This is a genomic window from Pseudomonas sp. MF6747, assembly GCF_963890955.1.
GTDB lineage: Bacteria > Pseudomonadota > Gammaproteobacteria > Pseudomonadales > Pseudomonadaceae > Aquipseudomonas.
Genome location: NZ_CAWPSZ010000052.1, coordinates 172,683 through 229,820, shown reverse-complemented (window position 1 = coordinate 229,820; position 57,138 = coordinate 172,683). Strand labels below are relative to the sequence as shown.

Sequence of the window (57,138 nt, the reverse complement as noted above, 5' to 3'; positions counted from 1 at the left end):
GGCCCTTGAGGCGGATGCGCTCGCCGTCGGCCACGCCGGCGGGGATTTTCACGTTCAGGCTTTTGATGGTGTTGCTGACGTGACGACCCGAGGCGTCGTATTGCGGCACCTGGAAGCTGATCTGCTTGGACTCGGTGGACAGCGTCTCTTCAAGGAATACCGACAGCTGCATTTCCACGTCCTGGCCCTTGCGCCCGGTTTGACGGCGCTGACCGCCGCCAAACGCGTCGCCGCGCGAGCCGAAGATCGAACTGAAGAAGTCCGAAAAGTCGCCCGCGTCCTGGCCGCCGCCAAAGTCGCCACGGCTCTGCCAGCCCGGAGGCCCCTGGAACGGCTGGCCATGTTGGCCATATTTGCGCAGTTCGTCGTATTCCGCGCGCTTATCAGCGCTTTTAAGCGCTTCATAGGCTTCGGACGCGTCCTTGAATTTCTCTTCGGCGTCTTTTTCCTTGCTCACGTCCGGGTGATATTTGCGTGCGAGCTTGCGATAGGCGGCCTTGATTTCCTTGTCATCGGCGCTCGGCTCGACACCCAGAATCTTGTAGTAGTCTTTGAAATCCATCGGCGGTTCACCATCCTTAATCGAGATCGCACAGCCCGGGGCACAACGTGCGCTGCATGCACCTGTTGAGTGATGTGGCCTGGGGGTGCGTCAAAGTGTTATCGGCGCTAGCCGTATGCAATAGATGTGGGGGCAAATCCCGCACTTTCAAGCACGATTTAACGGATGGTCGGCCTACGCATCCGTGCCCGACTGGCATACACTGCGCGGCCGTTTTTCAACCGGAACCCGATAGACATGAAAAACCCATCCCCAGCCCGTGCCTGCGGTATCGACTTCGGCACGTCCAACTCCACCGTCGGCTGGATCCGCCCCGGCATGGAAACGCTTATTGCGCTGGAGGACGACAAGATCACGTTGCCGTCGGTGGTGTTCTTCAACTTCGAGGAGCGCCGACCGGTGTACGGTCGCCTGGCCCTGCACGAGTACCTGGAAAACTACGAAGGCCGGCTGATGCGCTCGCTCAAGAGCCTGCTGGGCTCCAAGCTGATCAAGCACGACACCAGCGTACTCGGCACGGCAATGCCGTTCACCGACCTGCTGGCGCTGTTTATCGGCCAGCTCAAGAGCCGCGCCGAAGCCAACGCCGGCCGTGAATTCGAAGAAGTGGTACTGGGTCGCCCGGTGTTTTTCGTCGATGACGACCCGATGGCCGACCAGGAAGCGGAAAACACCCTGGTCGATGTCGCCCGCAAAATCGGTTTCAAGGACATTTCCTTCCAGTACGAACCGATTGCAGCAGCGTTCGACTACGAGTCCACCATTGAGAAGGAAGAGTTGGTACTGATCGTCGACATCGGCGGTGGTACGTCCGACTTCTCGCTGGTGCGCCTGTCACCGGATCGCCGTCACAATGACAACCGTCACGACGACATCCTTGCCACCGGCGGCGTGCACATCGGCGGTACCGACTTCGACAAACAGCTCAGCCTGCAAGGCATGATGCCGCTGTTCGGCTACGGCAGCCGCATGAAAAGCGGCGCCTACATGCCCACCAGCCACCACATGAACCTGGCCACCTGGCACACCATCAACTCGGTGTACTCGCAAAAATCCCAGCTGGCCCTGGGCAGCATGCGCTACGACATCGAAGACACCGGCGGCATCGACCGCCTGTTCAAGCTGATCGAACAGCGCGCCGGGCACTGGCTGGCCATGGAAGTGGAAGAAACCAAGATCCAGCTGACCCACGAGGACAGCCGCCACGTGTTGCTCGACCGGGTTGAGCCGGGGTTGAGCGTGGAGCTGAGCCGCGCGCTGTTCGAGTCGGCCATCGATGGCTTGCTCGAGCGCGTGCGCAATAGTGTCACGCAGCTGCTGACCGATGCGTCGGTCAGTGTGGCGCAAGTGGACACGGTGTTCTTTACCGGGGGCTCCAGCGGCATTCCGGCACTGCGCCACAGCATTTCGGCGATGTTGCCGAATGCGCGGCACGTGGAAGGCAATATCTTCGGCAGTATCGGCAGTGGTTTGGCGATTGAGGCCAGCAAGCGTTACGGCAGCTGACCGGCCCCGATTTCACTCACACAGCAAATCCAAAATGTGGGAGCGGGTTTGCTCGCGAAGGCGGTGCTTCAGTACCAGATGTGCTGACTGACACACCGCTTTCGCGAGCAAGCCCGCTCCCACATTTTTTTGAACGGTGAAGACCGCCTAGTGGTGATAAACCGTCCACACCCCAATCAGTATCAGGCCCCACACCACCGCGCCCGGCACGATCACCAGGTAGTTCCACAGGTTAAAGCGAGCGTTGCTCTGCCCTTCCGGGTCACCTGCCGCGAAATTGACCAGGCCCTGGGCGTGTTGAAGGATGTAGGCACACAGCGGAACCGCCAGGAGCATCAGCGGCTTATAGGCAAACCAGGGCTGGAAACGGTCAGCGGCTATTTCGAAAAGCCGGGCGCCGACCGTCACCACCACGAACACCGTCGCCCATTGCTCAAAGTCAAAATCGAACTTTCGGCCGCTGCGGGCCACGCGATCAGCGGCCCGACGATAGAGCTGGTGGATAAAGAAAATAAAAAAAATGGCGCGCGCCAACGGCGAGATGTCCACCTGATTGGCCTTTTTGTACAAACTCCAGTTTTTATACGACCAGATGTAGGTGTACAGCCCAAAGCTCAGAACGCTCAACACCAGCAGCTTGGTTTTGGAAATGACGTAAAACTCTGAAGTCGTCTTTACCGTCTCGGTCAGCTCCGCCGCTGGCGGAGCGTAGATATTGTCGCTCACTGCTTGCTTCCCCTTAATTCCCTTTAAAGTTCAAGTGAGTGCGTTAAACCATTCCGGCGAGCTTCAGCTCACTCTTCAAGTACGCATAGTAAATCGGCCCCGCCACCACGCCCGGCAGGCCGAATGCGGCTTCGAACACCAGCATCGCCAGCAACAATTCCCACGACTTGGCGCTGATCTGCCCGCCAACGATGCGCGCGTTGAGGAAGTACTCGACCTTGTGGATCACGATCAAATACCCCAGCGCCGCCACTGCGACCCAAATCGACAGCGACAACGCGACGATGGTGATCAGCGTATTGGAGATCAGGTTGCCGATCACCGGCAGCAGGCCGACCAGGAAGGTCAGCACGATCAGGGTCTTGGTCAGCGGCAGGTGAATCCCGCACAGCGGCAGCACGATCCCGAGGAAGATCGCAGTGAACAGGGTGTTGAGCGCGGCGATCTTGATCTGGGCGAAGACGATGTTGCGAAACGCCTGGACCAGCAGGTGCAGGCGGTCGAACAAGGCGGCGGCCAGCGGTTTGCGCTTGGTCAGGTCGGGCACGCGCTGCAGGGCAATGATCGCGCCCAGCACCATGCCGATGAGCAGGGTGACGAACATGTGGGCAGCGTCTTTGCCGACCAGTTGCAGTTCGCTCAGGTGCTTGCTCAGCCAGTCGCCGATGGCCACGCGAAACTCGGCGGCGCTGGCGGGCAGGTAGGCGTCGAAAAACGGCGGCAGCTGGCCGCGCGCGCGATCGACCACACCCATGAATTTGTCGAGGGAAGCCCCGGGATTTTCCGCTTCGTGGAGCAGGAAACTGATGGCGCCGGCAAAGATCAGGGCCAGCACGCTGACGATCAAGGTGCCGAGCAACGCCACAGCGAGCCAGCGCGCGCGCCGACCTTCGATCAGCCGCTGCAATTGCGGGGTGAGCATGTTGACCAGTTCATAAACCAACAGGCCGGCCAGCAGGCTGGGCAGCAGCTTGAGCGGCAGGACCAGCAATAACCCACCGAAAATGATGATGCAACTGACCAGCAACAACACGTGACGCTGAGAAAACGTTGGCATACAGCCTCAAAACGAACGGCGTTAAAGGATGGGCAGTCTGCCAGCCTTGAGGGAATCAAGCGAGAGGCCAGGGTGTGAATGCGATCAACTGTGGGAGCTGGCTTGCCCGCAATAGCATCACCTCGGTTTGCCTGATACACCGAGGTGTCTGCATCGCGGGCAAGCCCGGCTCCCACACCTGAACGCCAGCGTACGCGAAAGCGTGATCAGCTACCCTTGAGGCAAGTGCTCATAAAGGTCTTGCGTGCATCGCCGGTCAACGCCTTGGTTTTCGCCGTGGCATTGCAGTCTTTCATCTTCTGCTGCTGGGGCGTCAGGGTCTTGGCGTCGTTGGCTGCCGGAGCGGCCTTGAGGCACGTGCTCATGAATGTTTTGCGCTCGTCGCCCGTCTTGCCTTTGGCTTCGGCGTTGCAGGTGGTCATTTTTTGTTGCTGGGCGGTCTGTGCGGCGGTGGCGGCAAACCCTTGGGAACACAGCAGCAGGCCCATCATCAACAGCGGAATACGCAGCATCTTCATGGAGTTTTCTCCCTGTTACCGTGCCGGGGGGGCACGGCCTACGCAGGAGTGTAGTCAAAGCCCGTTACATCTTCACCGACCGCGAATATTAGTTCGACGATACTGCTCCGGTGTGCAGCCGGCGTGGCGCTGGAACATCGCGATGAACGCCGAGGCGGTGCTGTAACCCAGGTCAAATGCCACGTGTTGCACGCTGCGCTCGCTGTCGAGAGCCTCGATGGCCGCAAGGTAGCGCAGGCGCTGGCGCCATTCGCCAAAGCTCATGCCCAACTCCCGCACAAATTGCCGCGCCAGGGTGCGTTCGCTCACATGCACCTGCTCGGCCCAGTGCGCCAACGGGCGGTTGTCCCCGGGCGCGGCCTGCATGCCTTCAAGCACACCGAGCAGGCCGGGGTGACGCGCGTAGGGCAGGAAGCAATCGTGAATCGGCGCTTGTTTGAGTTGGTCCACCAGCACCTGGGCCAAACGGATATCGGCTTCGGTCTGCGGGATATTGACGTCACGCTGGGCAAAGTCGCTGAGGATGGCTTTGAGAATCTCGCTGATCGCCAGGGTGCACGGCGCCTGCGGCAATTGCTCGCAGAGTTCCGGGGCCAGGCCTACCGAACGATAGACAATCGCCTGGGCGTTGTAGGAGCTGTGCTCGGTGTTCGGCGGGATCCACACCGCGTACTGCGGCGGCGACATAAAGCGGCTGCCGGCCACTTCCATGCGCATCACGCCGTTGGCCGAATAGTCCAGCGAACCCCAGAAATGCCGGTGCGGGGTGCACTCGGTGTCGGGGGCGAAATCGGAGTAACGAAAGTAGACCGGGCTCGGCAGGCTGTGGAAATCCGCGAGGCGTACGGTGTGTCTGGCCATATTGTCTGGATACAAAGGTCGGTTGTCTGGATCGCAGTATAGGCTTCGATCCAGACAAGGGATAATCCCGCCTCATCAACACACCTGGTTCCTTTCAATGCAATACGCGTATCCCCTGCTGGCCATCTTCATTTGGGCCGGTAATACCGTGGTCAACAAACTGGCCGTGGGCACCCTCTTCCCGGCAGAAATCGGCTTTTACCGCTGGTTGCTGGCGGCGCTGCTGTTTACCCCGTTCATGCTCAAGCCGGTGATCGCCAACTGGACGCTGATTCGCCCGAACCTGGGCAAGATCTTCATCCTCGGCGTATTGGGCATGGCGGTGTATCAAAGCCTGGCCTACTACGCCGCGGCCCTGACCTCGGCGACCAACATGGGCATCATCCTCTCGCTGATGCCGTTGATGGCATTGACCGCCGCCATTATCAGCCTCGGCCAGCGTCTGACCTTCGGCGCGCTGACCGGTGCGGTACTGTCGTTTGCCGGCGTGGTGGTGGTGGTGTCGGCCGGTAGTCTGGGCGCGTTGCTGCAACATGGGCTCAACCTGGGCGACGCCATGATGCTGATCGCCACCCTGGCCTATGCGGTTTACAGCACGCTGCTGAAAAAATGGCAGTTGCGCCTGCCGCCCCTGGTGTTGCTGTATTTGCAGGTGCTGGTGGCGGTGGTGGTGCTGTTTCCATTGTTCCTGTTCTCGAACAAGGCTGGCCTGGGCTGGGCGAATATTCCGCTGGTGCTGTATGCCTGCCTGCTCGCCTCGATGCTCGCGCCGTTGGCGTGGATGCATTCGGTGAAGACCTTGGGGCCAAGCCGCACCACGCTGTTTTTCAACCTGCTGCCGTTGATTACCGCGCTGATTGCGGCGGTGGTGCTCAAGGAAGAGCTGGCGATGTACCACTTGGTGGGTGGATTGCTGACATTGGGCGGGGTGATTTTGTCGGAGCGCTGGACCACGCCGGTGCGCCAAGAGGTCAGCGTCGCCTGATAGACCGCTATCGCGGGCAAGCCCGGCTCCCACAGCTGACCGTGTTCCAAGCTTGGAATGGGGGCGAATGTGGGAGCTGGCTTGCCTGCGATGAACGATGACGCGGCCCACCAGCTAAACCCCGGCAGCCTTCAACCGCTGCGCATGTTCAACAAACAACCGAATCGGCTCCGCCCCCTTGCCCACCAGCCCCATCGACTGGTTGACGATATCAAAGTGGTCCAGCGGGTAGTCATCGCCAATCACCAGCCCCAGGTGTGAGCTGTAGCGCCCGACCATGCCGTCGCACTGGCCTTTTTCGCGCACAAAGCTGCGCGCAAACAACCGACAACTGCGGTGTGTGCCGTCCAGCAGGTTACGCCCGCGATCGGTCTTGCCCGGCTGCAAGGTGCCGGACCACGAGTAATAACGCACGCCGTTGACCACCTCGGCGCCCTGCCCGCCCCATGTTGACGGCAAACCCTGGGGGAACTGACGGTTGAACAGCGCCACGCCTTCGCAGGTCAGGGACTGGTGCGAGGCCTGCACATCCACCTTGAAGCGCGGCCCGCGATAGCCGGTCTCAAGCACGCTCATCACCCAGGCAGCCAAATGCAGCACCGCGCTTACGAGCCGGCCCTTCCAATGGTCTGCGGGGTAATGAACCTGGAAGTGGTCTGCCAATTCCGAGCCATGGTTAGGCCCGGCCACCGATGTCACCGACGCCACCCATTCTGGACGCCTGGCCGCCGCGTAACGTGCCGTCAGCGAGCCCTGGCTGTGCCCGATCAGGTTGACCTTTTCGGTACCTGTTTGCCGGCGAATGCGCTCGATCTGGGCCAGCAACTGCTCGCCGCGCACCTCACTGGCGTTCAGCGGCGCCACCTGCACCGGGAACACCTGCGCGCCGCCCGCCCGCAACGCCGGGACAATGCCGTACCAGTAGGGGAACAGCCCCAGGCGCACAAAACCCAGCATGCCGGGCACCAACACAAGCGGGTAACGCGTGGCGAGGGATTCGTCCATGCAGCGGATATCCTGATCGGGAAGACGATACGGTCATCCTAGACCACGCGAGATGACCGCCCCGTGACCGCCAGCGCTTTAGAAATGCCCCGCCAGGTCGTGCAGCTGGCGCTCGGCTTCCACACAGGCACGCAGGAACACGCTTTTGTCCGACTCTTCACCTTCGGCAGCGATCACCCGAATGTCATCGATGCCGATGTAACCCAGCGCTGTGCGCAGGTGCGGGTCGGCGTGGTTCATCGCCTCGTTTTCGCCACCGGGGCCAAACCCGTTGCCGCCACGGCTGGTGATGATCAGTGCGCGCTTGCCCTTGAGCAACGGCTGGTAGTGCGCGATGCCCTGGCTGTCGTGACTGATGTCGAAGGTCAGCCCCATGCGCACGATTTGATCGATCCAGGCCTTGAGGCCGCTGGGTACACCGAAGTTGTACAGCGGCATGGAAATCACCAGCCGCTCATGTTCAATCAGCTCGCCGACCAGCTCGTCACTCAGTTGCAGGTCGGCCTTCATCACCTTCGGCAGGGACTGCGGCTCGGGGTAAAAATTTGCCGCGACGAACGCCTCGCTGACATGCGGAATAAAAGCCCGACCGACTTCGCGCCGGGTGATCTGCGCATCAGGGTTGGCCGCCTGCCAGGCATCGAGAAACGATTCGGCCAAACGCCGGGAGTGAGAACGTTCGCCACGCGGGCTGGCGTGGACCACTAGCATTTTTTTCATCTGTTAAAACCTTCACAGGGTAGACTCGGGCAATCGGTATAACTGCCGCGCTTGCTCGCAAATCTAGAGCCGGGCGCGCTGACCGACAAATGAGCAATAGTTATTCCAGATGAATTCATCTCATTCATGGAGCCCCTGATGTTTGCCTCGCTGCCCCTTACTGCCCTGCGCACCTTTGAATCAGCCTCGCGCCTGTTGAGCTTCAAGGCTGCTGCCCAGGAACTGTCAGTCACACCCACGGCGGTGTCCCACCAGATCCGCGCGCTGGAAACCTGGCTGGGCGTGCGATTGTTCGAACGCCTGCCGCGGCAGGTGCGCCTGACCGAAGGCGGCGAGCGCTTGTTTCACAGCGTGCACGGCGCCCTGCTGGACGTGGCGCAAAGCGTCGACAGCCTGCGCCCGCAGCGCAGCGCCGGCCATCTCACGGTGTCCACTACGCCGGCGTTTGCAGCCCTGTGGCTGGTGCCTCGACTGGGGCGCTTCTACACCGCCCACCCGGATATCAACTTGCGCCTGGACACCCAGTGCGAGGTGGTCGACCTGCAGCAGGACGCCAGCATCGATCTGGTGATTCGCTACAGCATCGGCGATTACCCGAATCTCTACGGCCAGTGCCTGTTCGATGAGTGCTTTGCGGTGTATGGCGCGCCTGACGTGGTCGCGCGGGCCAGCGCGCAAGTGCCGACGCTGATCAGCGTGCGCTGGCACAATTCCCGGCTCTATGCCCTCGGCTGGCAAGCCTGGTGCGAAAAGGCCGGCGAGACTTGGCTGAACCACGCACTGCCGTTGCGCGAATACGACGAAGAGCATTACGCGCTGCAAGCGGCGATCGCCGGCCAGGGCCTGGTGCTGGCAAGCAATATTCTGGTGTCGGAAAGCGTTGCCACCGGCTTACTGGTGCCCTACCGGCCGCAGATCAGCGTGCAAGGGGCCGGTTACAGTGCGCTTTGCGTGCCGGGCCGTGAACGGCATCCGCCGGTGCGCGCGTTTTTCCAGTGGGTACAGGCGCAAGCGAAGCTGTCCGGCCAGACACTTTAAAATCCGATAAAACTTTTTGCGTCGCGCAGCACTCACAACTTGGAGCGATCACGCCGGCAGAGCGTGGCGTAAAACCGGATTAGCACCAGGAGATTGAGATGACTGAAGCACATTTGACTGACGTTGCGACCCTGCGCTCACGCGCCCGCCAGAACGTCGAAAACGGCGCCGTCACCGAAGGCTACGACGCTGACCGCGAAGAAATCATTCGCCTGCTCAACGCGTCACTGGCTACCGAGCTGGTGTGCGTGCTGCGCTACAAACGCCACTACTTCATGGCCACCGGCCTGAAAGCCAGCGTCGCGGCCGATGAGTTCCTGGAGCACGCCACCCAGGAAGCCGAGCACGCCGACAAACTGGCCGAGCGCATCGTGCAACTGGGCGGCGAGCCGGAATTCAACCCCGACTTGCTGTCGAAAAACTCCCACGCTCAATACGTGGCGGGCAACAACCTGAAGGAAATGGTCTACGAAGACCTGGTAGCCGAGCGCATTGCCGTGGACAGCTACCGCGAAATCATCCAGTACATCGGCGACAAAGACCCGACCACGCGTCGCATCTTTGAAGAAATCCTGGCCCAGGAAGAAGAACACGCCGACGACATGGCGGATATTCTGCAGGACCTGTAACCCGCCATACCGCTGAACCCATGTGGGAGCGGGCTTGCTTGCGAAAGCGCAGTGTCAGTTGATGAAAGTGTCGACTGAACCACCGCTATCGCAGGCAAGCCAGCTCCCACATTTGGTTTTGGGTTGCGTCAGTTACTCTTTCACTGTTTTCGGCGCCTGACAGGGCGGATACTTTGAGAGCCCTGTATCCCGCCACACCGCTGAACCCCTGTGGGAGCGGGCTTGCCCGCGAAAGCGGTGGGCCAGCCAATGAAGATATCGACTCAACCACCGCTATCGCAGGCAAGCCAGCTCCCACATTTGGTTTTGGGTTGCGTCAGTTACTCCTTCGCCGTGTCCGGCGGCTGATCAGGGTGGATATTTTGTTAGCCCAGTAACCCGCCACAGTGCTGAACCCTGTGGGAGCGGGCTTGCCCGCGAAAGCGGTGGCCCAGCCAATGAAGATATCGACTCAGCCATCGCCTTCGCAGGCAAGCCAGCTCCCACATTTGGTTTTGGCTTGCGTCAGTTACTTTTTCACCGTGTCCGGCGGCTGATCAGGGCGGATACTTTGCCAGCCCTGCCACCCGCCACACCGCTGAACCCCTGTGGGAGCGGGCTTGCCCGCGAAAGCGGTGGGCCAGCCAATGAAGATATCGACTCAACCACCGCTATCGCAGGCAAGCCAGCTCCCACATTTGGTTTTGGGTTGCGTCAGTTACTCCTTCGCCGTGTCCGGCGGCTGATCAGGGTGGATATTTTGTTAGCCCAGTAACCCGCCACAGTGCTGAACCCTGTGGGAGCGGGCTTGCCCGCGAAAGCGGTGGCCCAGCCAATGAAGATATCGACTCAGCCATCGCCTTCGCAGGCAAGCCAGCTCCCACATTTGGTTTTGGGTTTCGTCAGTTACTTTTTCACCGTGTCCGGCGGCTGAAAGGGCAGATATTTTGTCAACCCTGCCACCCGCCACACCGCTGAATCCCTGTGGGAGCGGGCTTGCTCGCGAAAGCGGTGGGTCAGTCAATGAAGATATTGACTCAGCCACCGCTGTCGCAGGCAAGCCAGCTCCCACATTTGGTTTTGGGTTTCGTCAGTTACTCATTCACCGTTTTCGCGCCTGACAGGGCAGATATTTTGTCAGTCCTGCCATCCGCCACACCGCTGCCCCCTGTGGGAGCGGGCTTGCTCGCGAAAGCGCAGTGTCAGTTGATGAAAGTATCGACTGATCCACCGCTATCGCAGGCAAGCCAGCTCCCACTTTTGGTTTTCGATTTGTCAGTTACCTCACGGTTTTCGGCGCTTTGCCTTCCTTCATCTGCTGCAACAACGGTGCGCACTGGTTCGGCTCATCGCCGCTCGGTGCTACCAATGCCAGCAACCCGGCGGCTGGGCCGGCGATGACGCCCAGCGCGACCATGCCGGCGCCGCGCAGGGCCAGAGGAATGGCTTTCACGCCCGCATTAGGCTTGATAAACGGACCGTTGACGTACAGCGGCGAACGCAGGGAGAACAGCCGAAAGCCCTTGGACTCCGGCGTGATGGTGAGGTCCAGTTGTTCGGTCGCCATGTTCGCCGTGCCGTCGATGTAGATGATCGCGTTCTCGGTATCGAACACAAACAAACGCGTCGTCGCCAGGCCGGTCTTGATACCGAAGTCTGCCGCCGCGCAGTTGATCTTCACTTCCTTGTCGCCAAACAAGCGGCCCACCACGTAGTTGCCTACGTTGAGCCCGGCAATTTCCATCAGCCCACGGCTGATCGCGCCATCGTTGATGAGCATTTTCAGGTCGCCGTTGGACGTGCCCAGCAGCGCCGCCACGGAATTGCCGCGCCCCGAAATGTCCGCGTCGCCGTTGAGTTCACCGAAGCTGGTTTTCATTGGCTCGAAGGTTGGAAACAGCTGTTTGAGCTTGAAGTTACGCGCGGTGAGTTTGGCGCGACCTTCCATCGGCACGGTGCGACCGTTCAAGCGAATCTGCGCATCCAGCTTGCCGCCGGCGACGCCGAAACGCAGGGGTTCCAGGCTGAGTTCGCCGTCATTGAGCACCAAGTGGGTGTAGAGGTCGGTGAACGGCAATTCAGCGCTGTGCACGATGCGCTTGCCGGTGAACTCTACGTCGGCGTCCATCTCGCGCCAGCGCTCGGTGCGGAACTCTTCCACCGGCAGCACTTTGGTCGCCGGTTGCTTGCTTTCACCACCGCGGGCTTTTTGCTTGGCGTTGGAGTCGGCGCCGATCAAGGGCGCGAGGTCCGCCATCAGCAGTTGGTTGGAAACCAACGCGCCACTGAGTTTGGGCCGTGGCTGGCTGGCGACGTAAGCCAGGTTGCCATGGATGTCGCTGTCGCCGATCTTGCCGTTGAAGTTCTCGTAGCGGAATGACGCGCCGCTGGTTTCATGCAGTTTGGCGATCAGGTGGCCGTCAGTGGAATAGGCCGGCGAATCTGGCAGCGTCACGCCGGTCAGTGGGTACAGATTGCCCAGGCTGCTGCCGGCGAGTTTCAGGCGCAGGTCCAGGGCGCCAAGGTTCAGCGGGTCGGTCAGGGTGCCGGCCAGCGCGATGCTGGTGTCGGCGATTTTCACCTGGGCTTGCAGCGGGAACGGCTTGGCCGCGTCCTGCAAGGCGAGCAGGCCGCCGATCTTGCCCGTGCCCTCGAGTTTCTGGCCGTGGTACTGGCCTTTGACCTTGAGGCCAAACGCGTAATCCTGAGGCGCCGAACCTTTTTCCAGGGCCTTCTTGGCATCGGCGTCGCCGACGATCTCGCCGAAGGGAATCGGTTTACCCAGCGGGTCAATGATGACGTCCAACTGACTCTTGAGCGTCTGGTCGTCCAGGGTCACGTGGCCCTTGTCGAAGCCGATGGCACCGATGTCCACCACCCAGCTGGACGGCTCGGCGTTGGGGTCTTTGGGATCGAACTTGAAGGTCCAGTTGGCGCGACCGTCGGCCAGGCGCTGCAGGTCGGCACTCGGCTCGGTGAGGTCGATACGTGGAATCACCACACGCTGCGCCAGCAGCGCCAGCGGTGAAATGCGCAGTTCCACGCGTTTGAGCGTGACCATCTGCGGTTTTTTCGACCAGTCCGGGTTACCCAGCGTCAGGTCTTCGGCAATCACGTGCGGCCACGGCACCCAGGCACGCCAGCCGCCTTCGTCAGGCTCACGCGCCCACACCACCGCCAGGTTGCCATTGATGGCAAAGGGGCGATGCAGCTCTTCGGAGACCTTGGCATTGATCGGCGGTTTTATGCGGTTCCAGTCAAAGAACACCAGCACCAAGACCACCACGGCGATTAACAGAACGAAGCTGGCGCAGCTCCAAGCGACGATTTTACGAGTGCGCGTCATTGCACAGGACTCCTGGTTACGACTGAGGGTGCGCGTTGCCACGCACCTTTTGACTACAGCTTATAAGGCTACGACTGACAAATGGCGTGGGGGTTTAGCCCAAGTACGAATTCCGAGCAAAAAAAGCGATTCCTCCTACAGCTCGAATCGACCAAACCATCAACAATGCACCGGTGTTACCCATGAACGGGTCGAAAATACCCACCATGGTGCAAAACCGCGGGCTTGAGAGGCGCGTTCTAGAGCCTCTGATGGGAACAATCAATTCTGTTGATTATTACCATTGTGTTTATGAACTTTTATATCGACTTATCGAGAGTAGCATTAGCCCTGTACCCACTTTATCGCCCTCCTAAGGAGCAACCCTCATGAAACGCCAAATACTCGCTACTGTTCTGCTGTCTGTCCTGGCTTCCAGCGCCTTTGCCCTGCCAGCCACTGAACAAGCCACCCCACAGAACAAAGCTCAAGCCGTTCAATCCAGCCAAACCCTGGCTCGCAGCGGTTCGCAAGAAGACGAAAACCGTGACTACGCCAAAGGCGCCGTTGCAGAAAATGGTTCGGAACACGCCAACAAACGTGCTTACACCGAAGGTGTTGCTGAAGGTGGCCGTGATCGCCTGGAACAGAAAGGTCTGGTAGAAGGCGGTGCTGAACAAGCCAACAAACGCGCCTACACCGATGGCGTTGCCGAAGGCGGTGCTGATCGTCTGCAAGAACTGCATCAAGCACAGAGCTAAGCCCGTGGTGGCCGAGAAAAAAGCCCGATCAGCCGATCGGGCTTTTGCTTTTTGACAGACCGCCTCCCGCCTCACTCCCGCCAAGTTCGACGCCGACGAAGCTGTTTTGCTAGAGTGCGTCGCTGTACTTGCCGACAAAGTCCGCCCGCCGATGCTGCCCCGCGCTGAACAGAAGCAACAGACCCGCCTCGCTTTGATGGACGCAGCCCGCCATCTGATGGAGTGTGGCCGCGGGTTCGGCAGCCTGAGCCTGCGCGAAGTGGCCAAGACCGCTGGCATTGTGCCGACCGGCTTCTATCGCCATTTTGACGACATGGATCAGCTGGGCCTGGTGCTGGTAAGTGAAGTCGGCCAAACCTTCCGCGCCACAATTCGCCTGGTACGCCACAACGAGTTCGTGATGGGCGGCATCATTGATGCGTCCGTGCGGATTTTTCTGGATGTGGTGTCGGCCAACCGATCGCAATTTCTGTTCCTGGCCCGCGAGCAATACGGCGGCTGCCTGGCCGTGCGCCAAGCCATCGGCGCCTTGCGCGAAGACATCACCAGTGACCTGGCGGCTGACCTCACGCTGATGCCCAAGCTCCAGCACCTGGATGCCGAAGGCCTGCACGTGATGGCCGACCTGATCGTCAAAAGTGTATTCGCCACCCTGCCCGACATTATCGACCCGCCGGCCCAGGCCCTGCCTGCCCACCTCACGCCCCAGGCGAAAATCACCCAGCAATTGCGCTTTATCTTCATCGGCCTCAAGCATTGGCAAGGCCTGGGCAGCACCGAGTAAGCCGATCAGCCCGCCGCGTGAAAGCGTTTGGCAGTGGTGTAGTGCTTTTTCCAATAACGGCTGCTCAACGAATCGATGCGCACGCGCTTGCCGGTGCTGGGCGAGTGGATAAATTTGCCTTTGCCCACATACAGGCCGACATGGCTGATCTGCCCACTGCCATTGCCCTTGAAAAACACCGCATCGCCCGGCTTGAGCGCGGCTCTCTGAACCGTCGCGGCGCTTGATCGATGCATTTGCGATGTAGTGCGCGGCAGGCGGATATTGGCTTCGGTCTTGAACAGATAGACCAGCAGGCCGCTGCAATCGAACCCTTGGCCGACGCTGTTGCCGCTGCCGTTATAAGGTGTGCCGAGCAACGCATGGGCGCGGTCGACAACACGCGTGATCGGCGCGCCAGGCAGCGCATTGGCCGCAACCGACCCCGCGGCACACCACAGACTGAAAATGACCAGACACGTAAAACCTTTGAACATGATCGACGCCGCGGTGAATTAAGGACGGCGAATATCCTAATGAAACAGCCCGTAAGTTCTTGAACGCCCTATCCGGCGTTCGTGTAGGTCAATTCCTGGAAAATTCCAGCACGAATCAGATGAAAGAAATTTCATGCAGCGCGCTACGGATCTCAACGCAAAACGCCCACATCCGGTGCTATAAATCCTGTCACGCACCAATTAGAAGCACTGTCAGAATCGACTGACGCCCTATTCGGTGGCACGCCGGTGCTTGCCTACAAGGATTTCCCACGCGCGTGCGTGATTGGCAAGCCCCTTGCTCTAGCACTCTTATCGCTCATAGCTGGAAGCCTCCTGATGCTGGTGATCCACCGCCGAATCGCGCCTCAAACCCTCTGGGCCGCTGAGCTGCTGCTGAATTTCGAAGCACGCAGCAAAAGCCGGCTGCGCTGTTTCAGTGCCGACGGCGAAGACGTCGGCCTGTTTCTGGAGCGCGGTCAGCCGCCGTTGCATGATGGCGAGTTCCTACAGGCTGAAGACGGACGCGTCGTACGCGTCGTCGCGCGCCCTGAACAACTGCTGCACGTCACCTGCAGCAGTGCGTTTGAACTGACCCGCGCCGCCTACCACCTCGGCAACCGCCACGTCGCCCTGCAAGTGGGCGATGGCTGGCTACGCCTGCTGGATGACTACGTGCTCAAGGCCATGCTCGAACAGCTCGGGGCGCAGACCGAAACCCTCGAAGCGCCGTTCCAACCGGAACACGGCGCCTACGGCGGCGGCCATCATCATTCGCGCCATGGCGACGAAGACTTCAACTACCCGCCCAAGCTGCACCAGTTCGGCGTACGTCCATGAACCCAGCCTGGGCGCTGTTGCGTCTGGCCAGTCCGCAATTGCCGATTGGTGGCTACAGCTATTCCCAAGGCCTGGAAATGGCCGTGGAAAATGGCCGCGTCAATGATGCCGCCAGCGCCCGTCGCTGGATCAGCGACCAGTTGCTGCTCAACCTGGCGCGCTTCGAAGCGCCCTTGCTACTCGCCCATTGCCGCGCGGCGGCGGACCAGGACTGGCCGCGCCTGACACAGTTATGCGAAGAACACCGCGCCAGCCGCGAAACCCGCGAGCTGTACCAGGAGAGCCGGCAAATGGGCTACTCCCTGCAGCAACTGCTCAGTGGTTTGCCGGAACTGGACACCGCCGCGCGCGCATTTGTGGACAGCTGCGCCGAACCGCACCTGGCCCTGGGCTGGGCGCTGGCGGCCCGCGCGTGGCAGATCAGCCCTGATGACGCCCTCGCCGCCTGGCTATGGAGCTGGCTGGAAAACCAGCTTGCCGTGCTGATGAAAACGTTGCCGTTGGGCCAGCAAGCCGCCCAGCGCCTGACCAGTGAGCTACTGCCGTTGCTGCAGCAAGCCCAACACGACGCCGGCCGCCTGGGCCCCGACTCTTTTGGCAGCGCCGCCTTCGGCCTGTCCCTGGCGTGCATGGCCCACGAGCGCCAGTACAGCCGCCTGTTCCGTTCCTAAGCCCTTTTACTTCTGTGGAGAAGCACATGAACACACAACCCTTGCGTGTCGGCATCGGCGGCCCGGTGGGCTCCGGTAAGACGGCCCTGACCCTTGCGCTCTGCCTTGCGCTGCGCGATCGCTACAACCTGGCCGTGGTGACCAACGACATCTACACCCGCGAAGACGCCGACTTCCTGGTGCGCAACCAGGCTTTGGCGCCGGAGCGCATCATCGGCGTGGAAACCGGCGGCTGCCCGCACACCGCGATTCGTGAAGACGCCTCGATCAACCTCGAAGCAGTGGACCAGCTCAACCGCCGCTTCCCCGGCCTGGACCTGATTCTGGTGGAGTCCGGCGGCGACAACTTGTCGGCCACCTTCAGCCCTGAACTGTCAGACCTGACTATCTACGTGATCGATGTGTCGGCCGGCGACAAGCTGCCGCGCAAGGGCGGGCCCGGTATTTGCAAATCCGATCTGCTGGTCATCAACAAGATCGACCTGGCGCCGCTGGTGGGCGCCTCGCTGGAATTGATGAACAGCGACACTCAGCGGATGCGCAACGGCAAGCCCTTCGTGTTCAGCAACCAGAAAACCGGCGTCGGCCTGGATGAAATCGTCGCCTTTATCGAACGTCAGGGCTTGCTGACCGCAGCCTGACATCACCCTAAAAGGAGCCTGTTCATGGGTCTCAACAAACTTCTCGCGACCGCAGCCTTGCTGCTCACCCCGGCCCTCGCCTTCGCTCACCCCGGGCATGGCGATAACGGGCTGGTAGCCGGCATCAGCCACCCACTGGGCGGCATCGATCACTTACTGGCCATGGTCGCCGTCGGCCTCTGGGCGGCGCAGCAAAAAGGCAACGCACGCTGGGCGCTGCCTTGCGCCTTTGTCGGCACCATGCTGATTGGCGGCCTGCTGGGCTTTGAAGGCCTGGAACTGCCGGCACTGGAAAGCGGGATCGCGGCCTCGGTGCTGGCGCTGGGCCTGGCCGTGGCGCTGGCGGTGCGGCCGCCACTGTTCGTCGCGGTGGCTGCCACGGCGTTGTTTGCACTGTTCCATGGCGTGGCGCACGGCTTGGAGCTGCCGGACATGTCCAGCCCTTGGGCGTATGCGGCCGGTTTCGTCGGCGCGACGGCGGTGTTGCACGCGGCCGGGTATGCGGTGGTGCGTTTTCTGCCGGCGGCGGCTGCGCCGTTGGTGCGGGTGGCCGGGGCGGCTTCGGCGGCGACGGGGGTTTGGTTGCTGGCGGGCTGATGTGCGGCGCTGCTGAAGGCCTCTTCGCGAGCAAGCCCGCTCCCACATTTAACCGCGTCCTAGCGTTGGAAAGCGGTCGAATGTGGGAGCGGGCTTGCTCGCGAACGCGGTCTCAAAACCACCAGCCATCCCAAGCCTGCTACCATGCGCGCCTACACCCCTGCCGTGACGACGCCAGCCGATGCCCACCGCTCCAAGTTCCGCCTCCCAGCCTTCGTTGAATGCCGTGCTCACGCACTTCCATGACCTGATCGTGCCGCTGTGGCAGGGCCCGGGCTGGAATGCCGAGCTGGCGTTGCCCTATGAGGCGCTGGACGCCCATCACCAGCCTTTGCCCCCGCAACGCTACCGGGCCATGGCCTGCGCGCGGCAGCTGTACCTGTTCGCCAGCCTGATCGGCGAGCCGCAGGCGGCGTTTGCCGAAGCGCGCGCGGCGGCGCTGTTTCGCTCCCTGCAACGGCACTTTCACGACGCCGAGCACGGCGGCTGGTTCTACAGCATCGACGCGCACGGCAAACCGCTGGATAAGCGCAAAGACCTCTACACCCACGCCTTTATCATCTTCGCCTGTGCCCACTACTGGGCCAAAGTGCGTGAACCGTTGGTGGAATCGGTGCTCGATGCGGCGCTGGCCGTGGTCGCCGACCGTTTCGCCACAGGCGACGGCCTGTACGAAGCGGTATTGGAACGCAACTGGTCATCCCTCAAGTCCGGCCCGCTGCAAAACCCGCTGATGCACTTGGCCGAAGGCTTTCTCGCCACCCTGGCCGTGCGTGAAGACGCCGTCACCCAAGATGCACTGCTGGACCTTGCCACGGCTATGCAGAAGCGCTTCATCGACCGCCAGCACGGCGTGATGATGGAAAAACCACTGGGCGCTGTGGATAACTGGTTTGAGCCGGGCCACCAGTTCGAATGGTTCTTTTTGCTGGCGTCTTCAGACGTGCTTCGCGGCACCGCGCTGCACGCCTCGTTGACGCGGGCGTTTGCCTACGCCGAGCTCAAGGGTGTGGATAAATCGAGCGGCGCGGTCAGCGGCATGCTCGCCCTGGACGGCACGGTGCGCGATGGCACTCAACGGATCTGGGCCCAGGCTGAATACCTGCGCGCGCTGACCTTGCGGCCTGCCAGCGAGGCGGTGCTGCAACGCCAATTGCTGGCGCTGCAACAGCACTTTTTGCATGACAAAGGCTGGCATGAATGCCTGGATGCCAAGGGCGCCGTGAGCCGACGGGACATGCCGTCGACCACGCCGTATCACTTGGCGACCTGCTATCAGGGTTTGATCCAGTATCTAGGCTGACTTTCAGGGCCTCTTCGCGAGCAAGCCCGCTCCCACATTCGGCCGCATTCCAAGGGCTGGCCGCGGTCAAGTGTGGGAGCGGGCTTGCTCGCGAATGCCTCACCTCGGTCTATCTGCCTGTTAGGCAATCCACTTGCGATCCCCGGTAAAGCTGATCGTCAGCCAGCGCGCCGCATCCGGCGTGCCCAGCGCTGTGGATATCTCTTCGCGCAGCGCGTCGAGGGTCGCAACGTTATCCACCGGGTAATCGGCTGGCAGCACCACATGAATCTCGATAAACCGCGCCCGCCCGTGTTTTTGCACGTAGGACTCGTAGTCATCGAAACCATGCTTGGCTAGCGCCGCATCCATCACTTCGCGCACCTTGTCGTCCAAGTGATCGGGGGCAATCCCCAGCACTTCGCGCAAGGCCGGGCGCAAGATCTTGAACGCCGGCGCCAGCATGCTCAGGGCCAACAGGATCAAGATCAGCGGGTCGACATACACCGCCCACTCGTCATACCCCTGAGACTTGAGCAACAGCGCGGCGAGAAAGCTGATCAGCAAGCCCACCGAAAGCATCGCGTCCACCAGCCAACTGATGTTGTCGAACTGGATCAGTGAAGATTTCAGCTTGCGATTGCGGTAGCGCACGTAGAAGAAATAGGCGAATTCGACGACGGTAAACACCGCCGCATAGACAATCACCAGGCCCAACTCGATCTCGCGCCCGCCATTGATAATGCCGAACACGCCGTTGAGAAACGCGTAGATGGCGATCAGCAGCAAAAAGCTGCCTTCAATCAGCAATACCATCGGCTCCAGGTGCCAATAGCCAAACTGGAAACGCTCGTTGCTTTTTTTGGCGATCAGCTTGGCCGTGATCAGCATCAACACCTTGATGGCGGTGGCGATCAGCGAAAAAAAGCCGTCGAACAGAATGGATTGGGCGCCAGATATCACACCCGTGACAATCCCGGCGATCGCTACCGCGAACATCAGGATCGTCGATTGTTTGAGCAGTGCCTGCTCACCTCGGTTACTCACATTTCCTCCCGTCAAAACCTTTAAACCGCACAGTGCGGAGGGGTTTTCAGGGGTGGAGTGTACCTTATGTCGTGTTTTGGCCGATTTGACGCCATCGGGGGCAAGCCCCCTCCCACATTTGACCGCATTTCAAAGTTGAAACCCGGTTGAGTGTGGGAGGGGGCTTGCCCCCGATGGCAGCGACTCGGTCTTAAGCCTTACTTGGCCCCACGCTCAATTGCAAACCCAGCCCAAGTCTGGCTAACCGGCATCAACTCCAACCGGTTGATATTCACGTGGGCCGGCGTGTTCAGCACCCAGAAGATGGTGTCGGCAATGTCCTGCGGCTGGATCGGCTCAGCACCGGCGTAGGTCGCGTCGTAACGCGCCTGGTCGCCGCCGAAGCGCACCAGCGAGAATTCACTCTCGCACAGGCCTGGTTCGATGTTGGTCACGCGCACCCCGGTGCCTTGCAGGTCGCAACGCAGGTTAAGCGAGAACTGCTTCACGAATGCCTTGGACCCGCCATACACGTGGCTGCCCGGGTACGGGTAGCTGCCGGCGATGGAGCCCAGGTTGATGATCCCGGCGCCACGGCCGTGAGCGATCAGGCGTGGCAGCAGCAAGCTGGTGGTGGTCAGCAGACCTTTGATGTTGGTGTCGACCATGGTTTCCCAATCGTCGAGGCTGCATTTGGGCGCAGGGTCAGTGCCCACGGCCAGGCCGGCGTTGTTGATCAGCCCGCGCAGCGTGGCGAACGATGGCGGCAGGTTGGCGATGGCGTCTTCCATGCCCTTGCGGTCACGAACGTCCACGACCAGCCCGTGCACTTCGGTTTGCTTGGAAAGCTCTTCGACCAGTGCATTCAAACGGTCGGCACGACGGCCGGTGAGCACCAGTTTCCAACCGGCGTCGGCAAAGCGGCGGGCGCAGGCTTCGCCGAAACCTGAGGTTGCGCCAGTAATAAACAGCGTGTCGGACATGGTGTTCTCCTTGCGGGCATCTGGGAAAAAGTTGCCAGCAGAATGCCCTTACGCCGCGATTGCGGCAACCGCTGTGCACACACCTTCATGCCATGCTGGTCAATTTTTAACCATCGCGAGCGAGGCCTTATAGACCGTGGCCTGCAGCCATATGCGCGCAGGTTATCCACAACTGCGCCCACAGTCTTTGGGGGCAAGTGCAAAAAGCCAAAAGCCGCTGTGTACAAGGCCTGCAGGCAGTTTTAGAAAGTTTTTTGCTTGACCTTGGACGGGCCGTATGTAGGCCCGGTTAACAAAGGCAAACTCGAACGATGGCTCCAGGCCAGTCATTCCGGCCTCTGCGGCCGTCTTTCCAGAGTTTAGTCACAGACTTATCCACAGGCCAAGACGACATAAATCGGTCATATACCTGTGTCTTTAAACAGGTTGACAAAGCGCTCGACAGGTCCCGAAAAAACCGCTGATCAATAAACAACCACCGCCCTGCAAGCCACGGTTTTAAAGGCGTCCAGCCAGCTACTCCCACGTTACCCACAGCCGGTTCCACAGCGGATGGGGACAAGTCAAAACTGTGACAAAACAGGGATTTGCGGCGGCTATATGTCGCGCTTTGGAGGGTGGCTGGATTTGTTTTCCACAATTTGGCGGGGAGCCTGTGAACACCCCAAAAACAAATGTGGGAACCGGCCTTATGTGGGAGTCGGGCTTGCCCGCGATAGCATCACCTCGGTTTGCCTGACAGACCGAAGTGTTCGCATCGCAGGCAAGCCAGCTCCCACATAAAGCTGGTTCCCACAGGGGTTATTGCATCAAGCCTTCAGATCAGTGCCCGCCCAAGTAGGCATTACGCACTTCCTCGTTCACCAGCAGCTCCTTCCCAGTGCCGGTCAGGCGAATCTCACCGTTGACCATCACATACGCCCGGTCCGACAAGCGCAACGCATGGTTGGCGTTCTGCTCCACCAGGAAGATAGTCATCCCGGTCGCCGCCAGTTCACGCAAGGTCGCAAAGATCTGCTTCACCACAATCGGCGCCAGGCCCAGGCTCGGCTCGTCGAGCAGCAACAGCTTGGGCCGGCTCATCAGCGCGCGGGCGATGGCGAGCATTTGCTGCTCGCCACCGGACATGGTCATGGCGCGCTGGGTGCGCCGCTCCTTGAGCCGCGGGAACAACTCGAACATGCGCTGCATGTCTTCCTGCGCGTACTTGTCGCCGATCGGGATGGTGCCCATCAGCAGGTTTTCCTCGACGGTCATGTCGGGGAACACCCGCCGCCCTTCGGGCGACTGCGCAATGCCGTTGGAGGCGATGTAGTGGGACGACTTATGGGTAATGTCGACGCCGTTGTAGAGGATCTGCCCGGACTCGGCGCGCGGTTGGCCGAAAATCGACATCAGCAGCGTGGATTTACCCGCGCCGTTGGAGCCGATCAGGCTGACGGTTTCGCCTTCGTTGATGTGCAGCGAGACTTTTTTCAGGGCCTGGATCGGGCCGTAAAACACGTCCAGGTCCTTCATTTCGAGGATAGGTGCACTCATACCAGCTCCTCTTCGTCGGCGCCCAGGTAGGCGGCAATCACTTTCGGGTCGTTGCGGATCGCTTCGGGGCCGCCCTCGGCGATCACGTTGCCGTGGTCGAGCACCACAATGTGGTCGGAAATACTCATCACCATGCCCATGTCGTGTTCGATCAGCACCACCGTGAGGTCGTGTTCGTCGCGCAGCAGGCGAATCATCGCGCTGAGCGCTTCGGTTTCCTGCGGGTTAAGGCCGGCTGCCGGTTCGTCCAGGCAGATGATCTGCGGCCGGGTGCACATGGCACGGGCGATTTCCAGGCGGCGCTGCTGGCCGTAGGAAAGCTCGCCGGCCAGGCGGTTGGCGCAGTCCACCAGGTCGACCACCTCCAGCCAGTAGAAGGCGTGGTCGAGCGCATCGCTCTCGGCCTTGCGGTAGCCCTTGGTGTTGAGGATGCCGGCGAGCATGTTGCGGTTGACCCACATGTGCTGGGCCACCAGCAGGTTCTCCAGCACCGACATTTCCTTGAACAGGCGAATGTTCTGGAAGGTGCGCGCCAGCCCGGCACGGTTGACCAGGTGAGTGCCGCCAAACATCTTGTAGTAAACGCGGCTGAAGAAGCTTTTCGGCGACACAAAGTCGGTGACCTTGAAGCGCTCGCCCAACAACTGGATCACGTTGGTCTGCTTGCCGCGGATGTTGAGTTGGATCTTGCCGCCACTGGCCTTGTAGAAACCGGTCAGGCAGTTGAACACCGTGGTCTTGCCGGCGCCGTTGGGGCCGATCAGGGCGAAGATCGAGTTGCGTTCGACCTTGAGGCTCACATCGCTCAAGGCCTTGATGCCACCGAAGTGCATCATCAAATGTTCCACGGACAGGACGACTTCCTTGCTCATGGCGCCACTCCTTTACGTGGGGTCACACCGGTACGGCTGATGCGAATCAGGCCGCGTGGCCGCCAGATCATCATCACCACCATCAACACGCCAAACAGCAGCACTCGGTACTCCGAGAAGCTGCGCAGCAACTCCGGCGCGACGGTCAATACAAACGCCGCAATCACCACGCCGACCGTCGAGCCCATGCCGCCCAACACCACGATGGCCAGGATCAGAGCCGATTCGAAGAAGGTGAACGACGACGGGTTGACGAAGCCTTGATAGCTGGCAAAAAACACCCCGGCCAAACCAGCAGTCGATGCGCCGATGGTGAACGCCGAGAGCTTGACCAACACGTGGTTCAGGCCCATGGAACGGCAGGCGATTTCATCTTCGCGCAAGGCTTCCCAGGCGCGGCCGACCGGCATGCGGGTCAGGCGGTGCTTGATGTACAGAACAGCCAGCACCACCAGGAACAGCACGATGTAGATGAACATGAACTTGATATTGGGGTTGTAATCGATGCCGAAGAACTCATGGAACGGTATTCCACCGTCCTTCGCCTTGCGCCCGAACTCAAGGCCCAGGAAGGTCGGCGAAGGCACCGGCATGCCGTTCGGGCCGCCGGTAAACGACAGCCAGTTGTTCAGCACCAGGCGGATGATTTCACCGAAGCCCAAGGTCACGATGGCCAGATAGTCACCGTGCATTCGCAGTACCGGGAAGCCGAGTATGCAGCCCGCTAACGCGGCGGCAATGGCCGCCAGTGGCAGCACGCTCCAAAAGCCCAGGCCCAGGTATTGATAACCCAGCGCCAGGCCGTAGGCACCGATGGCGTAGAACGCCACGTAACCCAGGTCGAGCAGGCCGGCCAGGCCCACCACGATGTTCAGGCCCAGGCCGAGCAACACGTAGATCAGCCCGAGAATGACCACGGTCAGCAGGTACTTGTTGGCGAAGATCGGGAACACGATGGCGATCACGATCAGCGCCGGGATGATCCAGCGCAGGCGTGATTTGTAGTCGGGCGGCAACACGTGCACGCCGGAGCCACTGCTCTCGAAACCCTGCAGAATCTTCAGGCCCTTGGGGGTTTGCAGGAACAGGCTGAGGGCAAAACGGCCAGCCATCACAATGGCGACCAGGATCGCCACGCGCGCCGGTTCCAGGTTGAAGCTGTAGCCGTCGAGCACCACGCCGACAATCGGACCGAAGACGATCAACGAAATCAGCCCGGCGAGGACCGTATCGACCACACTTTTCTTGATATCGATAGATTTGGCAGCAGACATGTTTACACCTTCGCCACGAGCGGACGACCAAGCAGGCCCTGAGGACGGAAAATCAGAATCACCACCAGCAGGGAGAAACTGAACACGTCTTTGTAGTCAGAGTTGATCAACCCCGAGAACAGCGACTCGGAGATACCCAGGATGATCCCGCCGAGCATGGCCCCAGGCAGGGAACCGATGCCGCCGAGTACCGCTGCGGTAAACGCCTTGATGCCGATGATGAAGCCGGCGTAGAAGTCGAACGTGCCGTAGTTGAGGGTAATCAGCACGCCAGCCAGGGCCGCCATCGCTGCACCAATCACGAACACATAAGAGATCACCCGGTCGGTGTTGATGCCGAGGATCGACGCCATCTTGCGGTCTTGCTGGGTCGCGCGGCACATGCGGCCCAGCTTGGTGTACTTGATGATGTAGGTCAGCAGCCCCATGCCCAGAAACGCGGCCACCAGGATGAACACCTTGGTGTAGGTCAACTGCACGAACCCACTGCCGATATCGACGCGCCAGGCGCCGGCCAGCAGGGTAGGAATGCCTTGTTGTTTCGCGCCCTGAGCGATCTGCGCATAGTTTTGCAGGATCAGGGAGATACCGATGGCGCTGATCAGCGGTGCCAGTCGGGTGGAGTTGCGCAGCGGTTTGTAGGCGACACGCTCGATGACCCAACCGTAAACGCCGGTGACGACCACGGTGAATATCAGGGTGCCGAGAATGAGCAGCGGGAAGGATTCGATGCCGAAGTAAGCCAGCAGTGCCAGACTGATCGCCGCGAGGTAAGCGGAAATCATATAAACCTCGCCATGGGCGAAGTTGATCATGCCAATGATGCCGTAGACCATTGTGTAGCCGATGGCGATCAGGCCATAGACCGACCCGAGGGTCAGGCCGTTGACCAGTTGCTGCAGGAAAATACCATCCATAACGCAATCTCACGCGGTGAGCACCTGCACACCGGTGGGTGTGCGGCGCTTCTGGAGGAAAAGACAGACTTGTCGCCTGACACGATGGTGCGAGCAACCGCGCTCCCTGTGGGAGCCGGGCTTGCCCGCGATGACGGACTGACAACCAACACCTGTGTTGAAGGTGAAACCGCTATCGCAGGCAAGCCAGCTCCCACAGGGGATCGAGGCGCTTAAACGATCGTGCTTGTTCTTACTTCTGCTTTTCCAGCTGGTGGTATTTGCCGTCTTTATCCCACTGGTAAACCACGTAGTCGGAGATTTTCAGGTCGCCCTTGGCGTCCCAGTTTTTCTCGCCCATCACGGTTTTGACCGGGTGCGATTTCAGCCACTTGGCGGCGTCTTCGCCTTTATTGGACTTGGCGCCGTTGAAGCCAGCGGCCAGGGCCTGGATCGAGGCATAGGCGTACAGGGTGTAGCCTTCAGGCTCGGTGCCGTTTTTGCGGAACTCTTCCACGACGGTCTTGCTGTCTGGCAGCAGGCGCGGGTCGGCGCCGAAGGTCATGTAAACGCCGTCGACGTATTGCGCGCCGCCTGCGGTGGCGACCAGTTCGTCGGTGACGACGCCGTCATCGGACATGAACTTGACGTCCTTGAGGCCCGCTTCACGGATCTGGCGCACCAGTGGACCGGCTTCAGGGTGCAGGCCGCCGAAGTACACCACATCGGCACCGGTGGAGCGGATTTTGGTGACCAGGGCGCTGAAGTCTTTCTCGCCACGGGTCAGGCCTTCTTCCAGCACCGGCTTGACGCCACGCTTGGTCAACTGCTGAGCGGTGGCGTCAGCCAGGCCTTTGCCGTAGGTGTCTTTGTCGTTGATGACCGCGACTTTCTTGCCCTTGAGCACGTCGACGATGTAGTCGCCGGCGACGATGCCTTGCTGGTCATCACGCCCGCACATACGGAACACCGCGCCCAGGCCACGTTCGGTCACCTGTGGGTTGGTGGAACCCGGGGTGATCATGATGATGCCGGCTTCGTCGTACACCTCGGAGGCCGGGATGGTGTTGGAGGAGCAGAAGTGCCCGACCACGCCGATCACTTTGTCCTGGTCCGCCAGGCGGTTGGCTACGGCCACGGCCTGCTTCGGCTCACAGGCGTCATCGCCGGCCACCAGCTTGAGTTGCTCGCCGTTGATCCCGCCGGCCTTGTTGATCACATCGGCTGCCGCTTGGGCACCCTTCATGTACTGCTCACCGAAAGCTGCGTTGGCGCCCGTCATCGGCCCCGCTACGCCAATCTTCACATCAGCTTGAACAAACGCAGAAACACCCAGCGCCGCTGCAACGGCGAGGGCCAGAAAACCTTTCTTGTAAAACGTCTGGGACATGAGTGGTGCTCCGAGGTTTTTGTTTATTGGCACTACGATTTCACTGCGAACCTTCAACTGAAACTTTCAGGGGAAAGCCCAGAGCAAGCCGCGTGCCATTACGTTTTTATTCTTCAAAAAGACACGGTGTCATTGTTATTACAGGCGTTTCGACTCCTTTTGCCAGGACGTGCAACCGTCTATCATCGAGAGGTGCAACCGATGGCACGAAAAAGTACAACCCTGGCAGGTCGCACCTGCAACCAGACGGATAAACGACAGTTCCTACGCCTGTAACAATGTGCGTAACGGAACTGCACATTTACAGTGCGTGATTGCTACGACTTGCACCAATACAGATTAGTAGCCTGCTAAGAAAATGCAGGCTTCTGACAGGTATTTCGCTGATCAGATCACGATCCGCAGGCATTGGCCCGCGTGGTACAGCGAAAATCCGGCTTCATACAGGCAGCTGCGCAGACCCACCCCGGCCAGCGGTTGCATCGGTGCGAAAGGAATTGGCAAGGCTTGGGGATTCTGGTGACACAAATAGTCGGCAAATGCCTTGCCCACCACGCTGCCGGTGGTCACGCCCCGCCCGTTATAGCCGGTCACCGCCACCAGGCCCGGCGCGGGTTCGAACAGACGCATCAGGTGGTCCGGGGTGAAGGCGATGCAGCCGGTCCAGGTGTATTCCCATTGCACCGATTTGAGGTACGGGAAGTAATGCTGCTGCACCCGATCGGCCCACGCCTTGAGGAACCACGCAGGTTTCTGATGACCGTTGCCCAGGCTGCCGAGCAACAGGCGGCCGTCCGCATCGCGGCGGATGCTGCTCAACACCTGGCGCGTGTCCCACGAGCCCTGCCCGCCAGGCAGGATCTGTTTGGCAGCCTCGTCCGTCAGCGGCGCCGAGGCGACCTGGTAGTAATAACCTGGGAAGAAATTGCGCCGCAGCTCGGTCCATTCGCCTTCGGTGTAGGCATTGGAGGCAATCACCACTTGTGCAGCCTGCACCGAGCCCTGCGCGGTTTGCACCGACCAGTTTGCGCCCTGGCGCTCCAGCTGGGTGACCGGGGAATGGTCGAAAAGCTGCCCACCCAGGCCAACCGCCGCATTCGCCAAACCACTGGTGTAGGCCATCGGGTTCAAGGTGCCCGCGCGCCGATCCAGCAGCGCGGCGGCGATCTTTTTAGTGCCGGTGGCGTGTTCGCAGGCTTGCCCGGTCAGCAACTCAACCGGCGCGCCACGGCGCTTCCATTGTGCTTCACGACTGCGTAAATCCGCCTCGCCACGGGCATTGTGCGCCATGTGCAACGTGCCCTCGCGGCGCAGTTGGCAGTCGATGCCGTACTTGTCGATCAAGCTGAACACCAACGATGGCGCTGCGCCCAACATGCGGTTGAGCTGGCTGCCCACCGCCTCGCCAAAACCGGCTTCGATCTCGTCCGGTGGAATCCACATGCCGGCGTTGACTAACCCGACGTTGCGCCCCGAACCGCCGTGGCCGGTGCGATGGGCCTCCAGCACGGCGACGCTTTTACCTTGCTCCAGCAAATGAACGGCTGCCGACAACCCGGTGATCCCGGCGCCGATCACGCACACATCCACCTTGACCTCGCCCTTGAGCGCGGCCCGGTCCGGGCGGCCAGGGGTCAGGTGCTCCCACAAACATGCTTCGCGTAATGCCATTGCCAGACTCCGATGAGACCCAACAAACCACTTTTCCGAACTGCCAATGAGGTCAATGTGGGAGCGGGCTTGCTCGCGAAAGCGGTGTGTCAGTCAACAGATATACAGCTGATCCACCGCATTCGCGAGCAAGCCCGCTCCCACATTTTCAACCGCGTTTCGACAGGGATTTAGTCGAAGGTAATACCCTGCGCCAGCGGCAATTCCAGCGAGTAGTTAACGGTATTGGTCTGGCGACGCATGTAGCCGCGCCATGCATCCGAACCCGACTCGCGCCCGCCGCCAGTCTCTTTCTCACCGCCAAACGCGCCACCGATTTCCGCACCGCTCGGGCCGATGTTGACGTTGGCGATCCCGCAATCACTGCCTACCGCCGACATGAACTGCTCGGCTTCACGCACATCGGTAGTGAAGATGCACGACGACAGGCCTTGCGGCACGGCGTTATTCAAACGCAGGGCTTCGGCAAAGTCGCTGTAGCCGATCACATACAGAATCGGCGCGAAGGTTTCGGTGCACACCACGTCGCTTTGCTCAGGCATTTCCACAATCGCCGGCGACACGTAGTAGGCATTCGGGAATTTATCTTCCAGCTGACGCTTGCCGCCGAACACCTTGCCGCCTTCGCTCAAGGCCTGCTCCAGGGCGTCCTGCATGTTTTCGAAGCCGTGTTTGTCGATCAGCGGACCGATCAGGTTGCCTTCCAGCGGGTGGCCGATGCGCACCTTGGAATACGCCGCCTTGAGGCGGGTGACGATTTCCTCTTTGACCGACTCATGCGCGATCAGGCGGCGCAGGCTGGTGCAACGCTGGCCGGCGGTGCCGACGGCGCTGAACAGGATGGCGCGTATAGCCATGTCCAGGTCGGCGCTTGGGCCGAGGATCATTGCGTTGTTGCCGCCCAGCTCGAGAATGCTGCGGGCGAAGCGGGCGGCGACTTTGGGCGCCACTTCGCGGCCCATACGGGTGCTGCCGGTGGCGCTGATCAGTGCCACGCGCGGGTCATCCACCAGCGCGGCGCCGGCGTCGCGGCCACCGATGATCACTTGGCTCAGGTACTCGGGCGCATCGGTGAATGTTTTCAGCACACGCTCGAACAGCGCCTGGCAAGCCAGCGCGGTGAGCGGGGTCTTTTCCGACGGTTTCCAGATCACGGCGTTACCGCACACCAGCGCCAGCGTGGTGTTCCACGCCCATACGGCCACCGGGAAGTTAAAGGCGCTGATCACGCCGACCACGCCCAGCGGGTGCCAGGTTTCACGCATATGGTGGCCCGGGCGCTCAGAGGCGATGGTCAAGCCGTACAACTGGCGCGACAGGCCGACGGCGAAGTCGCAGATGTCGATCATTTCCTGCACTTCACCCAGGCCTTCCTGAGTGATCTTGCCGGCTTCCAAGGACACCAGCTCGCCCAGGTCTGCCTTGTATTCGCGCAATACGTCGCCGAACTGGCGCACCAGCTCGCCACGGCGCGGTGCCGGCACCTTGCGCCAAGCCTCGAATGCATGCTCGGCGCGACTGACCTGTTGCTCCACCTCGGCGGCGCCTTCCCAGTGCACACTGCCGATACGGCTGCCGTCGATCGGCGAATGCACGGGTTGTTTTCCCGACTGGTACAGCGCCGGGTTCACCCCGAGACGATCAAGCAATGCGGCAACCATGGGTCACTCCTTCAATTTCAAACAGAAAATTCGCGCCGCCACAGACACGGCGATCCTGGCCTTATTTGTAGCTGGCCCAAGACTTGCCAACAAACGACGATTAGGCGAGATATCATTCCGTTTATTCATGCAAAGAATAAAAAGAGGCGTGCCGTGCTGAACAAAAGACATTTGCCCTCGATCACCGCCCTGCAGTGTTTCGAAGCCGCCACCCGCCACCTGAGCTTTACCCGGGCCGCCGAGGAACTGAACCTCACGCAAAGCGCGGTAAGCAAACAGGTCGCGCAGTTGGAAGAGTTGCTGCAACACCTGCTGTTTCGCCGGGTGCGCCGCCGCTTGCAGATGACCCCGGCGGGTGATTTGTACTTGGTGGAGGTGCGAAAAATCCTCACGCAGGTGGAGATGTCCACCCATTACCTGCGCTCCTACGGCGGCGAGACCGAAGTGCTGCGGGTGTCCACGCCCTACACCTTCGGCGCGCGCTGGCTGGTGCCGCGCCTCAAAGGCTGGCGTTTGCGCCATCCGCACATCCATTTGGACCTGTGCAACGAGCAGGAGCCGGACGAACTGCTGCAAGGCAAGGCCGACATGGCTTTTTACTTCGGCCAGGGCTCACGGCCCGGCACCGAGAGCCTGAAACTGTTCAGCGAAGCATTGGTGGCGGTGTGTGCGCCGGAAAGCCTCCCTGCGCAGCCGTTCACCGACCCCACGCAACTCAGCGACCTGGTACTGCTGCAGAACGCCTCGCGGCCCCAAGGCTGGCATGACTGGTTCGCCAGCCAGGGTTTCCACACCGAGCACAGCTACCACGGGCCGCGCTTCGACACCTTCTATATGTGCATTCGCGCGGCGCAAGTGGGCTGCGGCGTGGCCTTGCTGCCGCGCTTTCTGGTGGAAGAAGAATTGGCCGAGGGCAAGCTGGTGATTCCCTGGCAGCACGCGTTGCCCAGCCAGGATGCGTATTACCTGGCGTATCCGGAGCATTCGGCGGAGGTGCCCAAGGTGCGCGATTTTGTGAAGTGGATGATGGAACAGGTAAAGCCTGTTTGAGGTGCGTCGCCTGCAATACCGCCTTCGCGAGCAAGCCCGCTCTCACACTTGAAATGCATTCCAACTGTGGGAGCGGGCTCGCTCGCGAAGGCGCCAATGGCCACAACAACAGTGCCAAGCTGAAAAAACACTGGCAAAACCCCACGGGTCTATGCGCCACTAGCGCCATTCCTTAATAGTGCGTAAAGGTCGGCGCCCATCGTCGACCCGTCTGGAGATTCCCGTTATGAGCGAGAGTGTGTTTGCCGATCGCATCGTGCAGAACTTGCTCGACACCGACTTCTACAAGCTGACCATGATGCAGGCGGTGCTGCACAACTACCCGAATGTGGAAGTTGAATGGGAGTTCCGTTGCCGCAACAGCGAAGACCTGCGCCCGTACCTGGCGGAAATCCGCTACCAGATCGAGCGCCTCGCCGAGCTGAGCCTGAGCCCGGATCAATTGGGCTTTCTGGAGCGCATCAGCTTCATGAAGCCGGACTTTTTGCGCTTTCTGGGGCTGTTCCGCTTCAACCTGCGCTATGTGCAAACCGGCATCGAGAACGGCGAGCTGTTTATCCGCCTGCGCGGGCCGTGGCTGCATGTGATCCTGTTTGAAGTACCGATGCTGGCCATCGTCAGCGAAGTGCGTAACCGCTACCGCTATCAGACCGTGATCCTCGAACAGGCCCGCGAGCAGCTGTACCGCAAATTCGACTGGCTGACCGCCAACGCCAGCAGCGACGAGCTGTCGGAACTGCAAGTAGCCGACTTCGGCACGCGCCGGCGCTTCTCGTACCGGGTGCAGGAAGAAGTGGTCAGCGTGCTCAAGCACGACTTCCCAGGCCGCTTCGTCGGCACCAGCAACGTGCACCTGGCCCGCGAATTCGACATGAAGCCGCTCGGCACCATGGCCCACGAATGGATCATGGCCCACCAGCAACTCGGGCCGCGCCTGATCGACAGCCAGATCGCCGCGCTCGATTGCTGGGTCCGCGAATACCGAGGCCTGCTGGGCATCGCGCTGACCGACTGCATCACCACCGATGCTTTCCTCGGCGACTTCGACTTGTACTTCGCCAAGCTGTTCGACGGCCTGCGCCACGATTCCGGTGACCCGGTGCAGTGGGCAGAAAAGGCCATCGCTCACTACCACAAGCTCGGCATCGAGCCGATGAGCAAGACGCTGGTGTTCTCTGACAGCCTGTCGCTGCCCAAGGCCCTGGAGATTTTCCGCGCGTTGCGCGGTCGCATTAATGTCAGCTTCGGCATCGGCACCAACCTGACCTGTGACATTCCAGGGGTTGAGCCGATGAGCATCGTGCTTAAAATGACGGCCTGCAATGGCCAGCCCGTCGCGAAAATCTCCGATGAAGCGGGCAAGACCCACTGCACCGATCCGAATTTCGTCGCCTATTTGCGTCACTTTTCAAAGTACCTGCCCTTTCCAGCAAGGAGTGAATCATGCAAGCCGTACAGCGTGAGATTGCGCAGCAGCTCAAGGTCCAAGCCCCGTTCAAGGACCAGGCCGCCCTGGAGGCCGAAGTTGCCCGCCGCGTGACCTTTATCCAGGATTGCCTGCGCAATTCCGGGCTCAAGACCTTGGTGCTGGGCATCAGCGGTGGCGTCGACTCCCTGACCGCCGGCCTGCTGGCCCAACGTGCGATGCGCGAACTGCGGGCCAGCAGCGGCGACGAGGCCTACCGTTTCATCGCCGTGCGCCTGCCCTACGAAACCCAGTTCGACGAAATCGACGCTCAGGCTTCGGTGGACTTCATCGAACCGGACGAGCGCCACACTGTGAACATCGGCCCGGCGGTCAAATCCCTGGCCAATGAAGTGGCGGCCTTTGAAGGCAAGGCGGCGGTGTCGCGTGATTTTGTACTGGGCAACACCAAGGCGCGCATGCGCATGGTGGCGCAGTACACCATCGCTGGCGCGGCCGGTGGCCTGGTGATCGGCACCGACCATGCGGCGGAAGCGGTCATGGGCTTTTTCACCAAGTTTGGTGATGGTGCCTGCGACCTGGCGCCATTGAGCGGGCTGGTGAAAAACCAGGTACGTGCGATTGCTCGGCACTTTGGTGCGCCGGAATCGCTGGTGGAGAAGATCCCGACGGCCGACCTCGAAGACTTGTCGCCAGGCAAGCCGGACGAAGCATCCCACGGCGTGACGTACGCCGAGATTGATGCCTTCCTGCACGGCGAGCCAGTGCGTGAAGAGGCGTTCAAGATCATTTGCGACACGTATCGCAAGACCGAGCACAAGCGGGTCATGCCATTCGCGCCGTGAGGTGAGCCAGATAGTTTTGTACTGATTGTTAGATCGCCTTCGCGAGCAAGCCCGCTCCCACATTTGAACGCATCCTCATGCTGGAAGTCGATCAAGTGTGGGAGCGGGCTTGCTCGCGAAGAACGATAACGCGGTACTACAGACCGCCCACAAAAAAGCGCCCCGCAAGGCGCTTTTTTTTCGACCGGAATCGGCTTACTTGACGGTCACAGTGCCTTTCATCATCGAGATGTGGCCTGGGAACGAGCAGAAGAACGCGTAATCCGTACCGGCGGCCAGTTTCGACACATCGAAGGTCACGGCGTCTTTCTCGCCAGCACCAATGATCTTGGTGTGGGCAATGATGCGGGTGTCGCCGTCTTTGAGGTAATTCTTTTCAATGCCGGCGGCCATGCCGTCGCTGGCGATGCCAGGCATGTCGGCGGCGGAGCTCAGCACCCAGTTATGGCCCATGACGTTCTTCGGCAAGCTGCCGGAGTGTTCCAGGTTTACGGTGAACGTCTTGCAGCTCTTGTCGATGGTGATTTCTTTGGTGTTGAAGGACATCTGGTCGGTGGAATCAACAGTGACCGCGCACTCTGCAGCAAGCAACTGGCCGCTCGCCAGTGTCAGCAGGGAAACAGCAACGATTTTGGCAAACATGTGAATCTCCATGGCAGGGTTTAAAAAACGCGTATTGCGACAAGGGTGCCTCAAGCAGGCTTGAATTCTTATGATCTGCATCAACAGATTGTATACAACTTTAGGCTATCAGACTGATCAACACAATCTACCAGCCAAAGTTCGACCACCTGCCTATGATCAGCTCATCCCCCTTGGAGCCCGCGCCATGCATCTGAATCAACTGTTCAACGGTCTGCTGGCCGCGTACGCCTGCGGTAAGTGAAGGCCAACCGCGCCGCTAAGCTGCTACCATAGCGACCCAAGGCAGCTGCGCGCCGCCACCCTCACCTTCGACCCTAGAGGATCGCCCATGGCCAAACCTAATTACTCCTTCGCCAAACGTCAGAGAGACTTGGCCAAGGAGCAGAAGAAAGAGGAAAAGCTGCAACGCAAGAAAGCCGCTGCAGATGAAGAAGCAAGTGCACTGAACCCGGATGCCGAAGGTGAAGTGGCAACCGACGAAACCGAGACACCGAAAGACCCGGCTGAATAAATTCTGTTGAGGTGAGCAGGCCTTCCCTGCTCGCCTCAATCCACTGTTATTGCAGCGGCATCACCGTCACCCGCACCTCCGGGTCATGGTTCCCTCCTCCCAGAATCACCCCCCGCAACGGCGACACATCCGAGAAATCCCGGCCCCAGGCCAAGGTGATGTGCTCCAGTGCCGGCTGCACATTGTTGGTCGGATCAAAATCTACCCAGCCCGACACCGGGCAAAACACCGAAACCCACGCGTGCGACGCATCGGCGCCGATCAGCCGTGGCTGGCCGGGCGGTGGCTGCGTAAGCAGATAGCCACTGATGTACCGCGCCGCCAGGCCACGCGAGCGCAGGCACGCGAGCATCAGGTGGGCGAAGTCCTGGCACACGCCGCGTCGGCGCTCCAGCACTTCCACCAGCGGCGTGGCGACCTGAGTGGCTTCGGCATCGAAGGTGAACTCGCTGAAAATCTTCTCCATCAACGCCTGCACGCCGAGCAGCAACGGCTCGCCAGGCGGAAAACAGCTTTCGGAAAACTCGACGAAGGTTTTTTTCAGGTGCACGTAGGGCGACTCGAAGCGATAGCGGCAGGCTTCGATCAGTTCGGCTGACAGCGGCTGGCTGCTGTAAGTCAGGCTGTCGCGGGTTTGATCCCAGGCCGGCGACTGCTGAAAATCCAGCGCAGGCCGCGCCAGCACTTCGACGGTCAGCCCTGCATTCACCAGCAGTTCATCATGGGGCCGTTCGAACGCCAGCCGGGTGATCGGGTTGCCGAACACGTCCAGCTCATCGCGCCGCGCCGTCGGCTCCGGGCTGATGTCCAGTTGCTGCGAACTGCAACGCTGCCACGCGCAAGGCCGTGGCCACAAGTGCGCCAGCTGTTGCGCCAGCGACACCGGGCTGTCGTAGTGGTAGTGGGTATCGTGAAAAATCTGGTAGCGCGCACTCATCACACCGACACCGTCTGCTGGCTGACATCATCCACATGGGCAAAATGGCGCAACGCCAGGCGATCCGACACTTGCCCACTCTCATCGGCCACCGCTTGCAGCAGGTCAGCCAGGCCACCCAACGCGGCACGCACGCTGGACTCGCCGAACAGCGGGTTCTCCAGGCAACCCAGGTCAAAACGTGCCAGTCGCTCCACCAGCGGCGCCAGCCCGGTTTCCCGAGGCACACCGAAGTCATCGTTAAGACGACGTAACGTGCGGCTGACCAGTTTCAGCTGGAACAGCACCGCATGCGGGTTCTGCTCATCCAGCAACAACAGGTCAAGCACCGGGATCAGCTGCGGCACCGCCAGGTAGCGCGAGCGATAGGTGATGCTGCTGTTACCCAACTCCAGCAGCCACTCAAGCCCGGCCTGATCAAACACCGCCACACCACGCAGGAACGCCGCCAGGCTGCTGCTCAGGAACTGCAGGCGCTCGATGCGCCGGCCCATCATCAAGAAGCGCCAGCCTTCATCACGGGTCATGTCATCCAGGGCAAAGCCGGACAGCGCCGCCAGGGACATCACCAGGCGGTTGAGGAAATCCAGCAGCTCGCCGAAGTCCGGGGTTTCGCTTTCCAGCTCCAGGGCTTCGCGCTGCAGCTCGACCAAGGCCTGCCAGTTTTCTCGCGACAGCTTGCCGCGCACCTGGGACGCCGCCCACTGCAGACGCTGCAGGTTGGCACGCAGGCTCGATGGCCAGTCATCGCCAAGCAAGGCGGCAAGCAGCCGCTCGGGCAATTCCCCTTCTTCGGGCAGCAAGCGCAGGGTCTCGCCCAGCTCGACCGCCGCCTGCAAGGCCAGCGGATCGTCACCGTCCACATACCGCGCCAGCACAATCCGCAACCAGCGCGCACTGTCATCACAGCGCTCGCAGTAACGGCCGAACCAAAACAGGTTTTCCACCACGCGTGACGGCAGGTAGGGGTCGCGGCGCACCAGATCGTGGGCGCCAATTGGCCGCTGCGCGCGCCACTGCTCACTACCGGCAGCGCGTTCGCCCAGCACCCACGTGTCTTTGCTCGCGCCGCCGCGTTGCATCGATACCACCTCGGCGTCGGCCTCGGCCGCCACACGGGTGAGGCCGCCGGGCAGCACGCGATAACCTTCGTCGCTGGCCACCGCGTACACGCGCATGCCGATGGCGCGGTGCTGCAAATGGTCATCCACGGTATGCCACACCGGCGCCTGGGACAGTTGCGCCAATTCCTGGGCGACATACGCATAAGGTCGCGCACGCATGCGGTCGGCCAGCGCCTGGCGTTGTTCGTCGTTCAAGTCGCGGCCAAATACCGGGGTGAAACTTTGCGATGGAAACGCCGGTTTGATCAGCAGCTCGGGCAGTTTCTCCAAAGCCTCAGCGAGCACCGGCGCCTCACCGCACCACCAGGTGGCGATGGACGGCAGGATCAATTCTTCGCCAAACAGGAACTGGTTGATCTTCGGCAAAAAGCCGAGCAAGCCCGGCGACTCCAGCACGCCGCTGCCCAGGGCATTGGCCACCAACACATTGCCTTGGCGCACGGCATCCAGCAGGCCGGGCACGCCCAGGGCAGAGTCGGTGCGCAGCTCCAGCGGGTCGCAGAAGTCGTCGTCCAGGCGACGCATGATCGCGTGCACCCGGCGCAGGCCGCTGAGGGTTTTCAGGAACACGGTGCTGTCGCGCACGGTCAGGTCGCCGCCTTCCACCAACGGGTAGCCGAGCTGTCGCGCCAGGTACAGGTGTTCGAAATAGCTCTCGTTGAAACGCCCCGGCGTGAGCAGCACGATCAGCGGCGACTGGTCGTCGCAGGAAGCCTGGCGGGCCAGGGTTTCCTGCAGCGTGCGGAAGAAACCGGTGAGGTGCTGAACCTGCAGGTCACGGTACAAATCCGGAAAGGCGCGGGACACGATGGTGCGGTTTTCCAACGCATAACCCGCGCCCGAAGGCGCCTGGGTACGGTCGGCGGTGACCCACCAGCGGCCATCCGGGGTGCGCGCCAGGTCCACGGCGTACAGGTGCAGAAAGGTACCGTCCGGCGGCTGGATGCCCTGGCACGGCCAGAGGAAGTTGTTATGCCCGAACACCAGCTCAGCCGGCAGCAGGCCTTCTTTGATCAGGCGCTGCGGGCCATACAGGTCGGCCAACACGGCATTGAGCAGGCGCGCACGCTGGGCGATACCGGCCGACAAGTGCCGCCACTCATCGGCGGCCAGCACATGCGGGAGCAGGTCCAGCTCCCATGGGCGATCGGCGCCCTTGGGGTCGGCGTAGACGTTGTAAGTCACGCCGTTTTCCTGGATCTGCCGGGTCAGCAGCGCCTGGCGCTGGGCCAGTTGCGCGGGCGTGCTGCGTTGCAGGTGATCAAGCAAGCGCTGCCAATGGGCACGCACCGCGCCACTGTCGTCCAGCAGTTCGTGGTAAGTGCCCGCGGTCAGCGGGTAACGGTCGAGCAAGTCGGACATGGAACGCTCGGCAGAGGCAAGGGAAAGTCAGGTTAACTCAAATTCACTGCAATCTATTGTGGGAGCTGGCTTGCCTGCGATTGCGATTTCCAGCCACCTTATTGGCTGGTTGATATATCGCTATCGCAGGCAAGCCTGCTCCCACATTTAAATCGCATTCAGTCATTTTTATTGGGGAAACGCCGCAAATCCAGGGTCATCGGTAGTTCGTCATTGATAACCAAAGGAGGCACAGGCAACTTGCCAGGGCTATGCCCCAAGCGGAAAAACCGCGCCATACGCCGGCTCTCTGCCTCATTGGCGTTCACCGGCAAGCTGTCGTAATTGCGCCCGCCAGGATGGGCGACATGATACTGGCAGCCGCCCAGCGAGCGTTGCATCCAGGTGTCGAGCAGGTCGAACACCAGCGGCGCGTGCACCGCGATGGTCGGCTGCAGGCAGTTGGCCGGTTGCCAAGCGCGGTAGCGCACGCCGGCGACAAACTCACCCACGCGCCCGGTCGGCTGCAGGGGCACCGGAATGCCATTGCACGTCAGCAAATAGCGTTGTGGCGGCAGCCCGCTCAACTTCACCTGCAAGCGCTCAAGCGACGAATCCACATAACGCACCGTGCCGCCCACCGCGCCCTCCTCGCCCAGTACGTGCCAAGGCTCCAGAGCCTGGCGCAGCTCCAGTTCGATGCCGCTGACGGCGTAGTCGCCGACCTTGGGGAAACGAAACTCCAGGTGCGCGGCAAACCATTCGGCTCGCAGCGGGTAACCGGCGGCGTTCAGTTCGACGATCACGTCGGCGAAATCCTGCTCGATGAAGTGCGGCAACAAGAAGCGGTCATGCAGCTCGGTGCCCCAACGCGCCAGTTTTGGCGGCGCGTACGGCTCACGCCAGAAACGCGCGACCAAAGCGCGCAGCAGCAATTGCTGGGTCAGGCTCATGCGCGCATGCGGCGGCATTTCAAACGCGCGCAGCTCCAGCAAACCCAGGCGCCCGGTGGCGCCGTCCGGTGAGTAAAGCTTATCGATGCAGAACTCGGCGCGGTGGGTGTTGCCCGTCACGTCGATCAGCAGGTTGCGCAGCAGGCGGTCGACCAACCACGGCGGGCATTCTTCGCCGGGCTCGGGCATCTGCGCGAAGGCAATTTCCAGCTCGTACAGCGCGTCGTTTCGCGCCTCATCCACTCGGGGTGCCTGGGAGGTCGGGCCGATAAACAGCCCGGAAAACAGGTACGACAGCGACGGGTGGTTATGCCAGTAGCTGATCAAACTGCGCAGTAAGTCCGGGCGGCGCAGGAACGGCGAATCCTTGGGCGTGGCGCCGCCGAGCACAAAGTGGTTACCACCGCCGGTGCCGGTGTGGCGACCGTCGATCATGAATTTCTCTGTGGTGAGGCGGGTTTGCCGCGCCTCTTCGTAGAGAAATTCGGTGCGCTCGACCAACTCGTCCCACGTGGCGGACGGCTGCACGTTGACCTCGATCACACCCGGGTCCGGCGTGACCCGGAAGTTGCTCAGGCGTGTGTCGAACGGCGGCTCGTAACCTTCCAGCAACACCGGGCAATGCAGCTCCTCGGCGGTGGCTTCGATGGCGGCCACCAGTTCGAGGTAGTCCTCGACGCGTTCCAGCGGCGGCATAAACAGATACAGCCGCCCTTCGCGCGCTTCAGCGCACAAGGCAGTGCGGGTCAGCCAATCGGCGGACTCGTCCACCTTCGGCACGCGCTCATCGCTGGGCGCGGGTTCGCCGTGGCTTTGCAAGTGTGAAGCACTCGGCAGCGCCGGCTGATCCTGGTTCGGGTCGGTCGGGTGCACAAACGGGTACTCCGCCGCCGTCACCCAAGGCTGCGAGGCCAACGGCAGGCGATAGCCCAGCGGCGAATCGCCCGGCACCAGGCGGCAGTGGTTGTCGCGCAGGTACCAGCGCCCACTCTGCCAGCGGTCATTGGCGGCCGTGCGCGCCAGCGGCAACACTTGGCCGATGACTTTATCCAGGCCCTGGCTGAAGACTTTGCGCAGGCGTTCGCGCTCCAGGTCGTCGCTCAGCCGTGGGTCTTGGGCGGTGACATTTTGCGGCAGCGCGCCTTCGCGCCACAGGTAGTAGAAATTGTCTTCGAAGGCCGGAAACACGAAGCGCGCCGGCAACTTCAGGCGCTCGGCGACGCTGGCCAGGAAGCGCCCGGCCATCACGCCGTCGGCACCGTAATCCTGCTGTTCATCGGCGATCAGCGCGCTGTTGTGCCAGATTGGCACGCCGTCGCGGCGCCAGTAACAATTGAGCGACCAGCGCGGCAGTTGCTCGCCGGGGTACCACTTGCCCTGGCCGAAGTGCACCAGCCCCGTGGGCGCGTAGTGTTTGCGCATGCGCTGGAACAACTCGGCAGACAGGCGACGCTTGTCCGGCCCCAGCGCAGCGGTGTTCCACTCGGCGCCATCGGGGTCGTCGATGGAAACAAAGGTCGGCTCGCCGCCCATGGTCAGGCGTACATCGTCCTTGAGCAGGTCGCCGTCGATCTGCCGGCCCAGCGCCTGGATCGCCAGCCACTGCTCTTCGGTGTAGGGCTTGGTAACCCGAGGCGCTTCCCAAATCCGCTCAACCGACATCTCGTGGGTAAATTCACACTCGCAGGGCTCCACCAGCCCGCTGATGGGCGCGGCCGAGGATGGATCAGGACTACAAGCCAACGGAATGTGCCCTTCACCGGCGAACAATCCGGAGGTCGCATCCAGGCCGATCCAGCCGGCGCCGGGCAAATACACTTCGCACCAGGCGTGCAGGTCAGTGAAGTCCACTTCGGTGCCGGAAGGACCGTCGAGGGCTTTGACGTCGGCGGTCAGTTGGATCAGGTAGCCCGACACAAAACGCGCCGCCAACCCCAGATTGCGCAGCAACTGCACCAACAGCCAGGCCGAATCGCGGCAGGAGCCGGAAGCGTTTTGCAGGGTGAACTCCGGGGTTTGCACACCCGGCTCCATGCGGATCAGGTAGCCGATATCAGCCGCCAGGCGCTGGTTGAGGCCGACCAGAAAGTCCACGGCCGGCAAGGGCGTGCGGTCGATGCCGGCCAGGTAGGCGGCAAACTTCGGCGTCAGCGGCAGGGTTTCCAGGTACGGCGCCAGCTCGCGCTGCTCATCGGCGGCGTAGCTGAAAGGGATCTTTTCGGCGTAGGGCTCAAGGAAAAAGTCGAACGGATTGAATACCGCCATCTCAGCGACAAGGTCGACTTCAATGCGCAGCTGGTCAGTCTTTTCCGGGAACACCAGGCGCGCCAGGTAATTACCCTGCGGGTCCTGCTGCCAATTGATGAAGTGCTGCTCGGGCAGCACTTTGAGTGCGTAGGACAAAATCCGCGTGCGGCTATGGGCAGCCGGGCGCAAACGCACGATCTGTGGGCCGAGTTCGACAGCGCGGTCGTAGCGGTAATGCGTAACGTGGTGCAACGCGACATGAATCGACACGGCGGCCTCCTGCGAGCCAGGGCATGGACACAAAGCGCGCAAGACTTATGCCAGAGCGGCCGTCATTGCGCTTTATCGTAAGACCCGCTGCAGTACAGCACCAAAACAGCGCCATCGTCAGTGCGATGGTGCATACGCTGCACATCTTTGTGGCGTGCGCGCGCGGTTGGGGTGGTGAATCTACCCAGTCAAGCAGCCTTGGACGCGTTGCGCAGGCGCCGTACCTCAACCAATTTCCTGACCATCGCCCGATAGCCCTTGCTGTTGATCAGCAACAACCCGAGCAATGGCCAGAACAGGCTTTCACTGTAGATAAACCAGTGCGGGTGAAATTGCAGCGTCGGCAGCACCACCAGCAGGCACACCACAAAAAAGCCGACCATGCCCCACACCGCCCAGGCGTGCCCGCGCACGACCAGGAAGTTGCTGTTGACCACGAACAAGGCCGCGAAGATCACCACGAACCACGAGACGGTGGCATTGGTGGCCATGGGCACGTCGGCAAAATAGGTGGCGGCCGCCAGGGAAATTGCGCCGGAACCGCCCAGGCAACCGGCGAGAATCACGCCGATGAACGAGGGAAAATGTTCCAGCAAAAAGGGTTTCAATGACGGGACGCCATTCATTATTCAAGCTCCTCGTACAACCCTATCGCCAAGGTTTTGAGCTGTTTGGGGTTGTCTGAGCGCGCCAGCCCCCAGACGCTCAGCCCTGCACTGAAAGCGTCGCCGAGCTGGACGATGGTGGCGTGCTTGAGCTGAGTGTGGGTAAAGCGCTTGGGCAAATCGCCGCGCAATTGCAGCAGCTTGCGCATCTTGGTCGACATCTGTGGGTCGGCGATTTTCAGCAGCTCTTTTGTCAGCTTTTCCCGCTCCTGACCGTTCAGGCCTTTGAGCACTTGGCGCAGGGTTTTGCCGGTGGATGCACGGGCCACATTGACCAATTTGACCGTGGTCAGCGCAGACGCACCCACGCCCACCAAGGCAGCGCCATCCATGATCTTGGTAGCGGTCTGGTACCACTCCTCGCTATCCAGATAGTCATTCATGCCAGGGTTGACGATCTCATTGCGGGTGCGAAAAGCCCCCATCAAGCAGGACGCCGTACTGGCGGTGGCGCTGGTGTAGCCAATGACGGTGATGACCGAGCTGGCACCACCGCTGAACGGCACCGCGATGGTGCCGCTTAACATCACCAGCCAACCCAGCACCGCGCCGCCGCAGGACAAGGTGGTGTTGAAGGCTTCGCTGATCAACCGCGACTCGCGCGCGTTATTCATCACTTGGTCAGCAAACTGCGCTGGCGCGACGTATTTCTGCGCCTCGCGCACAATGATGCGCTTGGGCTGAATGCTGCAGATGGGCTTGAACTCACGCAGGGTGACGACATTGAAGTCGGCGTCGATATACACCACGCCTGCACCAACGATGTTGGGGTCGGCGTCGATGGCAGCAAATATCCGCGGCAGGTTGAGTTCGCTTTCGATGCGCTGGCGCGCCATGAATTGCGAGCGGTTGGAGTCCATGCCGATACCGGCCAGGGGGTTGCCCATGGGGGTGATCTTCCTTGAAATGGGTGATGACTGAACTGACACCTTCGCGAGCAAGCCCGCTCCCACAGTTGACCGAGTTCCAGCATGAGAATGCGCTCGAATGTAGGAGCGGGCTTGCTCGCGAAGGCGATTCAATGGGCGCCACCTTAACAAACACACTACCCACCGACTAGAAAGCAAAACGCCAGCACGAGGCTGGCGTTTTGCATATTCAAGCTGCGATCAACGCGGCACGACCGGCTTGCGCGCAGGCTTGCCGCCTTTGCCCTTGGCCGCGTCGGCGCGTTCCTTGGCCGCCTGCTTGTTGCGCGCCATGGCCGCCGCCTTGGCTTGTTCGCGCTTGTCCCACGGGTTGCTGCCGTCGCTGCCACGTGGCGGCAGGCCGGTGTGCTGGGTGAGGATCCTGGTGGTGGTTTCCTTGGCGACCTTGTGGCTGCCGGCCGGCGTCGAGTTCTTGCGACGCGCGCTCTGGTAGCTGTCGGTGGCCGGCTGGTGCAGCGGGATCAACTGGTCCTTGCCCGGCCCGATCAGGTCGGCACGGCCCATGCGGGTCAGCGCTTCACGCAGCATTGGCCAGCCCTTCGGATCGTGATAGCGCAAGAAGGCCTTGTGCAGACGGCGCTGCTCCTCGCTCTTGACGATGGTCACCGCGTCGCTCTTGTAGGTGACCTTGCGCAGCGGGTTCTTGCCCGAGTGGTACATCGCGGTGGCGGTGGCCATTGGCGAGGGGTAGAACGCCTGCACCTGGTCGGCGCGGAAGCCGTTGCCCTTGAGCCACAGGGCCAGGTTCATCATGTCTTCATCGGTGGTGCCCGGGTGGGCCGCGATGAAGTAAGGAATCAGGTACTGCTCCTTGCCCGCTTCCTTGGTGTACTTCTCGAACATGCGCTTGAACTTGTCATAGCTGCCAATGCCCGGCTTCATCATCTGGTTGAGCGGACCTTCCTCGGTGTGTTCCGGGGCGATCTTGAGGTAGCCACCCACGTGGTGGGTCACCAGTTCTTTGACGTATTCCGGCGACTCGACCGCGAGGTCGTAGCGCAGGCCGGAAGCAATCAGAATCTTCTTCACACCCGGCAACGCACGGGCGCTGCGGTACAGCTGGATCAACGAGGAGTGGTCGGTGTTCAGGTTCGGGCAGATGCCAGGGAACACACACGATGGCTTACGGCACGCGGATTCGATTTCCGGGCTCTTGCAGGCGATGCGGTACATGTTCGCGGTCGGGCCGCCGAGGTCGGAGATCACCCCGGTGAAGCCTGGCACTTTGTCGCGGATCTCTTCGATCTCGCGAATGATCGACTCTTCGGAACGGTTCTGGATGATCCGGCCTTCATGCTCGGTGATCGAGCAGAAGGTGCAGCCGCCGAAGCAGCCACGCATGATGTTCACCGAGAAGCGAATCATGTCGTAGGCCGGGATCTTTTCCTTGCCGTACACCGGGTGCGGAACACGTGCGTAAGGCATGCCGAACACGTAGTCCATTTCTTCGGTGGTCATCGGAATGGGCGGCGGGTTGAACCACACGTCCACTTCGCCATGCTTCTGCACCAGGGCGCGGGCGTTGCCTGGGTTGGTTTCCAGGTGCAACACGCGGTTGGCGTGGGCATAGAGCACCGCGTCGCCACGGACTTTTTCTACCGATGGCAGGCGGATCACGGTCTTGTCGCGGGTCATGCGCGGGCTGGCCAGGATCTGTACGACCTTGGCTTCTTCCGGATCATCCTGCGGACCTTTTTCCTGCTCGATGGCGCAGGCCTGGGTGTCCTGGGTATTCACGTACGGGTTGATGATCTTGTCGACCTTGCCCGGACGGTCGATACGCGTGGAGTCCACTTCGTACCAGCCTTCCGGCGTGTCACGGCGAATGAACGCGGTGCCGCGCACGTCGGTGATGTCTTCGATCTTGTGGCCCCACGACAGGCGCTGGGCAACCTCGACAATCGCGCGCTCGGCGTTGCCGTACAGCAGGATGTCGGCGGCGGCGTCGATCAGGATCGAGTTGCGCACGCGGTCCTGCCAGTAATCGTAGTGGGCGATGCGGCGCAGGGAGGCTTCGATGCCGCCGAGTACGATCGGCACGTTCTTGTAGGCTTCCTTGCAACGCTGGCTGTACACCAGGCTCGCGCGGTCCGGGCGTTTGCCGGCCATGCCGCCTGGGGTGTAGGCGTCGTCGGAGCGGATTTTCTTGTCGGCGGTGTAGCGGTTGATCATCGAGTCCATGTTGCCGGCCGCGACGCCGAAGAACAGGTTCGGCTCGCCGAGCTTCATGAAGTCGTCTTTGGACTGCCAGTTCGGCTGGGCAATGATCCCGACGCGGAAGCCCTGAGACTCCAGCAGCCGGCCGATGATGGCCATGCCGAACGACGGGTGATCCACGTACGCATCACCGGTGACGATGATGATGTCGCAGGAATCCCAGCCAAGCTGATCCATCTCCTCCCTGCTCATCGGCAGGAATGGCGCAGGACCGAAACATTCGGCCCAGTACTTGGGATAGTCAAATAACGGCTTGGCTGTTTGCATGACGGTGACCGGTGTTGAGATGAAAAATCGCGGGCGCGGAATATAGCACAAATTTTGACCAATTCCGACGGTAATGGTCGGAATTGTGGTGACGCTATCGCGGGCAAGCTCACCCCCACATTTGAAGGTGTTCACCGTTCAAGTGTGGGAGCGGGCTTGCCCGTGATGAGGCCTCTACAGGCGCGGGAGAATTATTCGTCGTCGTCGAAGTTGTAACTGCCCGGCGCGAGGTTCTCGAAGCGCGTGTACTTACCGATGAACGCCAGGCGGATAAAGCCGATCGGCCCGTTCCGCTGCTTGCCGATGATGATCTCGGCAATGCCTTTATGCTCCGTTTCGGGGTGGTACACCTCGTCCCGGTACACAAACATGATCACGTCAGCATCCTGCTCGATCGCTCCGGATTCGCGCAGGTCGGAGTTCACCGGGCGCTTGTTGGGACGTTGTTCCAGGGAACGGTTGAGCTGCGACAGCGCCACCACCGGGCAGTTGAATTCCTTGGCCAGGGCTTTGAGGGACCGGGAGATTTCGGAAATTTCGTTGGTCCGGTTGTCGCCACTGGAACCCGGGATCTGCATGAGCTGCAGGTAGTCGATCATGATCAGGGCAATGTCGCCGTGCTCACGCACCAGGCGGCGAGTACGCGCACGCATCTCCGAGGGGCTGATACCCGCAGTGTCATCGATGAACAGCTTGCGGTCATTGAGCAGGTTGACCGCCGAGGTCAGGCGCGGCCAATCGTCGTCTTCCAGGCGACCGGCACGTACTTTGGTCTGGTCGATCCGCCCGAGCGATGAAAGCATACGCATGATCAGCGATTCGCCTGGCATCTCGAGGGAGTACACCAGTACGGTCTTGTCGCTGCGCAGCACGGCGTTTTCCACCAGGTTCATCGCAAAGGTGGTTTTACCCATGGATGGACGGCCGGCGACGATGATCAAGTCGGACGGCTGCAGGCCGCTGGTCTTCTCGTCGAGGTCGGTGTAGCCGGTGGAAATACCGGTGATGGCGTTGTCGGTATTGAACAGCGTGTCGATACGGTCGATGGCCTTGGTCAACAGGTCGTTGACGCTGACCGGGCCGCCGGTTTTAGGCCGCGCCTCGGCGATCTGGAAGATCTGGCGCTCGGCTTCGTCGAGGATCTCGGCGGCAGTGCGGCCTTCGGGGTTGAAGGCGCTGTCGGCGATTTCGGTGCTGATGCCGATCAACTGGCGCAGGGTGGCGCGCTCGCGAACGATCTGGGCGTACGCCTTGATGTTGGCGACGGACGGCGTGTTTTTCGCCAGTTCGCCCAGGTAACCCAGGCCGCCGACTTGAGAGGTCTGGCCTTCCTTGTCCAGCTGCTCGGCCAGGGTCACCACGTCGATCGGTGAGTTCTGGTCGGCCAGCTTGGCGATGGCGCGGAAGATCAGCCGGTGGTCATGGCGATAGAAATCACCGTCCGAGACTTGATCCAACACGCGTTCCCAGGCGTTGTTGTCCAGCATCAAACCACCGAGCACGGCCTGTTCGGCCTCGATGGAATGCGGCGGCACCTTCAGGGCAGCGGTTTGCAGATCGTATTGCTCAGGAGCTGAAATATCGTTCATGGCCACTTGGAATTAGGGGATTGTAGAAAAACAAAAGGCACGACCTGTAAACAGGATCGTGCCCGATGTTAACTGGCTGACACGCTAGGTGCCAGTCAGTTAGGTGCTGCTTAAGCTGCTACCACGACAACGCGTACGGTGGCTTCAACTTCGGCGTGCAGGTGCACGGCTACGTCGAATTCGCCTACGTTGCGGATGGTGCCGTTCGGCAGACGAACTTCGCTCTTCTGCACTTCAACGCCGGAGGCGGTCAGTGCATCAGCGATGTCGTGGGTGCCGATCGAACCGAACAGCTTGCCTTCGTCACCGGCGGTGGCAGTGATAGTCACTTCCAGCTCAGCCAGTTGGGCAGCGCGAGTTTCGGCCGAAGCTTTTTTGTCTGCTGCTGCTTTTTCCAGCTCAGCACGACGCTCTTCAAACGCAGCCAGGTTGGCAGCGGTTGCAGCGGTGGCTTTGCCGTATGGCAGCAGGTAGTTACGACCGTAGCCGGCCTTAACGTTCACTTTGTCGCCCAGGTTGCCCAGGTTGGCGACTTTTTCCAGAAGGATCAGTTGCATGTGAAAATCCTCTAACTTTTAACCTTCACCGTTCGCGTTATCAGCGTCTTTCGACGCCAGACGACCGCGAAAATCAATCAGGCCGTCGACAATGGCCAAAACCACGAGTAACGGATAGATCAGCTGCATGAACAGCAACAGCGTCACGTACAACCCCACCAGCCAAAACTTGGCCAGGCGCTTTCGCGCAACCAACCCATGAATCAGGGCCAGCCCGGCAAACACCAGCGGTACGCTGCAAATCGGCGCCAGCAAGGCTATCTGTGGACCGAAGTTCGGCCCGACAACCATGCACGCCAGCAACAACATCGCCGGTCCCGCGGGAATTCTGATACTGCGAAACTCGCGACCAAAACCACCCGGGTTGTACAACAACGCCTGCCAATAACGCCCAAGAATCAGGCTCAGCACGCTGACGACCTGCAACAATGCCGCAATCAGGCCGGTCAGGACCGGAGCAATCAGTGACACAAACCGCGCTCGCTCATCTACCGACAAATGCTGGTAGAGATCCCCGAGGGCCAACGGCAGGATCTTGACGATTTCCTGCGACAGCGCCTCGATTTGCGGGCGGAAAGCCGCGCCAAGCATCACTGAGTACACCAACCCCAATGCCACGCTGACCAGCAGCGTGCGGACCCAGGACTCACTTGCGCGTAAAACCAACGCAAGGCTCGATGACCCCAGCAGTACCAGAAGTACGCGTGGATCACCCATTTGCAGCCACCAGATCAAGGCCGGCAACAAACCCAGGGCAAGAACGCCGAGGGCGTCCTTCAAACCGCGCCGCAGCAGCACAAGGCAACCGGCGGCAGCACCCAACCAATAAAGCAGCGGCAATGCCGCACATCCAGCCACTACCAGAGTGGCCTGCACGCGACCGCGCATGATGAACTCAGCTAAGGCGCGCATGCATTCAATCCCTTACTACTTGTCGACTGCCCGGTCTCAGCGGCCGTGGCTGTCGGTGTAGGCCAGCAGGGCCAGGAAGCGGGCGCGCTTGATAGCGGTGGCCAGCTGACGCTGATAACGTGCTTTGGTACCGGTGATACGGCTTGGAACGATTTTGCCGGTCTCGGATACGTAAGCTTTCAGAGTGTTGAGATCTTTGTAATCGATCTCTTTCACGTCTTCAGCGGTGAAGCGGCAGAATTTACGACGACGGAAGAAACGTGCCATTTGATAGGCTCCTTAAAAGGTCCGTGGATTACTCGTCAGCGTTATCGCTGTTGTCGCTGTCATCACTATCAGCGCTTTCGGCGCCTTCGTGCTCAGGACGGTCGCGACGCTCACGGCGCTCACTGCGGTTTTCTTCAGCCTTGAGCATCTCGGATTGGCCGGTAACGGCTTCTTCGCGACGGATGACCAGGTTACGGATCACTGCATCGTTGTAGCGGAAGTTGTCTTCCAGCTCGGCCAGGGCCTTGCCAGTGCACTCAACGTTCAGCATCACGTAGTGAGCCTTGTGAACATTGTTGATTGCGTAGGCCAGTTGACGACGGCCCCAATCTTCCAGACGGTGGATTTTGCCGCCGTCTTCTTCGATCAGCTTGGTGTAACGCTCAACCATGCCGCCGACTTGCTCGCTTTGATCCGGGTGGACCAAAAAGATGATTTCGTAATGACGCATGAATGCTCCTTACGGGTTGTAGCCTGCCGCTCAAAAACGGTCAGACAAGGAGTGAATGACACTTATGGATCTTGCCGCAGGGAGGCACATAGATGCCTGCCAGGAAGGCAAGGGGCGCAATTGTAGAGAAGGGGGAGAAACGGCGCAAGGTGATTGGTGATTATTTGAACAACACGCAATCCAGGCAAACCCAAAGCAACTGTGGGAGCTGGCTTGCCTGCGATAACAATGGCTCAGGCAGCATCTGTGCTGACTGACACACCGTCATCGCGGGCAAGCCCGGCTCCCACAGGGTCTTGCGTCGCTCTCAAGCCTTATTTCTTGGCTTTAGCCTTGGCGCCACGCTGGCGCTGGGCTTCGAACAGGCAGACGCCCGTTGCGACTGAAACGTTGAGGCTGCTGACGCTACCGGCCATCGGCAGGTGCACCAGGTAGTCGCAATGCTCACGGGTCAGGCGACGCATGCCTTTGCCTTCGGCGCCCATGATCAGGATGGTCGGGCCGGTAAGGTCCTGGTCGTAAATGCTGACCTCAGCCTCGCCTGCCGTGCCCACGACCCACAAGCCGCGCTGCTGGAGTTTCTCCAGTGTGCGCGCCAGGTTGGTCACGGCCACCAGCGGAATCACTTCCGCCGCGCCGCAGGCCACTTTACGCACGACCGGCGTCAGGGTGGCCGACTTGTCTTTGGGCACGATCACCGCCAACGCGCCGGCAGCATCCGCCGAACGCAGGCAGGCGCCGAGGTTGTGCGGGTCGGTCACGCCGTCCAGCACCAGCAGCAGCGGTGCACCTTCGGTACGGTCGAGCAGCTCGTCGAGCATCGCCTCGCCCCAAACCTGGCTCGGACTGACGTCCGCCACCACGCCTTGGTGAACGCCTTCTACCCACACATCCATTTCACGACGCTCGGCCTGGCCGATGGCAACTTTATTCTGGGTCGCCAGCTCGACCAGCGCTTGCACGCGCGGCTCGCTGCGACCTTCGGCCAACCACACCTGCTTGACGCGCTTAGGGTGATGACGCAGCAGTGCTTCTACGGCGTGCACGCCGTAGATTTTTTCCAGACTCATGACTTGGCCTTAGGTTTGCGCGACCCGCCGCTTTTCGCGGGGGCCGAACCCGCTTTGGGCGGGCCTTTACGATGTTTGCTCGGTTTGCTCGACGGTTTTTCCGCCTCGCGGGACTTTCCCCCAGACGCCGCTTTACCACCGCTTTTGGCTTCGTTGAGCAACTGCTGCTTCAACTCGCGGCTCTTGCGCAGCTCGGCATTTTTGGCCGCAGCATCGCTAGGGCGGTAGGCTTCGGGGGCCTTGTCCTTGGCAGACGAACGACGAGCAGGTTTGGCTGACGCAGGTTCGGCGACGGCTGCTTTAGCAGGAGCACCTTTGCCTTTGCTTGCCGGCGCAGTCGTCTCGGCGCCACGCTTTTTACGGCCAGCCGGCTCGACTGGTTTATCAGGCATGCCGAAGTCGATCTTGCGCTCGTCGAGGTCGACGCGCATGACCTGCACTTCCACCGTGTCGCCCAAACGGAAGCTGCGACCGGTGCGCTCGCCCGCCAGGCGGTGATGCACAGGGTCGAAGTGGTAATAGTCGCCCGGCAACGCGGTAACGTGCACCAAGCCTTCGACGTAGATGTCGGTCAGCTCGACGAACAGGCCAAAGCCGGTCACGGCGGTGATCACACCCGGGAACGATTCGCCCACACGGTCCTTCATGAACTCGCACTTGAGCCAGTTCACTACGTCGCGGGTGGCTTCGTCGGCACGGCGCTCGCTCATGGAGCACTGCTCGCCCAACTGTTCCAGGGCCGCTTCGTCGTACGGATAAATCCGTGCTTTAGGAATGGTCATGGCACCGGCGCGCTTGACGTGCGGGGTGTTTTGCTTGGAATGGATCACGCTGCGGATCGCGCGGTGCGTGAGCAAGTCCGGGTAACGGCGAATCGGCGAGGTGAAGTGAGTGTACGCCTCGTAATTCAGGCCGAAGTGGCCCTGGTTATCCGCGCTGTACACCGCCTGGCTCAGGGAGCGCAGCATGACGGTCTGGATCACGTGGTAATCCGGACGGTCCTTGATACTTGCCAGCAGTGCCTGGTAGTCCTTCGGCGTCGGGCCGTCCTTGCCTTTGTGCAGCGACAGGCCGAGCTCACCGAGGAACGCGCGCAGCTTCTCCAGACGCTCCGGCGGCGGGCCGTCGTGCACGCGGTACAGTGCAGGAATCTCGTGCTTTTTCAGGAATTCGGCAGTGGCCACGTTGGCGGCCAGCATGCATTCCTCGATCAGCTTGTGAGCATCGTTGCGCGTAGTCGGGGTGATCGCCGCGATTTTGCGCTCGGAGCCGAAGACAATCCGGGTTTCCTGGGTTTCAAAATCGATCGCGCCACGCACATGACGAGCGCCCAGCAACACCTTGTACAGCGAATACAGCTGCTTGAGGTGCGGCACGACATGACCGTACTCACCGCGCAAGGCTTTGGCTTCGCTGGTTTTCGGCTGTTCCAGAATGGTGCTGACCTTGTTGTAGGTCAGGCGCGCCTGGGAGTGAATCACCGCCTCGTAGAACTGGTAGTCAGTCATTTCGCCGGTTTTCGAGATAGTCATCTCGCACACCATGGCCAAACGGTCGACTTTCGGGTTCAGCGAGCACAGGCCGTTGGACAGCTGCTCAGGCAGCATCGGAATCACGCGCTCCGGGAAGTACACAGAGTTGCCGCGCACCTGGGCTTCGTTATCCAGGGCCGAACCGATCTTCACGTAGCTGGACACGTCGGCAATCGCGACGAACAACTTCCAGCCACCGGAGAACAGGCGCAGCTTGCCAGGCTTGGCTTCGCAGTAAACCGCATCGTCGAAGTCGCGGGCATCTTCGCCGTCAATGGTGACGAACGGCAGATGGCGCAGGTCGATGCGTTTTTCTTTGTCTTTTTCTTCGACTTCCGGCTTGAGCTTGGCGGCTTCTTTGAGCACAGCCTCTGGCCAGACGTGAGGGATATCGTAGGTGCGCAACGCAACGTCGATTTCCATGCCCGGCGCCATGTAGTTGCCGACCACTTCAACGATGTCGCCCTGCGGCTGGAAGCGCGCAGTTGGCCAGTGAGTGATTTTCACCTCGACGAACTGACCGACTTTGGCAGCGCCATTGCGGCCCGGGGTGATCAGCACTTCCTGCTGGACCTTTGGGTTATCCGGCACGACAAAGCCGATGCCGCCTTCTTCGAAGTAACGGCCGACGATGGACTCGTGGGCACGCGACACCACTTCGACGATCACGCCTTCACGGCGACCGCGATAGTCGAGGCCGGAAACGCGCGCCAGGGCACGGTCGCCATCGAACACCAGACGCATTTGCGCAGGGCTCATGAACAGGTCGTCACTGCCGTCGTCCGGGATCAGGAAGCCGAAGCCGTCACGGTGGCCGGCGATGCGGCCAAGGATCAGATCGAGCTTGTCCACAGGCGCGTAAGTGCCTCGGCGGGTGTAGATCAGTTGGGCATCGCGCTCCATGGCACGCAAACGGCGGCGCAGGGCTTCGAGCTGGTCTTCGGTGGTCAGACCGAATTCTTCAACCAACTGCTCGCGGCTAGCAGGCGAACCACGATCGGCGAGATGCGCCAGGATCAGTTCGCGGCTAGGAATAGGGTTTTCATATTTTTCCGCTTCACGAGCGGCCTCGGGATCGAGGGACTGCCAATCGGCCATTAGAGAGTTTTCACCTTGTCTATATGCGGGTTAGTTTGGCATACGCGTATTGAAACGGGAAATTTCAGGCATCAACAAGCGTTTTAAAGACCTTTGTCGCCCTCAGAACGCACCTTGCACGACCTTTGGCGAAATTTTCCAGGATTTTTTCATAGCAGGGCTTTACAGCTCAAAATCGCCTCCGTATAGTGCGCGCCATCGACGACGGCAACGTTGTTGATGCTGCCCAGGTGGTGAAATTGGTAGACACGCCAGCTTCAGGTGCTGGTGATCGCAAGGTCGTGGAAGTTCGAGTCTTCTCCTGGGCACCAATTTCAAACTCAAGGTTCTGCCTCGAGTCTCCAAAAACCCGCGAAAGCGGGTTTTTGCGTTTCAGGCCTTTGATTTTTAACGAGAATCTCGATTTATATTTTTGAATCAGGGGTTTACAGATCAAAAAGCCCTCCGTATAGTTCGCTCCATCAACGGCGCAAGCGTTGTTGATAAGCCCAGGTGGTGAAATTGGTAGACACGCCAGCTTCAGGTGCTGGTGATCGCAAGGTCGTGGAAGTTCGAGTCTTCTCCTGGGCACCAAATTCAGATCAAACCCGCGAAAGCGGGTTTTTTCGTTTCCGGGGTTTGAAAACCTGCCTGGCGATTTCCCCCGCTTGTCCGCACTTGAGAAGTTTTATCGTTTATCCTTGTAAGGATTTGTTGCACTCAAGTGAGGAAAACCCCGGATGATGATCCGCGATACCCGTCTCAAGACATCCCTTCTGCGTGGCCTGACCATCACTCTGCTCGGCCTGACCCTGCTCTCGCCCGCTGCCTATTCTGCCGACAAGGTTGCACTGACCTTGTACAACGGCCAACACAAGGAGGTCGGCGATGAACTCGCCAAAGCCTTCGAAGCCAAGACCGGCATTCACGTCAATGTGCGCAAGGGCAGCAGCAACCAGCTGGCCAGCCAGGTCGTCGAAGAAGGCGACCGCTCCCCTGCCGACGTGATCTACACCGAAGAGTCGCCGCCACTGAACAAGCTTGGCGAACAGGGCCTGCTGGCCAAGATCGATGCCAGTACGCTCGACGTATTGCCCAAGGATTATGTCGGCAGCAACGGCGACTGGATGGGCGTCACCGCACGCACCCGTGTCGTGGCGTTCAACCCAAAGCTGATCGCCGAAAAAGACCTGCCCAAGTCGGTGCTGGATTTCGCCGGCCCCGAGTGGCAAGGCAAAGTCGGTTTCGTACCCACCAGCGGCGCGTTCCAGGAACAAGCTGTGGCAATCATCAAACTGCACGGCCGCGAAGCCGCTGAAGAATGGCTGACCGGTTTGCGCGCCTTCGGCAAGGTCTACAGCAACAACATGGTCGCCCTCAAGGCTGTGGAAAACGGCGAAGTCGCCACCGTGCTGGTGAATAACTACTACTGGTTCGCCCTGAAGAAAGAAAAAACCAACCTGGATTCCCAACTCCACTACTTTACCGATGGCGACGCCGGCGGCCTGATCACTGTGTCTTCCGCCGCCGCGCTGAAATCCAGCAAACACCCCAAAGAAGCCCAACAGTTGCTCGCCTTCATGGCCAGCGAAGAAGGCCAGCGCGTGATCACCAACACCTCGGCCGAATACCCGCTGCGCAAGGGCATGGAATCCAACCGTGGCCTTAAGCCTTTCAGCGAGCTGCAGCCGCCGAAAGTCACCCCTGCGGACCTTGGCAACGCCGAAGAAGCCCTGGACCTGGAACGTGACGTTGGCTTGAACTGATGAACCCATCGCTACCCGCCCCCGCCTTGCGCGGGGGTTTCAGCCCGCGACGCAAGCGCCCGTCGATCTGGCTGCTGATTCCCGTCCTATTCCTGGTTGGCCTGAGCCTGTTGCCGTTGGTGTATGTCGGCACAAAGGCCTGGCAGGCGGGCTGGGCACAAGCGATGCACCTGTTATGGCGCCCCTATGTGTTCGGGCTGCTGCGCAACACCCTGGCGCTGATGATTGGCGTGACGGTGGCCTGCGGCGTGATCGGCCTGTCGCTGGCCTGGCTACTGGAACGCAGCAACCTGCCGGGCCGACGCATCTGGGGCGTGATCCTGTGCCTGCCGTTTGCAGTGCCGGCGTTTGTCAGCAGCTTTACCTGGGTGTCACTGAGCGCCAACTTCGAAGGGCTGGGCGGGGCGATCCTGGTGATGACCCTGTCCAAATACCCGCTGGTGTTTCTGCCGGTGGCGGCGACGCTGCGCAATCTTGATCCCTCTCTGGAAGAATCAGCCCGCACCCTGGGGCTGAATCGCTGGGGCGTGTTTTTGCGTGTCACCCTGCCCTTGCTGTGGCCATCGCTATTGGCCGGGGCACTGTTAATTGCGCTGCATATGCTGGTGGAATTCGGCGCGCTTTCGATCATCGGCCTGCAGACGTTTACCACCGCGATCTACCAACAGTTCGAGCTGGAGTTCAGCAATGCGAATGCCGCGATGCTCTCGGCAGTGTTGCTGGTGATGTGCCTGACGCTGCTGTGGCTGGAGTTGCGCGTGCGCGGCAAGGGCCGGCACGTGCGCATCGGCCAGGGCGCGGCGCGGCATGCGGAACAGCTCAAGCTGGGGAAGTGGGCGGCCTTGGGCCAGGTGTATTGCCTGGCGCTGGCGATCATTGGCAGCGGCATTCCACTGGGAATGCTCGGGTACTGGCTGGCGGTGGGCTCATCGGCAGCCTTCCCCGTGGCCCAGATTGGCGAAGCATTGCTGTCCTCCCTTGCGCTGTCGCTGGGCGGCGCCGCGCTTTGCCTGGTGCTGGCCGTGCCAGTGGGGCTGCTGGTGGTGCGCTACAAAGGCCAATTGGCGATCTGGGCCGAGCGCCTGCCCTACCTGCTGCATGCCCTGCCCGGCTTGGTGATTGCATTGACGCTGGTGTATTTCGCACTGCATTACGTGCCGGTGCTGTACCAGACTTCCGCGCTGCTTTTGATTGCCTATGCATTGCTGTTTTTGCCACTGGCACAGGCGCCGATCCGCACGGCTTTGAACAAGGCGGCGCCGCAACTGGAAGAGGCAGCGCGCACGCTGGGCGCCTCGTCGTTCAGCGCGTTTTGCCGGGTGACCTTGCCGATCATTTTCCCGGCATTGGGCGCGGCATTTGCGCTGGTGTTTCTGGATGCGATGAAGGAATTGACCGCCACGCTGCTGCTCAGTCCGACGGGGTTGAACACCCTGGCGACGGCCGTGTGGGCGCACACCTCGAATGTGGAGTTCGCGGCGGCGGCGCCCTATGCGGCGTTGCTGATTCTGGTGTCGGGGTTGCCGGTGTATCTGCTCACGACTCGGATGTATCTGAGCCGCTGAAATAGCTTTCGCGAGCAAGCCCGCTCCCACTTGAAACGCATTCCAATGTGGGAGTGGGCTTGCTCGCGAAAGGGCCCTCCCAGGCGACATCAAGCCCTGAACTGCCCCAGGCTCGCCTTCAACTGCGCCGCCAACCCATCCAGCACCTTGCCACTGGCGGTAGTCTCAACCACCGCCTGCGCAGCACGCTCGGCCTGAGCATGAATCACCTCGACCCGCCCACGCACCGCGTGCGCACCCTGCGCCTGATGCTCAGCCGCGCGCGTCGCCAACCCAATCGCTGCGTGCACCTGCTCCACCGAAGCCTGCACCGTCTGCTGCAAGCGCACGCTGTCGCGTAGCACCAGCAAACCTTCATTGGCCTGACGCCCGGCCTTGCTGATGGTTTCTACCGCCTCGCGCGCGCCTTGCTGCAATGCCACGATGTGCGCCTGGATATCCCCGGTTGAGCTTTGGGTTTTACTCGCCAGCGCCCGCACCTCATCCGCGACCACCGCAAAACCACGCCCGGTCTCACCGGCACGCGCAGCTTCGATGGCGGCGTTGAGCGCTAATAGGTTGGTCTGCTCGGCAATGCCGTGAATCACCGTGAGCACCACTTCAATCTGCTCGCTTTGCTGGGCCAGCCGCTCAATGACCTGGGAGCCGGC

48 protein-coding genes, 2 tRNA genes and 2 pseudogenes (1 of these 52 cut by a window edge) are annotated in these 57,138 nt (G+C 60.8%); 19 read left to right on the top strand and 33 right to left on the bottom strand.

What is annotated here, in order from left to right; genetic code table 11:
• Positions 1 to 562 carry the 5' portion of a DnaJ C-terminal domain-containing protein gene (locus tag AACW30_RS29660; protein ID WP_200624048.1) on the bottom strand. It extends 383 nt beyond the left edge of the window, so only the first 562 of its 945 coding nucleotides appear in the window; its start codon is at positions 560 to 562; its stop codon lies off the left edge, out of view.
• A gap of 237 nt (positions 563 to 799) precedes the next feature.
• On the opposite strand from AACW30_RS29660, the gene AACW30_RS29655 reads away from it, so the two are divergent.
• The gene (locus AACW30_RS29655) at positions 800 to 2,068 is read left to right on the top strand and encodes an Hsp70 family protein (protein WP_012721959.1); all 1,269 of its coding nucleotides are present in this window, start codon (positions 800 to 802) and stop codon (positions 2,066 to 2,068) included.
• A gap of 147 nt (positions 2,069 to 2,215) precedes the next feature.
• Here AACW30_RS29655 and AACW30_RS29650 read toward each other — a convergent pair whose 3' ends face one another.
• The 4 genes from AACW30_RS29650 to AACW30_RS29635 all read right to left on the bottom strand — a co-directional run bounded on the left by AACW30_RS29650 (position 2,216) and on the right by AACW30_RS29635 (position 5,230).
• Positions 2,216 to 2,794 carry a hypothetical protein gene (locus AACW30_RS29650; protein ID WP_200624047.1) on the bottom strand — a complete coding sequence of 193 codons (579 nt, stop codon included), beginning with the start codon at positions 2,792 to 2,794 and terminating at the stop codon, positions 2,216 to 2,218.
• A 43-nt stretch (positions 2,795 to 2,837) separates the two neighbouring features.
• Positions 2,838 to 3,851, bottom strand: coding sequence for an AI-2E family transporter (locus tag AACW30_RS29645; protein WP_106577662.1), 1,014 nt, complete (start codon positions 3,849 to 3,851; stop codon positions 2,838 to 2,840).
• A 206-nt stretch (positions 3,852 to 4,057) separates the two neighbouring features.
• The gene (locus AACW30_RS29640; protein WP_106577661.1) at positions 4,058 to 4,369 is read right to left on the bottom strand and encodes a PsiF family protein; all 312 of its coding nucleotides are present in this window, start codon (positions 4,367 to 4,369) and stop codon (positions 4,058 to 4,060) included.
• Positions 4,370 to 4,441: 72 nt separating this feature from the next.
• Positions 4,442 to 5,230, bottom strand: a complete 789-nt coding sequence (locus AACW30_RS29635) for an AraC family transcriptional regulator (RefSeq protein WP_119737859.1) — start codon at positions 5,228 to 5,230, stop codon at positions 4,442 to 4,444.
• A gap of 97 nt (positions 5,231 to 5,327) precedes the next feature.
• Between AACW30_RS29635 and AACW30_RS29630 the strand changes: the two genes are divergently transcribed.
• Entirely contained in the window at positions 5,328 to 6,215 is an 888-nt protein-coding gene (locus AACW30_RS29630; RefSeq protein WP_106577660.1) for a DMT family transporter, read from the top strand.
• Between the two features lie 114 nt (positions 6,216 to 6,329).
• Here the strand turns inward: AACW30_RS29630 and AACW30_RS29625 are convergent, their stop codons facing one another.
• Positions 6,330 to 7,220: an esterase/lipase family protein gene (locus tag AACW30_RS29625; RefSeq protein WP_200624046.1), complete on the bottom strand. Its 891-nt coding sequence runs from the start codon at positions 7,218 to 7,220 to the stop codon at positions 6,330 to 6,332.
• A gap of 78 nt (positions 7,221 to 7,298) precedes the next feature.
• Positions 7,299 to 7,940 (bottom strand): FMN-dependent NADH-azoreductase, encoded by a 642-nt coding sequence (locus tag AACW30_RS29620; RefSeq protein WP_200624045.1) that lies wholly within the window; start codon positions 7,938 to 7,940, stop codon positions 7,299 to 7,301.
• Between the two features lie 126 nt (positions 7,941 to 8,066).
• Here AACW30_RS29620 and AACW30_RS29615 point away from each other — a divergent pair, with 126 nt between their 5' ends.
• Together AACW30_RS29615 and AACW30_RS29610 are read left to right on the top strand one after the other, a co-directional pair.
• Positions 8,067 to 8,978: a LysR substrate-binding domain-containing protein gene (locus AACW30_RS29615; RefSeq protein WP_200624044.1), complete on the top strand. Its 912-nt coding sequence runs from the start codon at positions 8,067 to 8,069 to the stop codon at positions 8,976 to 8,978.
• A 98-nt stretch (positions 8,979 to 9,076) separates the two neighbouring features.
• Complete coding sequence (locus AACW30_RS29610; RefSeq protein WP_106577657.1) at positions 9,077 to 9,607, top strand: ferritin-like domain-containing protein; 531 nt, start codon at positions 9,077 to 9,079, stop codon at positions 9,605 to 9,607.
• A gap of 1,258 nt (positions 9,608 to 10,865) precedes the next feature.
• On the opposite strand, the gene AACW30_RS29605 is transcribed toward AACW30_RS29610, so the two are convergent.
• Positions 10,866 to 12,932, bottom strand: a complete 2,067-nt coding sequence (locus AACW30_RS29605) for an AsmA family protein (RefSeq protein WP_200624043.1) — start codon at positions 12,930 to 12,932, stop codon at positions 10,866 to 10,868.
• Positions 12,933 to 13,300: 368 nt separating this feature from the next.
• Between AACW30_RS29605 and AACW30_RS29600 the strand changes: the two genes are divergently transcribed.
• Positions 13,301 to 13,672, top strand: a complete 372-nt coding sequence (locus AACW30_RS29600) for a hypothetical protein (protein ID WP_106577655.1) — start codon at positions 13,301 to 13,303, stop codon at positions 13,670 to 13,672.
• Between the two features lie 151 nt (positions 13,673 to 13,823).
• The gene (locus AACW30_RS29595) at positions 13,824 to 14,456 is read left to right on the top strand and encodes a TetR family transcriptional regulator (RefSeq protein ID WP_053254084.1); all 633 of its coding nucleotides are present in this window, start codon (positions 13,824 to 13,826) and stop codon (positions 14,454 to 14,456) included.
• Between the two features lie 5 nt (positions 14,457 to 14,461).
• Here the strand turns inward: AACW30_RS29595 and AACW30_RS29590 are convergent, their stop codons facing one another.
• Positions 14,462 to 14,932, bottom strand: coding sequence for a C40 family peptidase (locus AACW30_RS29590; RefSeq protein WP_200624042.1), 471 nt, complete (start codon positions 14,930 to 14,932; stop codon positions 14,462 to 14,464).
• Positions 14,933 to 15,271: 339 nt separating this feature from the next.
• On the opposite strand from AACW30_RS29590, the gene ureE reads away from it, so the two are divergent.
• From ureE to AACW30_RS29565, 5 genes are all read left to right on the top strand, one after another.
• Positions 15,272 to 15,772, top strand: a complete 501-nt coding sequence (ureE, locus tag AACW30_RS29585) for an urease accessory protein UreE (protein WP_119737872.1) — start codon at positions 15,272 to 15,274, stop codon at positions 15,770 to 15,772.
• A complete protein-coding gene (locus tag AACW30_RS29580; RefSeq protein ID WP_200624041.1) occupies positions 15,769 to 16,443 on the top strand; it encodes an urease accessory protein UreF in 675 nt (224 codons plus the stop codon). The genes ureE and AACW30_RS29580 overlap by 4 nt, the downstream gene beginning before the upstream one ends.
• 26 nt (positions 16,444 to 16,469) lie before the next feature.
• The gene (gene ureG, locus AACW30_RS29575) at positions 16,470 to 17,084 is read left to right on the top strand and encodes an urease accessory protein UreG (RefSeq protein ID WP_017849719.1); all 615 of its coding nucleotides are present in this window, start codon (positions 16,470 to 16,472) and stop codon (positions 17,082 to 17,084) included.
• Between the two features lie 24 nt (positions 17,085 to 17,108).
• On the top strand, positions 17,109 to 17,681 hold the full coding sequence (locus AACW30_RS29570; protein WP_119737876.1) for a HupE/UreJ family protein: 573 nt from the start codon (positions 17,109 to 17,111) through the stop codon (positions 17,679 to 17,681).
• A gap of 181 nt (positions 17,682 to 17,862) precedes the next feature.
• Positions 17,863 to 18,984, top strand: coding sequence for an AGE family epimerase/isomerase (locus AACW30_RS29565; RefSeq protein ID WP_200624040.1), 1,122 nt, complete (start codon positions 17,863 to 17,865; stop codon positions 18,982 to 18,984).
• A gap of 120 nt (positions 18,985 to 19,104) precedes the next feature.
• Here AACW30_RS29565 and AACW30_RS29560 read toward each other — a convergent pair whose 3' ends face one another.
• The 9 genes from AACW30_RS29560 to amaB form a co-directional block, all read right to left on the bottom strand.
• A complete protein-coding gene (locus AACW30_RS29560; RefSeq protein ID WP_106577649.1) occupies positions 19,105 to 20,010 on the bottom strand; it encodes a cation diffusion facilitator family transporter in 906 nt (301 codons plus the stop codon).
• Between the two features lie 197 nt (positions 20,011 to 20,207).
• On the bottom strand, positions 20,208 to 20,972 hold the full coding sequence (locus tag AACW30_RS29555; protein WP_200624039.1) for an SDR family oxidoreductase: 765 nt from the start codon (positions 20,970 to 20,972) through the stop codon (positions 20,208 to 20,210).
• A gap of 822 nt (positions 20,973 to 21,794) precedes the next feature.
• Positions 21,795 to 22,511, bottom strand: a complete 717-nt coding sequence (locus AACW30_RS29550; protein WP_069786861.1) for an ABC transporter ATP-binding protein — start codon at positions 22,509 to 22,511, stop codon at positions 21,795 to 21,797.
• Entirely contained in the window at positions 22,508 to 23,383 is an 876-nt protein-coding gene (locus AACW30_RS29545; protein ID WP_119737880.1) for an ABC transporter ATP-binding protein, read from the bottom strand. Before AACW30_RS29545 ends, AACW30_RS29550 begins: the two co-directional genes overlap by 4 nt.
• Positions 23,380 to 24,657, bottom strand: a complete 1,278-nt coding sequence (livM, locus tag AACW30_RS29540) for a high-affinity branched-chain amino acid ABC transporter permease LivM (RefSeq protein WP_106577647.1) — start codon at positions 24,655 to 24,657, stop codon at positions 23,380 to 23,382. Before livM ends, AACW30_RS29545 begins: the two co-directional genes overlap by 4 nt.
• A 2-nt stretch (positions 24,658 to 24,659) precedes the next feature.
• On the bottom strand, positions 24,660 to 25,574 hold the full coding sequence (locus tag AACW30_RS29535; RefSeq protein WP_053254074.1) for an ABC transporter permease subunit: 915 nt from the start codon (positions 25,572 to 25,574) through the stop codon (positions 24,660 to 24,662).
• 232 nt (positions 25,575 to 25,806) lie between these two features.
• Entirely contained in the window at positions 25,807 to 26,943 is a 1,137-nt protein-coding gene (locus AACW30_RS29530; protein WP_106577646.1) for a branched-chain amino acid ABC transporter substrate-binding protein, read from the bottom strand.
• 387 nt (positions 26,944 to 27,330) lie between these two features.
• Positions 27,331 to 28,614 (bottom strand): L-pipecolate oxidase, encoded by a 1,284-nt coding sequence (gene amaA, locus AACW30_RS29525; RefSeq protein WP_179606135.1) that lies wholly within the window; start codon positions 28,612 to 28,614, stop codon positions 27,331 to 27,333.
• A gap of 170 nt (positions 28,615 to 28,784) precedes the next feature.
• Positions 28,785 to 30,275: an L-piperidine-6-carboxylate dehydrogenase gene (gene amaB, locus AACW30_RS29520; protein WP_200624038.1), complete on the bottom strand. Its 1,491-nt coding sequence runs from the start codon at positions 30,273 to 30,275 to the stop codon at positions 28,785 to 28,787.
• 153 nt (positions 30,276 to 30,428) lie between these two features.
• On the opposite strand from amaB, the gene AACW30_RS29515 reads away from it, so the two are divergent.
• The 3 genes and pseudogenes from AACW30_RS29515 (at position 30,429) to nadE (ending at position 33,596) form a co-directional block, all read left to right on the top strand.
• On the top strand, positions 30,429 to 31,325 hold the full coding sequence (locus tag AACW30_RS29515; protein WP_106577643.1) for a LysR family transcriptional regulator: 897 nt from the start codon (positions 30,429 to 30,431) through the stop codon (positions 31,323 to 31,325).
• A 226-nt stretch (positions 31,326 to 31,551) separates the two neighbouring features.
• Positions 31,552 to 32,765, top strand: a pseudogene (gene pncB, locus AACW30_RS29510) (nicotinate phosphoribosyltransferase).
• Positions 32,766 to 32,768: 3 nt separating this feature from the next.
• Positions 32,769 to 33,596, top strand: a complete 828-nt coding sequence (gene nadE, locus AACW30_RS29505) for an ammonia-dependent NAD(+) synthetase (protein WP_119737893.1) — start codon at positions 32,769 to 32,771, stop codon at positions 33,594 to 33,596.
• Between the two features lie 195 nt (positions 33,597 to 33,791).
• On the opposite strand, the gene azu is transcribed toward nadE, so the two are convergent.
• A complete protein-coding gene (azu, locus tag AACW30_RS29500) occupies positions 33,792 to 34,238 on the bottom strand; it encodes an azurin (RefSeq protein ID WP_119737895.1) in 447 nt (148 codons plus the stop codon).
• Between the two features lie 331 nt (positions 34,239 to 34,569).
• On the opposite strand from azu, the gene AACW30_RS29495 reads away from it, so the two are divergent.
• Positions 34,570 to 34,752 (top strand): hypothetical protein, encoded by a 183-nt coding sequence (locus AACW30_RS29495; protein ID WP_106577640.1) that lies wholly within the window; start codon positions 34,570 to 34,572, stop codon positions 34,750 to 34,752.
• Positions 34,753 to 34,798: 46 nt separating this feature from the next.
• Here the strand turns inward: AACW30_RS29495 and AACW30_RS29490 are convergent, their stop codons facing one another.
• The 13 genes from AACW30_RS29490 to rnr form a co-directional block, all read right to left on the bottom strand.
• Positions 34,799 to 35,689, bottom strand: a complete 891-nt coding sequence (locus AACW30_RS29490) for a transglutaminase family protein (RefSeq protein WP_119737897.1) — start codon at positions 35,687 to 35,689, stop codon at positions 34,799 to 34,801.
• Positions 35,689 to 38,175, bottom strand: a complete 2,487-nt coding sequence (locus AACW30_RS29485) for a circularly permuted type 2 ATP-grasp protein (protein WP_200624037.1) — start codon at positions 38,173 to 38,175, stop codon at positions 35,689 to 35,691. The genes AACW30_RS29490 and AACW30_RS29485 overlap by 1 nt, the downstream gene beginning before the upstream one ends.
• A gap of 158 nt (positions 38,176 to 38,333) precedes the next feature.
• Positions 38,334 to 41,624, bottom strand: coding sequence for a transglutaminase family protein (locus AACW30_RS29480; protein ID WP_119737901.1), 3,291 nt, complete (start codon positions 41,622 to 41,624; stop codon positions 38,334 to 38,336).
• 188 nt (positions 41,625 to 41,812) lie between these two features.
• Complete coding sequence (locus AACW30_RS29475; RefSeq protein ID WP_200624036.1) at positions 41,813 to 42,250, bottom strand: hypothetical protein; 438 nt, start codon at positions 42,248 to 42,250, stop codon at positions 41,813 to 41,815.
• On the bottom strand, positions 42,250 to 43,176 hold the full coding sequence (locus AACW30_RS29470) for an NAD synthetase (protein ID WP_106577635.1): 927 nt from the start codon (positions 43,174 to 43,176) through the stop codon (positions 42,250 to 42,252). The genes AACW30_RS29475 and AACW30_RS29470 overlap by 1 nt, the downstream gene beginning before the upstream one ends.
• Positions 43,177 to 43,398: 222 nt before the next feature.
• The gene (locus tag AACW30_RS29465; RefSeq protein ID WP_106577634.1) at positions 43,399 to 45,702 is read right to left on the bottom strand and encodes a YgiQ family radical SAM protein; all 2,304 of its coding nucleotides are present in this window, start codon (positions 45,700 to 45,702) and stop codon (positions 43,399 to 43,401) included.
• Between the two features lie 191 nt (positions 45,703 to 45,893).
• Complete coding sequence (gene dnaB, locus AACW30_RS29460; protein WP_017526410.1) at positions 45,894 to 47,291, bottom strand: replicative DNA helicase; 1,398 nt, start codon at positions 47,289 to 47,291, stop codon at positions 45,894 to 45,896.
• Positions 47,292 to 47,401: 110 nt separating this feature from the next.
• Entirely contained in the window at positions 47,402 to 47,848 is a 447-nt protein-coding gene (gene rplI / locus AACW30_RS29455; protein WP_003171376.1) for a 50S ribosomal protein L9, read from the bottom strand.
• A gap of 18 nt (positions 47,849 to 47,866) precedes the next feature.
• Positions 47,867 to 48,760 (bottom strand): hypothetical protein, encoded by an 894-nt coding sequence (locus AACW30_RS29450; RefSeq protein ID WP_106577633.1) that lies wholly within the window; start codon positions 48,758 to 48,760, stop codon positions 47,867 to 47,869.
• A 36-nt stretch (positions 48,761 to 48,796) separates the two neighbouring features.
• The gene (rpsR, locus tag AACW30_RS29445; RefSeq protein ID WP_002551829.1) at positions 48,797 to 49,027 is read right to left on the bottom strand and encodes a 30S ribosomal protein S18; all 231 of its coding nucleotides are present in this window, start codon (positions 49,025 to 49,027) and stop codon (positions 48,797 to 48,799) included.
• Between the two features lie 28 nt (positions 49,028 to 49,055).
• Positions 49,056 to 49,478: a 30S ribosomal protein S6 gene (gene rpsF, locus AACW30_RS29440; RefSeq protein ID WP_003217491.1), complete on the bottom strand. Its 423-nt coding sequence runs from the start codon at positions 49,476 to 49,478 to the stop codon at positions 49,056 to 49,058.
• Between the two features lie 314 nt (positions 49,479 to 49,792).
• Positions 49,793 to 50,548 (bottom strand): 23S rRNA (guanosine(2251)-2'-O)-methyltransferase RlmB, encoded by a 756-nt coding sequence (rlmB, locus tag AACW30_RS29435; RefSeq protein WP_010213600.1) that lies wholly within the window; start codon positions 50,546 to 50,548, stop codon positions 49,793 to 49,795.
• Positions 50,545 to 53,178, bottom strand: coding sequence for a ribonuclease R (rnr, locus tag AACW30_RS29430; RefSeq protein ID WP_200624035.1), 2,634 nt, complete (start codon positions 53,176 to 53,178; stop codon positions 50,545 to 50,547). Before rnr ends, rlmB begins: the two co-directional genes overlap by 4 nt.
• Positions 53,179 to 53,402: 224 nt before the next feature.
• Between rnr and AACW30_RS29425 the strand changes: the two genes are divergently transcribed.
• The 4 genes from AACW30_RS29425 to AACW30_RS29410 all read left to right on the top strand — a co-directional run bounded on the left by AACW30_RS29425 (position 53,403) and on the right by AACW30_RS29410 (position 56,488).
• Positions 53,403 to 53,489: transfer RNA gene (locus AACW30_RS29425), tRNA-Leu, on the top strand.
• A gap of 175 nt (positions 53,490 to 53,664) precedes the next feature.
• Positions 53,665 to 53,751: transfer RNA gene (locus AACW30_RS29420), tRNA-Leu, on the top strand.
• A gap of 146 nt (positions 53,752 to 53,897) precedes the next feature.
• The gene (locus AACW30_RS29415) at positions 53,898 to 54,923 is read left to right on the top strand and encodes an iron ABC transporter substrate-binding protein (RefSeq protein WP_119737913.1); all 1,026 of its coding nucleotides are present in this window, start codon (positions 53,898 to 53,900) and stop codon (positions 54,921 to 54,923) included.
• The gene (locus AACW30_RS29410) at positions 54,923 to 56,488 is read left to right on the top strand and encodes an ABC transporter permease (protein WP_200624034.1); all 1,566 of its coding nucleotides are present in this window, start codon (positions 54,923 to 54,925) and stop codon (positions 56,486 to 56,488) included. Before AACW30_RS29415 ends, AACW30_RS29410 begins: the two co-directional genes overlap by 1 nt.
• 89 nt (positions 56,489 to 56,577) lie before the next feature.
• On the opposite strand, the pseudogene AACW30_RS31685 reads toward AACW30_RS29410, so the two are convergent.
• Positions 56,578 to 57,093: pseudogene (locus AACW30_RS31685) on the bottom strand (methyl-accepting chemotaxis protein); the annotation flags it as partial.
• Positions 57,094 to 57,138: the final 45 nt, after the last annotated feature.

What these genes read in the sequence shown, in the direction of transcription:
- azu (WP_119737895.1), bottom strand. Translation starts at nt 34,238, where the DNA reads ATGTTTGCCAAAATCGTTGCTGTTTCCCTGCTGACACTGGCGAGCGGC.
- AACW30_RS29600 (WP_106577655.1), top strand. Translation starts at nt 13,301, where the DNA reads ATGAAACGCCAAATACTCGCTACTGTTCTGCTGTCTGTCCTGGCTTCC.
- AACW30_RS29605 (WP_200624043.1), bottom strand. Translation starts at nt 12,932, where the DNA reads ATGACGCGCACTCGTAAAATCGTCGCTTGGAGCTGCGCCAGCTTCGTT.
- AACW30_RS29615 (WP_200624044.1), top strand. Translation starts at nt 8,067, where the DNA reads ATGGAGCCCCTGATGTTTGCCTCGCTGCCCCTTACTGCCCTGCGCACC.
- AACW30_RS29620 (WP_200624045.1), bottom strand. Translation starts at nt 7,940, where the DNA reads ATGAAAAAAATGCTAGTGGTCCACGCCAGCCCGCGTGGCGAACGTTCT.
- AACW30_RS29555 (WP_200624039.1), bottom strand. Translation starts at nt 20,972, where the DNA reads ATGTCCGACACGCTGTTTATTACTGGCGCAACCTCAGGTTTCGGCGAA.
- AACW30_RS29595 (WP_053254084.1), top strand. Translation starts at nt 13,824, where the DNA reads ATGCTGCCCCGCGCTGAACAGAAGCAACAGACCCGCCTCGCTTTGATG.
- AACW30_RS29450 (WP_106577633.1), bottom strand. Translation starts at nt 48,760, where the DNA reads ATGCGCGCCTTAGCTGAGTTCATCATGCGCGGTCGCGTGCAGGCCACT.
- AACW30_RS29550 (WP_069786861.1), bottom strand. Translation starts at nt 22,511, where the DNA reads ATGAGTGCACCTATCCTCGAAATGAAGGACCTGGACGTGTTTTACGGC.
- AACW30_RS29565 (WP_200624040.1), top strand. Translation starts at nt 17,863, where the DNA reads ATGCCCACCGCTCCAAGTTCCGCCTCCCAGCCTTCGTTGAATGCCGTG.
- AACW30_RS29580 (WP_200624041.1), top strand. Translation starts at nt 15,769, where the DNA reads ATGAACCCAGCCTGGGCGCTGTTGCGTCTGGCCAGTCCGCAATTGCCG.
- rplI (WP_003171376.1), bottom strand. Translation starts at nt 47,848, where the DNA reads ATGCAACTGATCCTTCTGGAAAAAGTCGCCAACCTGGGCAACCTGGGC.
- AACW30_RS29545 (WP_119737880.1), bottom strand. Translation starts at nt 23,383, where the DNA reads ATGAGCAAGGAAGTCGTCCTGTCCGTGGAACATTTGATGATGCACTTC.
- AACW30_RS29530 (WP_106577646.1), bottom strand. Translation starts at nt 26,943, where the DNA reads ATGTCCCAGACGTTTTACAAGAAAGGTTTTCTGGCCCTCGCCGTTGCA.
- ureG (WP_017849719.1), top strand. Translation starts at nt 16,470, where the DNA reads ATGAACACACAACCCTTGCGTGTCGGCATCGGCGGCCCGGTGGGCTCC.
- AACW30_RS29410 (WP_200624034.1), top strand. Translation starts at nt 54,923, where the DNA reads ATGAACCCATCGCTACCCGCCCCCGCCTTGCGCGGGGGTTTCAGCCCG.
- AACW30_RS29475 (WP_200624036.1), bottom strand. Translation starts at nt 42,250, where the DNA reads ATGAATGGCGTCCCGTCATTGAAACCCTTTTTGCTGGAACATTTTCCC.
- AACW30_RS29625 (WP_200624046.1), bottom strand. Translation starts at nt 7,220, where the DNA reads ATGGACGAATCCCTCGCCACGCGTTACCCGCTTGTGTTGGTGCCCGGC.
- AACW30_RS29635 (WP_119737859.1), bottom strand. Translation starts at nt 5,230, where the DNA reads ATGGCCAGACACACCGTACGCCTCGCGGATTTCCACAGCCTGCCGAGC.
- AACW30_RS29465 (WP_106577634.1), bottom strand. Translation starts at nt 45,702, where the DNA reads ATGCAAACAGCCAAGCCGTTATTTGACTATCCCAAGTACTGGGCCGAA.
- AACW30_RS29590 (WP_200624042.1), bottom strand. Translation starts at nt 14,932, where the DNA reads ATGTTCAAAGGTTTTACGTGTCTGGTCATTTTCAGTCTGTGGTGTGCC.
- amaB (WP_200624038.1), bottom strand. Translation starts at nt 30,275, where the DNA reads ATGGTTGCCGCATTGCTTGATCGTCTCGGGGTGAACCCGGCGCTGTAC.
- rpsR (WP_002551829.1), bottom strand. Translation starts at nt 49,027, where the DNA reads ATGGCACGTTTCTTCCGTCGTCGTAAATTCTGCCGCTTCACCGCTGAA.
- AACW30_RS29490 (WP_119737897.1), bottom strand. Translation starts at nt 35,689, where the DNA reads ATGAGTGCGCGCTACCAGATTTTTCACGATACCCACTACCACTACGAC.
- AACW30_RS29495 (WP_106577640.1), top strand. Translation starts at nt 34,570, where the DNA reads ATGGCCAAACCTAATTACTCCTTCGCCAAACGTCAGAGAGACTTGGCC.
- livM (WP_106577647.1), bottom strand. Translation starts at nt 24,657, where the DNA reads ATGTCTGCTGCCAAATCTATCGATATCAAGAAAAGTGTGGTCGATACG.
- AACW30_RS29570 (WP_119737876.1), top strand. Translation starts at nt 17,109, where the DNA reads ATGGGTCTCAACAAACTTCTCGCGACCGCAGCCTTGCTGCTCACCCCG.
- AACW30_RS29535 (WP_053254074.1), bottom strand. Translation starts at nt 25,574, where the DNA reads ATGGATGGTATTTTCCTGCAGCAACTGGTCAACGGCCTGACCCTCGGG.
- dnaB (WP_017526410.1), bottom strand. Translation starts at nt 47,291, where the DNA reads ATGAACGATATTTCAGCTCCTGAGCAATACGATCTGCAAACCGCTGCC.
- AACW30_RS29655 (WP_012721959.1), top strand. Translation starts at nt 800, where the DNA reads ATGAAAAACCCATCCCCAGCCCGTGCCTGCGGTATCGACTTCGGCACG.
- AACW30_RS29485 (WP_200624037.1), bottom strand. Translation starts at nt 38,175, where the DNA reads ATGTCCGACTTGCTCGACCGTTACCCGCTGACCGCGGGCACTTACCAC.
- rlmB (WP_010213600.1), bottom strand. Translation starts at nt 50,548, where the DNA reads ATGAGTCTGGAAAAAATCTACGGCGTGCACGCCGTAGAAGCACTGCTG.
- rnr (WP_200624035.1), bottom strand. Translation starts at nt 53,178, where the DNA reads ATGGCCGATTGGCAGTCCCTCGATCCCGAGGCCGCTCGTGAAGCGGAA.
- AACW30_RS29610 (WP_106577657.1), top strand. Translation starts at nt 9,077, where the DNA reads ATGACTGAAGCACATTTGACTGACGTTGCGACCCTGCGCTCACGCGCC.
- rpsF (WP_003217491.1), bottom strand. Translation starts at nt 49,478, where the DNA reads ATGCGTCATTACGAAATCATCTTTTTGGTCCACCCGGATCAAAGCGAG.
- AACW30_RS29645 (WP_106577662.1), bottom strand. Translation starts at nt 3,851, where the DNA reads ATGCCAACGTTTTCTCAGCGTCACGTGTTGTTGCTGGTCAGTTGCATC.
- AACW30_RS29415 (WP_119737913.1), top strand. Translation starts at nt 53,898, where the DNA reads ATGATGATCCGCGATACCCGTCTCAAGACATCCCTTCTGCGTGGCCTG.
- nadE (WP_119737893.1), top strand. Translation starts at nt 32,769, where the DNA reads ATGCAAGCCGTACAGCGTGAGATTGCGCAGCAGCTCAAGGTCCAAGCC.
- amaA (WP_179606135.1), bottom strand. Translation starts at nt 28,614, where the DNA reads ATGGCATTACGCGAAGCATGTTTGTGGGAGCACCTGACCCCTGGCCGC.
- ureE (WP_119737872.1), top strand. Translation starts at nt 15,272, where the DNA reads ATGCTGGTGATCCACCGCCGAATCGCGCCTCAAACCCTCTGGGCCGCT.
- AACW30_RS29630 (WP_106577660.1), top strand. Translation starts at nt 5,328, where the DNA reads ATGCAATACGCGTATCCCCTGCTGGCCATCTTCATTTGGGCCGGTAAT.
- AACW30_RS29470 (WP_106577635.1), bottom strand. Translation starts at nt 43,176, where the DNA reads ATGGGCAACCCCCTGGCCGGTATCGGCATGGACTCCAACCGCTCGCAA.
- AACW30_RS29640 (WP_106577661.1), bottom strand. Translation starts at nt 4,369, where the DNA reads ATGAAGATGCTGCGTATTCCGCTGTTGATGATGGGCCTGCTGCTGTGT.